This is a genomic window from Cupriavidus basilensis (assembly GCF_000876015.1).
GTDB lineage: Bacteria > Pseudomonadota > Gammaproteobacteria > Burkholderiales > Burkholderiaceae > Cupriavidus > Cupriavidus basilensis_B.
Window position 1 is genome coordinate 1 of the sequence record NZ_BBQM01000016.1, and the last position, 55,479, is coordinate 55,479.

General features: G+C 62.9%; 62 protein-coding genes (1 of these 62 only partly in view). 50 read left to right on the forward strand and 12 right to left on the reverse strand.

Features of this window, described 5'->3' with window-relative positions:
• The 5 genes from KF708C_RS16315 to KF708C_RS16340 form a co-directional block, all read right to left on the reverse strand.
• Window positions 1–407 (reverse strand): DUF7666 domain-containing protein (locus KF708C_RS16315; protein WP_441602285.1); only part of this gene is annotated, 407 nt, incomplete at its 3' end.
• A 150-nt stretch (window positions 408–557) separates the two neighbouring features.
• Window positions 558–872: a hypothetical protein gene (locus KF708C_RS16320; RefSeq protein ID WP_059412621.1), complete on the reverse strand. Its 315-nt coding sequence runs from the start codon at window positions 870–872 to the stop codon at window positions 558–560.
• Between the two features lie 186 nt (window positions 873–1,058).
• Window positions 1,059–1,361: a hypothetical protein gene (locus KF708C_RS35700; protein ID WP_156173848.1), complete on the reverse strand. Its 303-nt coding sequence runs from the start codon at window positions 1,359–1,361 to the stop codon at window positions 1,059–1,061.
• Between the two features lie 304 nt (window positions 1,362–1,665).
• On the reverse strand, window positions 1,666–1,926 hold the full coding sequence (locus tag KF708C_RS16335) for a hypothetical protein (protein WP_231586515.1): 261 nt from the start codon (window positions 1,924–1,926) through the stop codon (window positions 1,666–1,668).
• A 107-nt stretch (window positions 1,927–2,033) separates the two neighbouring features.
• Complete coding sequence (locus KF708C_RS16340) at window positions 2,034–2,582, reverse strand: helix-turn-helix domain-containing protein (RefSeq protein WP_059412625.1); 549 nt, start codon at window positions 2,580–2,582, stop codon at window positions 2,034–2,036.
• A gap of 55 nt (window positions 2,583–2,637) precedes the next feature.
• Here KF708C_RS16340 and KF708C_RS16345 point away from each other — a divergent pair, with 55 nt between their 5' ends.
• A complete protein-coding gene (locus tag KF708C_RS16345) occupies window positions 2,638–2,868 on the forward strand; it encodes a helix-turn-helix transcriptional regulator (RefSeq protein ID WP_059412626.1) in 231 nt (76 codons plus the stop codon).
• A gap of 654 nt (window positions 2,869–3,522) precedes the next feature.
• Here the strand turns inward: KF708C_RS16345 and KF708C_RS16350 are convergent.
• The gene (locus KF708C_RS16350) at window positions 3,523–3,819 is read right to left on the reverse strand and encodes a hypothetical protein (protein ID WP_059412627.1); all 297 of its coding nucleotides are present in this window, start codon (window positions 3,817–3,819) and stop codon (window positions 3,523–3,525) included.
• Window positions 3,820–3,851: 32 nt separating this feature from the next.
• Here KF708C_RS16350 and KF708C_RS16355 point away from each other — a divergent pair, with 32 nt between their 5' ends.
• The 30 genes from KF708C_RS16355 to KF708C_RS35720 all read left to right on the forward strand — a co-directional run bounded on the left by KF708C_RS16355 (window position 3,852) and on the right by KF708C_RS35720 (window position 23,772).
• Window positions 3,852–4,118 carry a hypothetical protein gene (locus KF708C_RS16355; RefSeq protein WP_059412628.1) on the forward strand — a complete coding sequence of 89 codons (267 nt, stop codon included), beginning with the start codon at window positions 3,852–3,854 and terminating at the stop codon, window positions 4,116–4,118.
• A 65-nt stretch (window positions 4,119–4,183) separates the two neighbouring features.
• On the forward strand, window positions 4,184–4,411 hold the full coding sequence (locus tag KF708C_RS16360; RefSeq protein WP_059412629.1) for a hypothetical protein: 228 nt from the start codon (window positions 4,184–4,186) through the stop codon (window positions 4,409–4,411).
• Window positions 4,408–4,707: a DUF4406 domain-containing protein gene (locus KF708C_RS16365; RefSeq protein ID WP_059412630.1), complete on the forward strand. Its 300-nt coding sequence runs from the start codon at window positions 4,408–4,410 to the stop codon at window positions 4,705–4,707. The genes KF708C_RS16360 and KF708C_RS16365 overlap by 4 nt, the downstream gene beginning before the upstream one ends.
• A gap of 235 nt (window positions 4,708–4,942) precedes the next feature.
• Window positions 4,943–5,698 (forward strand): DNA-methyltransferase, encoded by a 756-nt coding sequence (locus tag KF708C_RS16370; protein WP_059412631.1) that lies wholly within the window; start codon window positions 4,943–4,945, stop codon window positions 5,696–5,698.
• Window positions 5,692–6,135 (forward strand): Ref family recombination enhancement nuclease, encoded by a 444-nt coding sequence (locus KF708C_RS16375; protein WP_082079604.1) that lies wholly within the window; start codon window positions 5,692–5,694, stop codon window positions 6,133–6,135. The genes KF708C_RS16370 and KF708C_RS16375 overlap by 7 nt, the downstream gene beginning before the upstream one ends.
• On the forward strand, window positions 6,132–6,989 hold the full coding sequence (locus KF708C_RS36435) for a hypothetical protein (protein ID WP_197090374.1): 858 nt from the start codon (window positions 6,132–6,134) through the stop codon (window positions 6,987–6,989). Before KF708C_RS16375 ends, KF708C_RS36435 begins: the two co-directional genes overlap by 4 nt.
• Complete coding sequence (locus tag KF708C_RS16385; RefSeq protein ID WP_231586516.1) at window positions 6,931–7,743, forward strand: ATP-binding protein; 813 nt, start codon at window positions 6,931–6,933, stop codon at window positions 7,741–7,743. The genes KF708C_RS36435 and KF708C_RS16385 overlap by 59 nt, the downstream gene beginning before the upstream one ends.
• Window positions 7,740–7,964, forward strand: a complete 225-nt coding sequence (locus KF708C_RS16390) for a hypothetical protein (RefSeq protein WP_059412634.1) — start codon at window positions 7,740–7,742, stop codon at window positions 7,962–7,964. Before KF708C_RS16385 ends, KF708C_RS16390 begins: the two co-directional genes overlap by 4 nt.
• The gene (locus KF708C_RS35705; RefSeq protein ID WP_156173850.1) at window positions 7,961–8,200 is read left to right on the forward strand and encodes a hypothetical protein; all 240 of its coding nucleotides are present in this window, start codon (window positions 7,961–7,963) and stop codon (window positions 8,198–8,200) included. The genes KF708C_RS16390 and KF708C_RS35705 overlap by 4 nt, the downstream gene beginning before the upstream one ends.
• A complete protein-coding gene (locus KF708C_RS16395; protein WP_156173851.1) occupies window positions 8,197–9,096 on the forward strand; it encodes a hypothetical protein in 900 nt (299 codons plus the stop codon). The genes KF708C_RS35705 and KF708C_RS16395 overlap by 4 nt, the downstream gene beginning before the upstream one ends.
• On the forward strand, window positions 9,093–9,356 hold the full coding sequence (locus KF708C_RS16400) for a hypothetical protein (RefSeq protein WP_156173852.1): 264 nt from the start codon (window positions 9,093–9,095) through the stop codon (window positions 9,354–9,356). Before KF708C_RS16395 ends, KF708C_RS16400 begins: the two co-directional genes overlap by 4 nt.
• Before the next feature lie 101 nt (window positions 9,357–9,457).
• Window positions 9,458–9,805, forward strand: a complete 348-nt coding sequence (locus tag KF708C_RS16405; protein WP_197090375.1) for a DUF1064 domain-containing protein — start codon at window positions 9,458–9,460, stop codon at window positions 9,803–9,805.
• A 123-nt stretch (window positions 9,806–9,928) separates the two neighbouring features.
• A complete protein-coding gene (locus tag KF708C_RS16410; RefSeq protein WP_156173853.1) occupies window positions 9,929–10,474 on the forward strand; it encodes a hypothetical protein in 546 nt (181 codons plus the stop codon).
• 11 nt (window positions 10,475–10,485) lie between these two features.
• Window positions 10,486–10,668 carry a hypothetical protein gene (locus tag KF708C_RS16415; protein WP_059412638.1) on the forward strand — a complete coding sequence of 61 codons (183 nt, stop codon included), beginning with the start codon at window positions 10,486–10,488 and terminating at the stop codon, window positions 10,666–10,668.
• Entirely contained in the window at window positions 10,661–11,008 is a 348-nt protein-coding gene (locus tag KF708C_RS16420; protein ID WP_059412639.1) for a hypothetical protein, read from the forward strand. The genes KF708C_RS16415 and KF708C_RS16420 overlap by 8 nt, the downstream gene beginning before the upstream one ends.
• Before the next feature lie 163 nt (window positions 11,009–11,171).
• The gene (locus KF708C_RS16425) at window positions 11,172–11,588 is read left to right on the forward strand and encodes a hypothetical protein (RefSeq protein WP_059412640.1); all 417 of its coding nucleotides are present in this window, start codon (window positions 11,172–11,174) and stop codon (window positions 11,586–11,588) included.
• 26 nt (window positions 11,589–11,614) lie between these two features.
• Window positions 11,615–11,947 (forward strand): hypothetical protein, encoded by a 333-nt coding sequence (locus KF708C_RS16430; RefSeq protein ID WP_059412641.1) that lies wholly within the window; start codon window positions 11,615–11,617, stop codon window positions 11,945–11,947.
• Window positions 11,948–12,752: 805 nt separating this feature from the next.
• Entirely contained in the window at window positions 12,753–12,998 is a 246-nt protein-coding gene (locus tag KF708C_RS16435) for a hypothetical protein (protein ID WP_156173854.1), read from the forward strand.
• Between the two features lie 2 nt (window positions 12,999–13,000).
• On the forward strand, window positions 13,001–13,279 hold the full coding sequence (locus tag KF708C_RS16440) for a hypothetical protein (protein WP_059412643.1): 279 nt from the start codon (window positions 13,001–13,003) through the stop codon (window positions 13,277–13,279).
• Window positions 13,276–13,974, forward strand: a complete 699-nt coding sequence (locus KF708C_RS37035; protein WP_082079605.1) for a Gp49 family protein — start codon at window positions 13,276–13,278, stop codon at window positions 13,972–13,974. The genes KF708C_RS16440 and KF708C_RS37035 overlap by 4 nt, the downstream gene beginning before the upstream one ends.
• Window positions 13,974–14,639 carry a transglycosylase SLT domain-containing protein gene (locus tag KF708C_RS16450; protein ID WP_156173855.1) on the forward strand — a complete coding sequence of 222 codons (666 nt, stop codon included), beginning with the start codon at window positions 13,974–13,976 and terminating at the stop codon, window positions 14,637–14,639. Before KF708C_RS37035 ends, KF708C_RS16450 begins: the two co-directional genes overlap by 1 nt.
• Window positions 14,633–14,959, forward strand: a complete 327-nt coding sequence (locus KF708C_RS16455; protein ID WP_059412645.1) for a hypothetical protein — start codon at window positions 14,633–14,635, stop codon at window positions 14,957–14,959. Before KF708C_RS16450 ends, KF708C_RS16455 begins: the two co-directional genes overlap by 7 nt.
• Window positions 14,960–15,154: 195 nt before the next feature.
• Entirely contained in the window at window positions 15,155–15,517 is a 363-nt protein-coding gene (locus KF708C_RS16460) for a hypothetical protein (protein ID WP_059412646.1), read from the forward strand.
• 30 nt (window positions 15,518–15,547) lie between these two features.
• Window positions 15,548–16,456 carry a terminase small subunit gene (locus KF708C_RS16465; protein WP_082079606.1) on the forward strand — a complete coding sequence of 303 codons (909 nt, stop codon included), beginning with the start codon at window positions 15,548–15,550 and terminating at the stop codon, window positions 16,454–16,456.
• Window positions 16,453–18,009: a terminase large subunit domain-containing protein gene (locus tag KF708C_RS16470; protein ID WP_059412647.1), complete on the forward strand. Its 1,557-nt coding sequence runs from the start codon at window positions 16,453–16,455 to the stop codon at window positions 18,007–18,009. Before KF708C_RS16465 ends, KF708C_RS16470 begins: the two co-directional genes overlap by 4 nt.
• Before the next feature lie 7 nt (window positions 18,010–18,016).
• Window positions 18,017–18,550 (forward strand): hypothetical protein, encoded by a 534-nt coding sequence (locus KF708C_RS35710; RefSeq protein ID WP_156173856.1) that lies wholly within the window; start codon window positions 18,017–18,019, stop codon window positions 18,548–18,550.
• The gene (locus KF708C_RS16480) at window positions 18,547–20,622 is read left to right on the forward strand and encodes a portal protein (protein WP_156173857.1); all 2,076 of its coding nucleotides are present in this window, start codon (window positions 18,547–18,549) and stop codon (window positions 20,620–20,622) included. The genes KF708C_RS35710 and KF708C_RS16480 overlap by 4 nt, the downstream gene beginning before the upstream one ends.
• Window positions 20,619–21,899, forward strand: coding sequence for a hypothetical protein (locus tag KF708C_RS35715; protein ID WP_059412650.1), 1,281 nt, complete (start codon window positions 20,619–20,621; stop codon window positions 21,897–21,899). Before KF708C_RS16480 ends, KF708C_RS35715 begins: the two co-directional genes overlap by 4 nt.
• 26 nt (window positions 21,900–21,925) lie before the next feature.
• On the forward strand, window positions 21,926–22,489 hold the full coding sequence (locus tag KF708C_RS16490) for a hypothetical protein (protein ID WP_059412651.1): 564 nt from the start codon (window positions 21,926–21,928) through the stop codon (window positions 22,487–22,489).
• An 8-nt stretch (window positions 22,490–22,497) separates the two neighbouring features.
• Entirely contained in the window at window positions 22,498–23,772 is a 1,275-nt protein-coding gene (locus KF708C_RS35720; protein WP_156173858.1) for an SGNH/GDSL hydrolase family protein, read from the forward strand.
• Between the two features lie 34 nt (window positions 23,773–23,806).
• Here the strand turns inward: KF708C_RS35720 and KF708C_RS35725 are convergent, their stop codons facing one another.
• The gene (locus KF708C_RS35725) at window positions 23,807–24,700 is read right to left on the reverse strand and encodes a hypothetical protein (RefSeq protein ID WP_156173859.1); all 894 of its coding nucleotides are present in this window, start codon (window positions 24,698–24,700) and stop codon (window positions 23,807–23,809) included.
• 336 nt (window positions 24,701–25,036) lie between these two features.
• On the opposite strand from KF708C_RS35725, the gene KF708C_RS16495 reads away from it, so the two are divergent.
• The 16 genes from KF708C_RS16495 to KF708C_RS16570 all read left to right on the forward strand — a co-directional run bounded on the left by KF708C_RS16495 (window position 25,037) and on the right by KF708C_RS16570 (window position 44,789).
• Window positions 25,037–25,261 carry a hypothetical protein gene (locus tag KF708C_RS16495; protein WP_059412652.1) on the forward strand — a complete coding sequence of 75 codons (225 nt, stop codon included), beginning with the start codon at window positions 25,037–25,039 and terminating at the stop codon, window positions 25,259–25,261.
• A gap of 139 nt (window positions 25,262–25,400) precedes the next feature.
• A complete protein-coding gene (locus tag KF708C_RS16500; RefSeq protein WP_059412653.1) occupies window positions 25,401–26,465 on the forward strand; it encodes a hypothetical protein in 1,065 nt (354 codons plus the stop codon).
• 12 nt (window positions 26,466–26,477) lie between these two features.
• Window positions 26,478–27,746, forward strand: a complete 1,269-nt coding sequence (locus tag KF708C_RS16505; protein WP_059412654.1) for a N4-gp56 family major capsid protein — start codon at window positions 26,478–26,480, stop codon at window positions 27,744–27,746.
• A 53-nt stretch (window positions 27,747–27,799) separates the two neighbouring features.
• Window positions 27,800–28,201: a hypothetical protein gene (locus tag KF708C_RS16510; protein ID WP_059412655.1), complete on the forward strand. Its 402-nt coding sequence runs from the start codon at window positions 27,800–27,802 to the stop codon at window positions 28,199–28,201.
• A gap of 79 nt (window positions 28,202–28,280) precedes the next feature.
• Window positions 28,281–28,688, forward strand: a complete 408-nt coding sequence (locus KF708C_RS16515) for a hypothetical protein (RefSeq protein WP_059412656.1) — start codon at window positions 28,281–28,283, stop codon at window positions 28,686–28,688.
• Window positions 28,689–28,691: 3 nt separating this feature from the next.
• A complete protein-coding gene (locus KF708C_RS16520) occupies window positions 28,692–29,021 on the forward strand; it encodes a DUF6682 family protein (protein ID WP_059412657.1) in 330 nt (109 codons plus the stop codon).
• Between the two features lie 206 nt (window positions 29,022–29,227).
• The gene (locus KF708C_RS16525; protein ID WP_059412658.1) at window positions 29,228–29,857 is read left to right on the forward strand and encodes a hypothetical protein; all 630 of its coding nucleotides are present in this window, start codon (window positions 29,228–29,230) and stop codon (window positions 29,855–29,857) included.
• Between the two features lie 2 nt (window positions 29,858–29,859).
• The gene (locus tag KF708C_RS35730) at window positions 29,860–30,306 is read left to right on the forward strand and encodes a hypothetical protein (RefSeq protein WP_156173860.1); all 447 of its coding nucleotides are present in this window, start codon (window positions 29,860–29,862) and stop codon (window positions 30,304–30,306) included.
• Window positions 30,307–30,308: 2 nt separating this feature from the next.
• On the forward strand, window positions 30,309–32,564 hold the full coding sequence (locus KF708C_RS16535) for a hypothetical protein (RefSeq protein WP_059412660.1): 2,256 nt from the start codon (window positions 30,309–30,311) through the stop codon (window positions 32,562–32,564).
• A 2-nt stretch (window positions 32,565–32,566) separates the two neighbouring features.
• A complete protein-coding gene (locus KF708C_RS16540; protein WP_059412661.1) occupies window positions 32,567–33,835 on the forward strand; it encodes a phage tail tip fiber protein in 1,269 nt (422 codons plus the stop codon).
• Window positions 33,832–34,191, forward strand: a complete 360-nt coding sequence (locus tag KF708C_RS16545; RefSeq protein ID WP_059412662.1) for a hypothetical protein — start codon at window positions 33,832–33,834, stop codon at window positions 34,189–34,191. Before KF708C_RS16540 ends, KF708C_RS16545 begins: the two co-directional genes overlap by 4 nt.
• A 43-nt stretch (window positions 34,192–34,234) precedes the next feature.
• A complete protein-coding gene (locus KF708C_RS16550; RefSeq protein ID WP_059412663.1) occupies window positions 34,235–34,795 on the forward strand; it encodes an aspartyl/asparaginyl beta-hydroxylase domain-containing protein in 561 nt (186 codons plus the stop codon).
• Window positions 34,792–35,157: a cupin domain-containing protein gene (locus KF708C_RS16555; protein WP_059412664.1), complete on the forward strand. Its 366-nt coding sequence runs from the start codon at window positions 34,792–34,794 to the stop codon at window positions 35,155–35,157. Before KF708C_RS16550 ends, KF708C_RS16555 begins: the two co-directional genes overlap by 4 nt.
• 92 nt (window positions 35,158–35,249) lie before the next feature.
• Window positions 35,250–35,861 carry a hypothetical protein gene (locus KF708C_RS16560; RefSeq protein ID WP_156173861.1) on the forward strand — a complete coding sequence of 204 codons (612 nt, stop codon included), beginning with the start codon at window positions 35,250–35,252 and terminating at the stop codon, window positions 35,859–35,861.
• Window positions 35,862–35,870: 9 nt separating this feature from the next.
• Complete coding sequence (locus KF708C_RS16565; protein WP_156173862.1) at window positions 35,871–36,905, forward strand: hypothetical protein; 1,035 nt, start codon at window positions 35,871–35,873, stop codon at window positions 36,903–36,905.
• 12 nt (window positions 36,906–36,917) lie between these two features.
• Entirely contained in the window at window positions 36,918–44,789 is a 7,872-nt protein-coding gene (locus KF708C_RS16570) for an LPD38 domain-containing protein (protein ID WP_059412667.1), read from the forward strand.
• A gap of 252 nt (window positions 44,790–45,041) precedes the next feature.
• On the opposite strand, the gene KF708C_RS16575 is transcribed toward KF708C_RS16570, so the two are convergent.
• Complete coding sequence (locus KF708C_RS16575) at window positions 45,042–45,263, reverse strand: hypothetical protein (RefSeq protein ID WP_059412668.1); 222 nt, start codon at window positions 45,261–45,263, stop codon at window positions 45,042–45,044.
• A gap of 531 nt (window positions 45,264–45,794) precedes the next feature.
• Here KF708C_RS16575 and KF708C_RS34635 point away from each other — a divergent pair.
• Window positions 45,795–47,060, forward strand: coding sequence for an MBOAT family O-acyltransferase (locus KF708C_RS34635; protein ID WP_197090376.1), 1,266 nt, complete (start codon window positions 45,795–45,797; stop codon window positions 47,058–47,060).
• Window positions 47,061–48,689 carry an alginate O-acetyltransferase AlgX-related protein gene (locus KF708C_RS34640; RefSeq protein ID WP_082079609.1) on the forward strand — a complete coding sequence of 543 codons (1,629 nt, stop codon included), beginning with the start codon at window positions 47,061–47,063 and terminating at the stop codon, window positions 48,687–48,689. It abuts the gene before it with no gap.
• A gap of 658 nt (window positions 48,690–49,347) precedes the next feature.
• Here KF708C_RS34640 and KF708C_RS16585 read toward each other — a convergent pair.
• The 4 genes from KF708C_RS16585 to KF708C_RS16600 form a co-directional block, all read right to left on the reverse strand.
• Window positions 49,348–50,532, reverse strand: a complete 1,185-nt coding sequence (locus tag KF708C_RS16585) for a hypothetical protein (RefSeq protein ID WP_231586517.1) — start codon at window positions 50,530–50,532, stop codon at window positions 49,348–49,350.
• A 160-nt stretch (window positions 50,533–50,692) separates the two neighbouring features.
• The gene (gene dinB, locus KF708C_RS16590) at window positions 50,693–51,856 is read right to left on the reverse strand and encodes a DNA polymerase IV (protein WP_020207163.1); all 1,164 of its coding nucleotides are present in this window, start codon (window positions 51,854–51,856) and stop codon (window positions 50,693–50,695) included.
• Window positions 51,857–51,979: 123 nt separating this feature from the next.
• A complete protein-coding gene (locus KF708C_RS36440; RefSeq protein ID WP_059412671.1) occupies window positions 51,980–52,471 on the reverse strand; it encodes a hypothetical protein in 492 nt (163 codons plus the stop codon).
• 346 nt (window positions 52,472–52,817) lie between these two features.
• Window positions 52,818–53,675, reverse strand: coding sequence for a 23S rRNA (adenine(2030)-N(6))-methyltransferase RlmJ (locus KF708C_RS16600; protein WP_020203708.1), 858 nt, complete (start codon window positions 53,673–53,675; stop codon window positions 52,818–52,820).
• A 257-nt stretch (window positions 53,676–53,932) separates the two neighbouring features.
• On the opposite strand from KF708C_RS16600, the gene mnmC reads away from it, so the two are divergent.
• On the forward strand, window positions 53,933–55,479 hold the 5' portion of the coding sequence (gene mnmC / locus KF708C_RS16605) for a bifunctional tRNA (5-methylaminomethyl-2-thiouridine)(34)-methyltransferase MnmD/FAD-dependent 5-carboxymethylaminomethyl-2-thiouridine(34) oxidoreductase MnmC (RefSeq protein WP_059412672.1). 502 nt of this gene lie beyond the right edge of the window; the window shows 1,547 of its 2,049 coding nt (coding positions 1–1,547); the start codon lies at window positions 53,933–53,935; the stop codon falls past the right edge of the window.

The following is a 55,479-nucleotide window of genomic DNA, read 5'->3' on the forward strand; positions in this document are numbered from 1 at the left end:
GATTCCGTCTTGCTCGATTCCACGCGCGACAGGATGTAGCTGACGGCCCGCGATACCAGTTCAGGGATCTTCAACTCGGCCTTGATGCTGATGCGTGCAGCGGCGATCTTGCTATCCGAGTTCTCGCGGCTCAGCTCGCCGGACATTTCCACAGAGGCGAAGCGGCTATCGGCCGGTGCGTAATAGCCAAACACGTCGAGCGGGAATTCGCAGGCATGGAATCCGCGTTCGCACGCCTCGATCTTTCCGTCGATCTCGAACGTCTCACCGACCGCATACTGCACGCGCTGGCCACCACTGGGATGGCATACGAAGTCCTTGTTGAAGCCCTTGTAGGCTGTTACGACGCACTCACCTTGCTCGACGGCAACCTTCTCAATTTGCTGATTCGCTGCGGTGTCTTCCATCTGCATCTCCATCGGTCTTGGCTCTGCGTGTGCAGTGCCGATGGAGAAAACTATACACCAATGAATAGATAAATCAATACGCAAATGAATAGTTCGGGACCCAACTTCGGAGGGGCAGGGCGGCGGGCGCCTAGCCCATGGGTTTCCTGTCTACTTTGTTGCGATGGCGCTGGCCTGGGCAGCGATGGCGAGTTTCCGGATAGTGTCGCCCAAGAGTTCCATAGCCTGGTCCCGGATATGAGGGAAGGCGGTAACGAGACGCACCAATAGGTCCAGTATGGACCGAACTACGAGGAGAGGGTCATCCGCATACAGCCCTCCGATGTTGGCCTGATAGGAGCCCCCGTAACCGTGCTGAAACGTGATGCGGTCTTCAGCCGGGTCGTCGTCCGGCGGGCGCGCCCGTACCTGCTGTCTCACCGTCCGCCCCTTCCGGAAGGCTGACATCTGAATGATGTTGTCCATGACCCCTGCTCTCTTTTTTATGGGCAAGAGTCGGTCTTGCCTTTCAGGCAGATTACGGGGAGGGCTGATACTAGGGCACCCCCCCGCGGTTGGGAGGCAGATGGCTCTGTCGCCAAGCGGCAGAGGTACCGCTACAGATGCAAAAGCCCGCCTTGCGGGCGGGCCTTGCTGCCGTTCGGTTCGAGGCTAGAAGCCGTAGTTGCGGCGCTGCTGGCCCGGCTGGCTGGGCGGTTGCCCATAGGACTGGTTGTACTGCGGCGGGTTACTGTACTCGTCCTTCTGGTGCCCACGCTGGCCCGTGTAGGGATTTACCCCACCATACTGGTTGTTCTCGGCATTGTAGTTGTTGGAGCGCAACTGATCGGGGTTGGACCGCATGTGACCCTCGCGGTAGTTGCCGTTTTTGTCGATGGAGGGGCGGACGTAGGTTTGGGCGCTCGCGCTAGTGGCACAAACAAGTAGCGCGGCGAGAATGGCGGCTGTTCTCATTTTGTATCCTATGTCACCAAGAATCGGTAGATACCGTAGATAAGGAAACCCATTGCGATATATGTGCCGAACGGAACGAAGCCTATAACCAGTAACGCAATGACTAGCGCGAAAATATGCCAAACGCCCAAGGCAGCAGCAACGCCTTCGGTCACGGCTCCCAGAACGAAGATGCCAAAAATCATAGTCCCAATAAGCATTGGGAGCCCGCTAGCTGATGCTGATCTGGCTAGCTCTTGGAATTTCTTGACCTTCCCGAACTGCATGTCCGCCCCCGGTATTTATTTTCTCTAGGTCCAATCAGCTAACTGGCCGCCTGCTGGGCGACACATTTGAAAGTCAATTCGGATTCAAGCGGGGTCCAGCCCCGCGCACCGTGGGTCTTCATATCGACCTGCTCCATCTGCTTTCCCTGTTCCTTGCAATAGGCATCGGCGCGCCGAAGGCTGCTCGCTTTGATCTCTTGCCAGGAATCGACGCCGCCCATGTGTCGGGTGCCAACGGTGTAGTTGCCGTTCCCGGCCGGACTGACATCCGAAACAGTGGTGCAGCCGGCGAGAACCATGCCGATCGCCGCTACCCCCAAGATTCTTGCTCTCATTTTTTGACCCCGTTACAGATCATGAGAAGGTAGCGCGATAAGCCTTTGTTTGGCTCCCCGCCAAAGTGGGGCTACTTTGTCTTGCGGTTGCGGCCTTCCTTGGGTTCGGGATGGAGGCCGCTGATCTGGATGCCCCTTTTCTTGCGAGCAAACACAGGCTGATCTTCATCGCCAACTCCCTCGTCGGGAGGGCTGCTGCGCAGATCTTGAAGTAGGCCAAGAGCCTTGGACAGCGCGCTGTCGGATAACCCAGCAAGGATGGCGGTGGCCTGGGCGATCTGCATTTCGCGGAGGACGCTGGCACGCTCCGTAATCTCATCGGCCGCCGGCGCCGCCAGATGCACTACCGCGGAAGATTCCCCTGTGTACTGAACGGGATCATCCGGGCCATCTGCTAGCCAGGTAGTAGTAACCCCTAGAGCGGCGGCCAGCTTCTTCACCGTGGACAGTTCCGGTGTGTCTGTCCTGCCCTTCAATACGCGAGCGATAGTTGGCTGCGGTACGCCGGATAGGCGGCTCAAGGCGCTCTGACCCTTGATCTTGCGCTCGCTCATCATCCGGTCGATTCGTGTTGCGATTCCCATGCGTGAGATATACGTGCGCGTATAGATGGGCGTCAAATCTCTATTCATGTGTGCATTGACAATCTATTCATTCGTGTATAGATTTGCAGGCATGGACAAAACACATCAAGCCAAGCTCGCCGAGATCAAGGCGCGAACGGACCTCAGCGAAGTCGCCTTGGCCCGCAAGCTTGGCGTCTCCCAGCCGACGGTGAATCGCATCCTCAAGGGTCAAGCCGACTGCAAGGGGAGCACGTTGGTCGCCATTGACCAGTTGCATGCCAGCGTGTTCGGTGTAGGCGCCAAAACCGGCGCTAGCCCGGCGGTCGCCGAGGCGTCGTGATCAGGGCTTGCGCGATGGCCCGGCCACCGATCCCCCAAGCACCTGCGCAAGGTTCTGCAGGTCCGCAAGCAACTGCTGCGTGGACCGAATGCATGCCTCAACCGCAGCTCGCTGATCGAAGGCCGGGCTGCCTTGTTCGTAAGGCTCTCCAATCCCATTCGCCAGCCACTCGGCTGACACGCCAAGGGCTCGTGCAATCGCAGTTGTGTGCTTGCTTCCCTTCGCATTGCGGTCAGGGCTGCATAGGTGCTGGATGGACTGCGGACGAATGCCGACCCGCGACGCAAGCGCGCGACCGGAGGTTGGCGGCTGCGTCCGCGCCATTGCCCAACGGAGCCGTTCGCCAAAGGTGTACATGCGCCCGAGTTTGTCACCGGACCTATGCAGGTTTGTCTGCTTTTTCGTATCAGACGGCTCTGTCGCTTGCGACGGGCCGGCGCCGTACCCCGCCGCGAGGTTGACCCGCTCGCGGCTTCCTCCCCGCGTCTTGGCGCGGGGGCTTTTTATACCCGTTGCTCGATAGCCAGATGACCCCGATCCAGATTCCAGCGAATGCAGCACCGCGGACTGCGAGGCAGATGGCCTTCGAGCTTGCGCAAGGGCTGTCCGCCATGTGCGGCCGGCACCAAGCAGGGCAGGGAGGTCAGGCGCCATTTACAGCGCGCCGGCCTGTAGTAGTTCGAGGTGTTCGCCGACTTCCGCGAGCGCTTCGGCAGTTTCGTCCAGCAGCATCGCGTGCTCAGCCGGATGCAGATTTCCTTCGTGGACGGACTCGCGCATGGATTCCAGGTGCTCCCGCACAAGGCGGGGCGCGTCATCACCATGCCGGTCCGAGTAGAGACGCAGCACGAGCTGCCGCACGAGGAAAAGTTGCAGCCGCAGGTTTCGATCTTCGAGATCGCGCGCGCTCAGTGGCATGGCCTTTTGGCTCGCTGCGTGCTGCTGTTCCATCCACTACTCCTTTTTGATGATCCGGGGATCAGATGCACGAACTTGACGAGATGCTTATGGCCCGAGCCCCCTACACGCATCCACTTGGAAAGCTGACGCATGAGTCGAGAACGCTTCTGCCGGAGTGCGTCGGCGAAAAGCTCGTGACCACAGCCGCAGCCCTAGGCATGACCGAGGCGGAATTGACCCGCGACATCCTTTGCCAGTGGGGCTTCGGTGACCTCATGGACAAGATAGCGCAGGAACGGCGCCGAATCACTGCGGTGAAACCGGCAGGAATCGGCGGCCAAGAAAAGTAAGGCGCCGCGAGGCACGCAAAAACACCACGGCGCCGGGCGCGCCACTATATCCGGGGGCGGAAAGAATGGAACAGATCAGGTCGCGAGCAGCGATTCGGGAAGAGGGTGCGCAGGCTGCGCGCGAGGGCAAGTCGTTCGATGCATGCCCGTCGATATACGGCGAGGAGGCAGCCCTCGAATGGAAGGCGGGCTACCTGCATGCGCAGACGCAGGTCGGTGGCGACGAGTTCAGGACACGGCAGGGCCGGCAACTGGCTGCGATGCTCGAGCGGGCCGGCGGGGTGGCGGCATGAAGGTCTATATCGCCGGCCCGATGACGGGCATTCCGAACCTGAATTTTCCCGCCTTTCACGAGGCTGCCAGCCGACTGCGCGCAGAAGGGCACCACGTCGTGAATCCGGCCGAAATCAATGCCGACCCCAGTGCGGGATGGCTCGAATGCATGCGCGCTGACATCCGTGAAATGGTCACGTGCGAGGCGATCTTTCTTCTCCCTGGCTGGGAGTTGTCGCGGGGTGCGACGCTGGAGCGCCATATCGCGGAGCGATTGGGCTTCGTCATTCTGGCCGCCGATGAGGTGGCAGCGTGACGCTACTTTGGATCAAACCGATCAAACGGATTGGCTTCACACATCAGCGGACCTGGTCCATTAGGGCGGCAGACACGGTGCGTCCAACGGTCAAAAAAGAAGACCCCTCCACTGTTTGGCTGGATGGCCTCGTAGCGGAAGAAATGAGCAACAGCGACCAGCGCAAGCATGATGACAACGGCGATAGCTATTCCGACTCGCATGTCCGACCCTCCTTTTTCGGAGGAATCGTAGCATGCTGACCAACCACTGCTACCAAGGCGACTGCCGCGCCGTCATGCGAGAGTGGCCGGCTGCCCTCGCGGATGCGTGCATCACCGACCCACCTTATGGTGACACGAGCCTGGAATGGGATCGCCGCTGCGATGGTTGGGTAGCTGAGGTCGCTCGCGTGCTTAAGCCTTCGGCATGCATCTGGGTGTTCGGAAGTATGCGTTTCATTGCCACACTGTTCGCCGATATGGAGGCCGCAGGCTTTCGCTATGGCCAGGACATTGTCTGGCAAAAACAGAACGGAACCGGCTTCCATAACGACCGATTCCGACGCGTGCACGAGCATGCCATCCAGTTTTACCGCGGCGCGTGGGCCGACTTGTACCGTGATGTGCAGCACACGATGGATGCGCGGGCAAAGGTAGTGCGGAAACAAGCAACGCCGGCGCGCTGGCATGGAGTCACCGGGGCGACGACTTATGTGTCCGAGGAGGGTGGCCCTCGGATCATGCGCAGCGTTATCGATGTTGCCAACGAGCACGGCCGCGCACTGCATCCGACGCAGAAGCCGCTCGGAATTCTCGCTCCGCTGATCTCCTACTCAGTGCCGAGGGGTGGCCTCGTAGTGGATCCATTTATGGGCAGTGGTTCCACCGGCATTGCAGCTGAGATGCTAGGCCGCTGCTGGCTGGGTGCCGAGCTGAACCCCGAATACATCGCGCTGCAGTCCGAGCGCATGCGGCAGCCTGGGCTGGTGTTGGAGGTAGAGCCATGCTGACTCGTCGCACACCCCTCAAGGCCGGCGCGCCTCTCCAACGTCGCACGCCGCTGCGCTCCACGACCTGGCTGAAGCAGACCGCCGGCTTGGTGCCAAGCCCCTTCAAGAAGAAGTCCCGCAAGAAGCCGCGCAAGGCGGAGCGGGACTATCTCGGGCACGTGGTCTCCCTCGGTTGCGCCGTCTGCCGACGGCTGGGCCTGGGTGCCACGCCAGCGGAGGTACATCACCCGCGCAAGGGCACTGGCATGGCCCAGCGTGCGCCCCACCGCGACGCGATTCCGCTTTGCACCGAACACCACCGCGGCGACACCGGGGTGCATGGGCTCGGCGTGAAGCGCTTTGCCTTGGTCTACGGATTCGATGAGGCCGACTTGACGGCGGAGACGCAAACGCTGCTCGTGGCCTATCTGCCGCCATCGGAGTCCGAAAGGCAATGAGGCGCCCTTCTTTCCAGTTCTACCCAGGCGACTGGCAGTCCAACACGAACCTGCGCCGCTGCAACCATGCTGAGAAGGGCGTATGGCTCGACGTCATGTGCCTGCTCCATGACTCTGAAGAATACGGCGTGCTGCGTTGGACCTTGAAGGAAATTGCCCAAGCTGTTGGCTGCCGATTGGTCGACCTGAAGGCGCTTTTGACAAAGGGCGTGCTGAAGGGCGCGGACGTCGGTGCCTCGTGCGAGGCATTCATCTATACCCCCAGATCGGGCCGCAAGAATGGCGATCCGGTGACGCTCATTGCCGCGCAAGAGGGCCCTGTCTGGTACTCGTCGCGCATGGTCCGCGATGAATACGTGCGCACCATTCGCGGTGAATCCTCCCGCTTTGGTGATGGCAATGATGATGCATCGAAGGGGCGCCAAATCAAAGGCAATGGTGAGCCACCAAAGGGCGCACCTAACCCCCCCTTTGGTGACGGCTCTTCTACTGCATCTGCATCTTCACCTTCGGGAACTACTCCCGTTCCTGACGGAACGGACGCTGGCGCGTCGCCAGCAATGCCTGCCGGGTTGGATGCGAAGGACGCGATTTTTCAGGTCGCCGTTCCGTGGATGGTTGAGCGAGGCGTACCGGACAAGAGCGCCCGGTCTCTGCTGGGCGGAGCGATGAAGCAGTTCGGGGACGATGGCGCGTGGGACCTAGCACAGCGCCTCATGCGGGAGCGGCCGATGGAGCCAGCGGCATGGCTAGCCGGGGCAATCAACAAGAGCATGGGCAAGGGAGCGAGTAAGCATGGAAACTTCAGCAAGCAGGACTATCGCGCGGGCGTTAGTGAAGATGGCGCCTTCTGAGTGGCTTCGCAACCGGGCGACCGAGTTGCGCAAGTGCGACGAGCACGGTGAGTACACGGCTATGCAGACGCCGGTGAAGTCATGGACGATCTGCCCGAGGTGCCTTGAGGTTGCGGACAAGCAGGGCGATGCGCAACGTAGGGTCGAGATCGCGCGCGAATGGGCGGAACGCCGCACGCAGCAACTACTGGGGCGGGCAGCCATTCCGGCTCGCTTCGAGGATCGTCGTCTGGCGAATTACGCGCCGACCTGCGAGCAGGCATGGCGTGCCCTGGCCGTGGCCAAGGAGTACGCGGACAACTTCGAGGTCAAACTTGAAGGCGGATGCGGCCTGATTCTTTGTGGCGGCGTCGGTACCGGCAAGACTCATCTTGCCGTCGGCATTGCGCACGAAATCATGATGCGCGGTTTGTCGCCGGTCTTCACTTCGGTGATGGGGGCTGTGCGTGCAGTCAAGGAGACCTACGGCCGTGACTCGGCGATGACCGAGCGGGACGCCATCCGCACCTTCATCAAGCCGGATCTGCTGATCCTTGATGAAGTGGGTGTCCAGTTCGGCAGCGACACGGAAAAGCTGATCCTCTTCGAGATCATCAACGGCCGGTATGAGGAGGTGAAGCCAACAATCGTTATCAGCAACTTGGCCAAGGAAGCGCTGGCCCAGTTCCTCGGCGAGCGCTCATTCGACCGGCTACGCGAGGGCGGCGGCCGCCTGGTTGTTTTCGACTGGCCCAGTTACCGGAGGCAGGCATGAGCGCAGTTTCCTTTGTGGGTACGGACGCCGTAACGCGCGAGATGCTGCTCGGGCCTGAGTTTCGGAACATCGAGGTGATCGACTTCGATTGCCCGCACGGCATCGTTATCGTCCGGATCATCATCAACCTAAAAGTGGTGGTCCTCTACGGTGATCCTCAAGAAGCGCTTCTGAATTACCTGCGGGTCTCCACTGGGCCGACCGAGCTGGGGCGCGCATGACCGTCACCTGTATCACCTGCGCCCATTTCACCATGAAGCCCCGCAAAGGCCCTGCGGTAGCCCATCTCACAGCAAGCGACATCGTGCATGCCAAGGTGGGCATGGGTAGATGCGAACTGGAGACGCTGACATTGAGGTGGACTGCAGCAGAAACCGAACTGGAGTGCGGCAAGCACGTTGCCGTGACCGAAGAACAGGCGGCGGCGCGCCGCGAATGGATCAGGAGCAAGGCATGACCTGGACGCATGACGGCCTAGCCGAGGACCTGGCTGCGCATCTCCGCAGCAACACCGACCGCATGGTCTGGACGGACATGCAGCTCGGGGCCATGCACAGCAGCCGGCCGGATGTCTATGCGCTGCCGAAGAGTTACAGCCGCTTCCAGCCCATTGCTTACGAGTGCAAGGTGTCGATGTCCGATTTTCGCTCGGATGTGACCAAGGGCAAGTACACCGACTATCTCGCGTTTGCCAGTGGAGTGGTGTTTGCATGCCCGGCCGGCCTGCTCAAGAAAGAGGATGTCCCACACGGGGCGGGGTTGATGGTTCGAGGCCCCGATGGGTGGCGGTCGCTCAAGAAGCCGGCATTGACCAAATGCGACACGCTGCCGCGCGATGCGTGGATGAAGTTGCTGATCGATGGCGCACGCCGTGACATCCAGCGGCAGGAACTGCAAAAGGATCGCGCGTGGCGGTCGCTCAACGAGTATCAGACGCTACAAAAAATCCGCGCCGAGTTTGGGGCAGTGGTTGCGGCTGCGATCAGCGACCACCGAAACGGGACCACTCATCGGCTGGCCAGCCTCAAGGTCGAGATCATGAAGCAGACGGCGATGCTGGAGGCCGACTTAGCGCACATCGAGGAAAAGCGCCGAGCAGCGCGCAAGCGAGTTGACGATCAATGTTCGGAGCTGCTGTCCGCACTTGCCGCAGTCGTTGGCATGGAGCCGGATGCTGGTCGGGTGTACGAGATGGGCGCGCGCCTGCGGGACATGATTGCGCTGGCACAAGCTGATACCACGGTGAAGGAACTGCGCAGGATCATCCGTGGGATGCAGCTCAGTTTCAATCAATTTCGAGAAACTGAGGCGATCATCGATGCGACGCAAGTCGGCGAGAAGGCGGCTGCATGAGCGACATCCGCCAACTACCGGTTCAAGGAGTGGCGGCTCGGCCGGCCCCCAAAAAGATCGTCCGCCCCTGCGAGTACGGAATGTACAACGCAGTCAAGGACATGGAGACGCAGATGGGCAGCGTCGAAGCATACAACCGCCTCTGCGAATGGGCTGCGCACCTGAAAGCCAAGATCGATGCTGGAGAAGCCGTCCAGCAGCACGCCATGTGGGCGACCGATCCGAAGTTCATCTATCCCGCTGATGGGCTGCAGCCATGAGCAAGAAACCACGATGGACTCTCGATGGTTATCTAGCCGCACATCGTGCGATCTGGTCCGCGCCTACGGCGCCATCTAAGGCTGATCGCGCGGCGGCTGTCGTGAGGCGCACCCAGGCACTGGGCCGGCTCAAGACCGGCCAGATGAACAAGGGTGAGGCCCGCTACGCCGTCTACCTGGACGAGCAAAAGCTAGCTGGCGCGGTGCTGTGGTGGAAGTTCGAGGCCGTGAAGTTGATGATCGCGCCGAACACCTCGATCACCGTGGACTTCGCGGTGATGCTTGCCTCGGGCGTGATCGAGCTGCGGGACTACAAGGGCGCGAAGGCGATGGTCACGGACGATGCGCGCGCCAAGATGAAGGTGGCTGCCGCGCAGTTCCCGTTCGTCTTCAAGTTCATCTACCCCGCTGGGAAGGTTGGATCCGGATGGCTCGAGGAGGAAATCTGATGGATGACGTCATGAATGCATTTGTGCTGGCCGTTGTGATCGCGATGGTGGCGATCACGGTGGGGTTCGCGCGATGAAGTGTGCGAACTGCGGTGGCGCCAACCACACGGCGCCGAATTGCCCTTGGACCCGCTGCGTGCGGATTGCGAGGCCCTGATGGCCGGCACGAAGAAGCCCCGCAGGGCCCACCGCCCGCGCGAGATCCGCAACGACATCCCGGCGATGTTGTTCGAGAGCGACCAGCCATTGCCGGACCACCAGCGCGCCAGCATCCTGATCGCTGCCCATGCCTCTGTGTCCGCACTCGCGCGCGGCAGCGCCACGAAGGATGACTGGCACACCATCGTCAACGCCATGAACGCCTCTCAAGTCTTATGCGAAGGCGCTGGCAACAAGGAGGTGGGCTTGACCGTCATCCACGCTGCCCAAAACGCCATGATCGAAGTCGGCGAGCGCTGCAAGCAGATCGGCAGGCTTGGTGTCTCGGGCGATGGGTTACGCGCGATCAACGAGGCAATGGCGCTCTACGAGCAGTTGCTGGAGACGGTGACGAAGCGGCAATTCACGACCGCAATCAAAGAGGCCGACCGCCGCATCAAGGCCGGCAACGTGGTGCGGTTGAAGCGCGAGGGAACTCGCAGGATGAGCGCGGCCGGGCTGGCTGTGTAACTGGAGGCGGCATGGAGATTGTGAATGTGAAGGTCAGTCTGGATGACGTCATCCGGTACTACGTCGAGGGGTTCAAGTTGGAAGGGAACAAAACACTCTTTAGGTATGAGGCGTTCGTTGACCCCTCAAAGCGAGTGGTTTGGATCGAGGCCACCCTAAAGGACTCTTCTACAGAGCAGGCGGACGATGAGTGATCTTGACCAAATCGAAGCGGCCGCCCGCGCCGCCGGCTACGAGACGCGCCGCTACCGTGTGCGCGAACTGGAGGTCGTCCATATCGGGGTGGGCGATCAATGGGCGCTGTTCGATCCTCGCCGCAGCGACGTGGATGCGCTCAGGCTGATGGTCGACTGCCGCCTCAACGTCGGCGTGGGCGAGCGCAGGGTGACTGCTACCGCCTACCCCGGCGGTGTGGCGCTGACCGTCATCGAGGATGCCGGGGATAACCGCGCGGCAGCTACCCGCATCGCAATCACGCGCGCTGCTGAGGCGCTGTATCTGCACAGGCAGGCAAAGGAGCAAGCGCAATGGTAGATGGTGATATGTACGGCGAGGGCGTCATGACGGTCACGGCCGCATGGTTCGCATGGCGCCCGGTCCGTCTCGGCGCCGGGCGCTGGGCATGGCTTCAGCGGGTGAGGAGAATCAGAACGAAGGCTTTGTGGCGCGATTGCCGCACCATCTACCAGCCGATTGAGTGACCGAAATCCACCGCGAATTCGTCCTCCGCGGCCGCGCGGACTGGCAAGAGGTGGTAGCCACCGTCCGGGCTGCCGGCCCGGCGATGGCGGAGCGGGGCACACCGCTGCGCTTGGTCTTGGTCGACGAGTCGCAAGACAGGCTGGAAGAACAGGTGAAATTTTACTGGTCGGCGGTGATCGAGCCCATCGCCGAGCAGGTGTGGATCGGCGGCCGGCAGTTCTCGGCGAAGGCATGGCACGTCGAGATGAAGGAACGCTTCCTGCCGGTGCGCGAGATGCGCATGCCGGACGGGACGGTAAGGATGGTGGCGCCATCGATCGCGCGCGGCGAGATCACCGTGGGCGCCATGTCCGAATACACAAAGAAGGTAGCCGCGCATGCCGCGAGCGAACTAGGGGTGCAGTTTGATTAACCCGGGTCCCTTTCAGGGGCGGGAAGATGGGCGTACATGCCAAGCGGCGCGCTGCCTGGGAGGCGGCGGGCCAGTTGACATTGCAGTTGGAGGTTCGGGCGCGGACGCATCGTGAGCGGATACTGGAGGTGCTGGCCGAGAGCAATGATTTTCTCGTCGGCCAGGAGGTGGCGCGGCGGGCCGGGCTGCCGTACAAGCCGGCACTGGACGCGCTGACCTACCTGTACAACGATGGGAAGATCGCGCGGGTAGGGCGGAAATTCACGGCGCGCTGGGGGCGGATGACGCTGGTCCAGCGGGACACTGGATACACTAACCTTGAGGCGTTTTTCCGTGGTGTAGGCGGCCGAGTCGAATAGCGGCAGCGCCCTATAATTAAGACCTCAATGCCCCGTAGATAGCCCGGGAACCCAGCCGATGGGAGGTCATGAGGCCTGCAATGCCGCAAGCAGGCGAAGGATCGGCAAAGATGGCGCCGCAGGCGGGACAGCCGCCAAAGCATCCTGCCTGCCTTCATGCATGGTGATTGCATCCGGTACGCGAAATCCGGTTATCTGCCTGCCCGTCGCGGGGCAATGAAATTGGCAGAGAGGTCCATGAGGGCCGCAGTAGTCACCATCCGTGAAGACCCACCCTGAGATGGGGCATTGAGGTGCGCTAGTTGTCTGTCGTGAGCGCGCGGAGCCCTGAGACAGACTTACCCGAGGCGCTTGCTGGGCTGAAGAATCGGGGACGCGGCATAGCTAAAACCCAGCACTCTCACGCATGGCGATTGGGCCGAGTTGCGCCAACGTCGGGTAGCGCACGGTACAGGACCGTGTATCTGCGTCCGGCGGATCAATCGCCAGCCGCGAGGGAATGCGCAGGCTGATGCGCTAAAACCTAGCAGTCGGACGATGCGGATAGCTGTGGCCTGAAAAACTGTCCCAGAGCCTGCGGTGGCAAAGGGCATGAGCGTCAAGCCGGATCGGGTGTAATGGCCAAACGACACGCAAGCCGGAGACCAGCGCCGGCCCCTCACCCAAGCCCTGCCTCGTGCGGGGCTTGTTCTTTTCTGCTTCGCCTCGAATAGTTCACCGCCCAATACCATCGTCTCATTCTCAACCGAGTGAGACGACAATGCCCCGATTCCCCAAGAGCCACGCGTTGCAAGACCGCTTGCGCATGGCTATCTGGCTGCTGTTCGGCCTGGCCTTCTATGTCGCCGTGTTGCTGATCGACGGCACCCGATTCCCGACCGTGCAGGTCACGCTCCAGAAACTGGGCCACGTCACCACGTTCGCGTGGGTGGGCTACTGGATTGCCCGGCAGGCGCTGGGCCGGGTGTACGCCGCCAGCAGCTCGCAGGACCGGCTGGCGCGCGCCATCGTGATCGCTGGCGTGATCATCGCTGGCTTGACGGGGCTCTGATCATGGCAAAGATCCTCTCATTCCTCTGCTTCTTCTTCCACCCCGTCGCGCTCGCCATCGATCTGATGGTCCTGCTTGTGTGGTCATCCATCGGCCTGATCGGTACCCCTGCAAGCAGCGGGCGCCCGTACACGTGGACCACCTCGGCGGCGCTTCTGGTTGTCCTGTTGACGCTGTTCTTGCTCGGGCGCTGGGCCGGGCGGCTGGCGGAGCGTGAGCGGGCGCGGAAGATCCGCGATGGCCTGGTCGATCTGGTGCAGGCAATCCGGAGTGCACTATGAGCGACCAAGCCATCGAGCAGGAAATCCAAGCCAAGGGCAAGACCGCGCCGCGTGTCACGCCGGCCGACATCGAAGCGAACATCGACAGCGAGCACTATTTCACGGCGGCCGACGGCATCGACGGCGGCATAGTTGCTGGCTACAGGTATCCGGGTCCGCTCGACCTGCTGACCTTCTGCGTGCTGGTGTTGCGCAACGGCTTCACCGTGACCGGCGAGTCGGCCTGCGCCAGCCCGGAGAACTTCGACGCCGAGATCGGTCGCAAGATCGCCCGCGCGAACGCTGTGCAGAAGGTGTGGTCGCTGATGGGCTATGCCCTGCGGGAGCGCCTTCACCAAGCAGCCGAAGCCCAGCCGGAACAGCAGGAGCCGCCGGCCATCCCCGCCGAAGACCGCGCACTGCCGGCCGACACGGAGCTGACGCCGCCGGCGCCCGAGTCGGTGGAGTGGCGGCCGCGGATCGGCAACACCGTCATCCACAAGGGCTACATCACCAACGGCGCCGACGAACACCCAGCCATGATCACCCGGGTACATGGCGTGGGCGAGGGCGCGCTGGTCAACGTGACCGTGTTCCCTGACATGCAGTCGCCCAAGGTCTACGCCAGCATCCCGGTCTACACCAGCCGCAAGGCCGCTCGCGAAGCCTTGGCCGGCCCGTCGCGCGCCAACGGCTACGCATACCGGGACGAGTGATGAGCACACGCGCCTCTCGCGCCCGTCGGACGGCCGCCCCCGCCAACCCCAAGGCGTGGATGCGCCGTGGCGCCATCGTCGCGCTGCTGATCCTGGCTGAACTCTACCTGCTCGCGGCGCTCGCCTGCGCCCAGATCCCGCCGGCGGCGAACCAGTACCGCCAGGCCATCGCCCGCGAGACGGCTTTCCGTTTCGGCGTGACCGGCCCGGTGCCCGTGGTCGCCGCCCAGATCATGCAGGAGAGCAAGTTCAACCCGCTGGCGCGCAGCCAAGTGGGCGCCCAGGGGCTGATGCAGTTCATGCCGACCACGGCGGAATGGGCCGGCCAGGCTGGGGTGGATGGCCCGGTGCAGCCCCTGAACCCGCAGTGGAGCATCCGCGCCGGGGTCTGGTACGACCGCTGGCTGTACGACCGCGTGAAGGTGGCTGAAACCGAATGCGACCGCTGGGCATTCGCCCTATCGGGATACAACGGCGGGAGCGGATACGTCAACAAGCGCCAGAAATTGTCCGCGCGCCCGGGCAGTTGGGCGGAGACGGGACAGATCAACCCCGGCATCCACCCGGCGAACCAGCGCGAGAACCAAGCCTACCCGCACCAAATCCTGGGCCGCTGGCAGCCGTTGTTCAAGACCTGGGGCCGTCCGGTCGCATATCCATGCTGAGCCGCATCCTATCGATCCCCCTCTGGAAGGCCCTCGCGCTCATGACCATCGCATTTCTGGTCGGCGCCGCCGGCGGCATGCTGTACATGGCCATGCGCCAGGCCGCCCAGGCCGGCGCCGAGAAGACCGTCGGGAAAGTCGCCACCCAGGCCGTGCAGGTGGCGGACGCTGCACAGGTCAAGCAACTCCGGCAACAACTCGCCGCGGCGAAGAGCGAAGCGGCGACCTTCCAATCCCAACTCGCGGAGGCCGCCAGTGCGAATCCTGCCCCTACTGCTTGCCGCCTCCCTGACGGGTTGCGGGACGACCTTAACCGTTAGGTTCCCGCCGGTGCCGGCGGAACTCAAACAGCCGTGCGGCAGCGCCATTTTCCAGTCGCTCACCACGGCTGACCAGTACGACCTAGCCGCACGCTTAGGAGAAGCAAAGGAGTACGGCAAATCCTGCTCCGCCCGCTTCGAACGCCTGCTTGACGCCGTGAACGCCCGCGAGGCCCTATCCCTGGAGATCACCCGATGAGCGAGCAGGACCCCCAAGCCCAGACGCACACCGAGTCCGCGGCCCTGATCGTCTACCGGCTGAGCCAGATCGAGAGGACGCTGGCAAGCCTGGTGGAGCAGAACGCCAGGCTGATCACGCTCGAGCAAAGGCTGCTGGAAACCCGGGAGGCCCTGGACCGCGCCTTCAAGGCACAGAAGGAACAGGACACCCGCGTCCGCGCGATCGAGGCGGACATGCCGACCTTGCGCATGGTCCGCGGCTGGGTGATCGCCGGCATGCTGGCCGTGATCGCCGCCTCCGGGACGGTGGTAATGGACACCATCCGCAAGTCCAGCCTGCCGCCGCCCACCGCATTGCAGCAATCCCGCACCGGCTGACCGCCGACCAACCAAGAACAGGAGCCCACCATGAGCAAGTCCGGCCCGCCCTCCGATAAGAGGCGCCGCGAGGAACCCGAAACCGCCCCGGCCAAGCCGGTGGCGAAGAAGACTGCCGCCCGCAAGCCAGACACCAGGAAGCGGCCGGCTGGCAAGAAAGTGCCCAAGGTCCAGAGGGCGACGATCAAGCGCGCCCCCGGTCCGGAGGTACTGACGGAGAAGCAACTGCGCTTTGTCGAAGAGTACATCGTTGACCTGAACGGGACGCAGGCTGCCATACGCGCCGGATACAGCACACGAACGGCCCGGACCATCGCGGCGGAGAACTTAACGAAACCGGCTCTGGTGGCGGCTATCCAGGCTGCTATGGACGCGCGCTCGGAGCGGACGCAGATCACCGCCGACCAGGTGCTCAAGCGCTGGCACCAGATCGCCTTTGCGGACGCCAATGACCTGATCGAGTATCGGCGCGTGTGCTGCCGTAACTGCCACGGCGTCGATCACCACTACCAGTGGGTCGACGAAGCCGAGTATCAGCGCGTCTGCACCGATCTCTTGGCCCAGGCTGACCCGGAAGGCCCGCCTCCGGCTCTGCCGACGGATGCGGGTGGCTATGGGTTCAACGCCAAGGCCGATCCACATGAGGATTGCCCGGAATGCAGTGGCGAGGGGCACGGCGTGCCGTTCATCCACGACACCCGCAAGCTCAAGCCCACGGCTCGCGCGCTCTACGCGGGCGTCAAGCTGACCAAGGATGGCATCGAGGTCAAGATGCAGGACCAGTCCAAGGCCCTGGAGAACATCGCGCGGCACCTGAAGATGTTCGTGGACAAGAGCGAGATCGAAGTCACCAAGCGGCCGGCCGACATGACGGACGAGGAACTGGAGGCCGCTATCCTTGCGAAGCAGGAGGCGCTTCGGCAATCCGCTGACGAATGAGCAAGGTCGCCGCGAGCGCGCTGGCCACCGTCCAGCCGTCCAGCCTTACCCGTGAGCAGAAGCTGGAACTGCTGGCTCTGCTGGATGAGAAGACGCATCGCTGGGCTAGGCGGAAGATGCTTGGCCTGTTCCCCGAAACGGGCAAGTTCAATCGGTTTCTCTACCCGAAGCACCTGCAGTTTTTCGAGGCCGGCGCCGCCTATCGCGAGCGCTGCTTCATGGCCGGCAACCGGATCGGGAAGACAGAGGGCGGCGCCTATGAGGTCGCATGCCACCTGACCGGCCGCTATCCGGACTGGTGGACGGGACGGCGCTTCTTCAAACCTGTGCGGTTCTGGGCAGCAGGCAAGACGAACGAGACGACACGCGACATCGTTCAGGCGAAATTGCTGGGCGAGATCACCCATGCGAGCGGGCGCAAGGGCGTCACCGGCACCGGCATGATCCCGGGCGACGACATCGGCATGATCACCTGGAAGCAGGGCGTGCCGGATATGGTCGACACGGTGAAGATCCGCCATGTCTCCGGCGGCTGGTCGAAGCTGGGATTCAAGAGCTATCAGCAGGGCCGCGGGTCATTCGAGGGCACGGAGCAGGATGGCGTCTGGCTGGACGAAGAGCCGCCCATCGACATCTACGGTGAGTGCCTGATCCGGACGGCCACCACCGGCGGAATCATCTTCATCACGTTCACGCCGCTCGAAGGCATGAGCGAGACGGTGATGGCCTTCCTGCCCAACGGGTTGCCGGAGGCGAAGGACGCGGTCGCCTCGCGCGTCAGCGACTCGAAGTACCTGGTGATGGCCGGCTGGGACGACGTGCCGCACTTGGACGAGAAGACCAAGCGCGAACTACTCGATGCCACGCCGCCATACCTTCGCGAAGCCCGCTCGAAGGGCTATCCGGTGCTCGGCTCCGGCCGGATATTCCCGGTCGACGAGGAAACCATCAAGGTGCCGGCCTTCACCCTGCCGGATTCCTGGCCACGCCTGTGCGCCCTGGACTTCGGCTGGGACCACCCGAGCGCGATGGTCTGGATCGCATGGGATCGCGACAACGACATCATCTACGTCTATGACTGCTTGCGCGTTCGGGAAACCACGCCGGAACAGCAGGCGCCCATGATCCTCTCGCGCGGGGATTGGGTGCCCGTGGCATGGCCACACGACGGGCTGAACACCGAGAAGGGCAGCGGCGAGCAACTGGCCGAACTGTACCGCAAGGCGCGCGTGAACATGCTGTGGGAGCGCGCGCAGTACGAAGAAACGGGTACGGAGGATGGTTCCAAGGTGTCGCGCTCGAGCGTCGAGGCCGGGCTGATGGACATGCTCACCCGCATGCAGACCGGGAAATGGAAGGTCTTTGCCCATCTGCACGACTGGTTCCAGGAGTTCCGGCTGTACCACCGCAAGGACGGGAAGATCGTCAAGCTGAAGGACGACCTGATGTCTGCCAGCCGCTACGGGACGATGACGCTCCGTTACGCCGCCACGCCGCCGGTACCGACTCGAATTGATTCCCGACGCCGAGAATACGACTGGCGCGCCGGCTGAGGACATCATGGATTCGAGCAAATTAGGGTTGGCAGAGTACGCGAGGACCGCTATTGCCCCTGCTGGGTATGGAATGCCCGTGGCCTCCCGTGCGCCGGCGTCCGGTGCACTCACGAGCGGGCTTGATCTGGCTGGGTATATCGGCGCACCGACGCAGGCCGCCCCCGCACAGAGTGGTGGCGCGCCTGCCGTGCAGGAACTCTACCCTGGGATGCGAGGCTACTTTGTGCCGGGTGAGTTCATCACGAAGGGGAATGACGCCGCACGGACTGCGCGGCAACTCTTTGTCCGGGTCGACGACGGCGGCAATGAGAAGGGTACCTACTATTTCGACCCGAAAGGCAAGTTCACCAACATGCTGGACGACGCCAATATCGGCGAATTCATTCGCGATCCAGACACCTTCGATCCGCGCAACCCGAGCGGCTTTGATTCCGGCACGTTCAAGGTGCTGCAGCAGCACCGCGGCAATCCTGCAGCCCTGCGTGACTATGCGCGCCGCACTGGCTTCAGCATCTACAAGCAGGAGACTGCACGGTGACAATCGGCGACATCCAACTGTCGAGCGCTTCAATGTCCCGCGACGAGCAGCAGCCCGCAGCGGTCGGTGCCGGCCGTGTCGACGGGGACATCGAGCGCAGCGACAAGTTACCCGACGAACTCAAGGACGAGGCTCTGAGTCGCGAGCAGGTTGAGAACTTCCTCTACGAGATCAAGCACCAGCCGGGTTGGCGCCGCGAGGCGGACAAGTGCGCCGACTATTACGATGGGAACCAGCTGGATGCGAAGACGCTGGAAATCCTCCAAGATCGCGGCCAGCCGCCCCTGATCACGAACCTGATCAAGCCCACCATCGACACGGTGTTGGGCATGGAGGCGAAGACCCGCACCGACTGGCTGGTCCGGGCGGAAGATGATGGCATTGCCACGCCGGAGATGGCGGAGGCGCTTTCCCTCAAGCTCAAGCATGCCGAGACGGAGACGCGCGCGGACCGCGCATGCTCGGACGCCTATGCCGCGCAGTGCAAGACGGGCATGGGCTGGGTCGAGGTGTCGCGCGAGTCCGATCCCTTCAAGTTCCCGTACCGCGCCAAGTATGTGCATCGGCGCGAAATCTCGTGGGACTGGCGCTCGACGGAATCCGATCTCAGCGACGCGAAATGGCTGATCCGCCGGCGCTGGATGGATGTCGATGCGGCGATTGCCAAGATGCCCGAATATGCGGGGCTGTTGCGCCAGTGCATCAGCGGCTGGGCCGGATTCGATCCGGTCTTGTCCGAGAATACCGGTCTGGCGAACTCGTTCATGAACGAGCGCGATACCCGGCTTGAGGAACAAGACTGGCGCGACACCTTCCGCCGGCGCGTCTGCCTGTACGAAATCTGGTACCGGAAGTGGGTGTCTGGCTACGTCATTCGGCTGGCCAATGGCCGCGCCATCGATGCTGACTTCAACAACCCGAAGCACACCACCGCCATTCTGGCCGGCGCGGTCAAGGTCGAGAAGCGGATCTTCGAGAAGATTCGGTTGGCGTGGTACTGCGGACCGCACTTCCTCTATGACGTGCCGAGCCCGTACAAGCACGGCATATTCCCTTATGTGCCGTTCTTCGGCTTCCGGGAGGACTTGACCCTCTCGCCGTATGGCCTCATCCGGGCCATGATCAGCCCGCAAGACGAGATCAATGCGCGGAAATCGAAGAACCTTTGGTTGCTGAACAGCCGACGTGTGGTCACGGATGCTGATTCGGTGGTCGACCACGACCGCACCCGCGAGGAGGTGGCGCGCGCCGACTCGTACACGATCTTGAACCCGCGTCGCAGGCCCGAAAGCCGCTTCGAGGTCAGCATGGGCGGGGAACTCGCGGCCCAGCAGTTCCAAGCCATGCAGGAAGCGAAGCAGGAAATCGCCGAATCCTCCGGCATCCACAAGGCCATGATGGGCCAGAACTCGTCCGCCAACTCGGGCCTGGCGATCAACTCGCTGGTGGAACAGGGGCTGAACACCCTCGGGGAAACGAACGACAACTACCGCTTTGCCCGCCGTATGGTCGGGGAAATGCTGTTCTCCATGATGCTGGAGGACATGGAAGGGCGGGAAATTCAGGTGCCGGTCGGGGATGGCAAGCGCAAGCGCATCATCGTGCTGAACCAGCGCGCGGTCGATCCGGAAACAGGCCAGCAGACGGTCGTCAACGACACCTCCCGCGTGCGAGCCAAGGTCGTGCTGGACGATATTCCCTCGTCGCCCACATTCCGCGTGCAGCAGGGGACGATGCTCTCCGAACTCGCGAAGGGGCTGCCGCCACAGCTGCAGGCCGTGTTGGTGCCCTATCTGGTCGACTACTTCGACATTCCGAACAAGCAGGAAGTCATCGACCAGTTGCGCCAAACCGTGGGCGTGATGGACGAGGCCCAGCAACAGCAGGCCGCGCAAGCGCAAGCCGCCCAGCAGCAGGCGATGGAAACCATGCAGAAGCGCATGGCCACGCTCGAGGCGGCGCTGACCGCGGCCAAGGTCAGGTCGGAGAATGCCAAAGCCGACAAACTCGAAGCCGAGGCGGACAACGCCCGCATGCCGCAACCCGTCAACCCGCCGAGTGAATTCGCATGAGCATCCCAACCTGCGCAGTCAGCGTCAAGCTGTACGACCAGAACGCCCAGGCCGTGGCCGGCGCGTCGATCACGGCCCAGCTCGACCGGTACGAGATCCATGATGGATTCGTGGTCCCGCAGCTCGTCGAGGCGGTGACGGACGAATTTGGCGAATGCACGCTCGAGCTGTGGCCGAACTCGCTAGGCTCGCAGTCATCGAACTACAAGATCAAGGTCCAGCCCACGGACGCCAAGGGCTACAGCACCATTGCGATGGTGCCGGATGCGCCCACGGCGAACCTGTCGGAGATCGCGCAACTGCCGGAGATTCCGGGCAAGAGTGACTTTCAGGACTTCTTCGAGCAGGCGCAAGGCCTGGCCGAAGACCTGGTGGGCAGCGCCAACGCAGCCAAGATTGCCGCGCAGGCAGCGCAGGCCGCCGCCGAAACCAGTGCGACGGCAGCCACCGACAGCGCGACGGACGCCGGCCAGCAGGCGGCGGCTGCGCTGGCTTCCTCCCAATCAGCACAGCAGAGCGCGAACGATGCGGCGGCTTCGCTGGTGAATGCCACGGCGCAGGCTTCGGCGTCAGCTGGCAGCGCAACCGCAGCAGCCGCAAGCGCCGCCACGGCGACCACGAAGGCGGGCGAGGCATCGGCGAGCGCGACTGCAGCCGCCGGCTCGGCCACGACGGCCTCGACCAGCGAAGGGTACGCCAGCGCCTCGGCCTCAGCGGCTGCGGGGTCGGCGACGGCGGCCAGTACCAGCGCTGGCACCGCCACGACCAAGGCGGGGGAGGCAGCAGCCAGCGCCACCGCTGCGGCTGGTTCCGTCACTGCGGCCGCGACTCAGGCTGGCACGGCCACCACGCAGGCTGGGAACGCTGCCGCGAGCGCGACGGCGGCTGCGGGCAGTGCAACAGCGGCCGGGACGAGCGCGACGGCAGCGGGGGCCGCTCAGGTAGCGGCGGAGGCGGCGCGCGATCTGGCGCAGGGGTATGCCAATGTCGGTGCGCCGACCGTGGTCAAGCCCGGCGACGCGAGTCTGACGACCGGGCGAGTGCGCAACACCATTGTCATCTATAGCCAGACCACCACCGCGACTCGCACGGTGACGCTCAATGCGACAGACCCGGCTCTTGGCGATACCGTCCATGTGATTCGTGCCGCGGGCGGATCGAGCGTCCAGTTACTCGATAGCGTGGGTGGATGGATTAGGTCCCTCGCTGTCGGGCAGTTTGCAGATGCCGTCTATGACGGTACGGCCTGGGTTCTCATCGGCTTTGGCAGCGTGTAACCATAACCACCACGGATAGAACCTCGATGGAAACTGACCACCTCATCCTGCGAGAGGACGTGCTTCGAACCGTGACGGTGCCGGAGCAAGAGGCGAATCTCAAGTACCTGGAGCAGAAGGCAATCGAGCAGGCCGCGACGGCAGAAGAACATGCCGATGCCGCGGATGCGGCCCAGGTCGCGGCGGCGCAGGCTCAGGCCGTGTCCATTGCGAGCGCTACGGCTGCGGCGCAGGCAAAGAGTGATGCGGCGGCGAGTGCAACGCAGGCGGTGATAGCGAAGCAGGTGGCAGAGCAGGCTGCAGCGAACATCGTTTCCGGTCAGTTGCTCGGCTGGGCACAGACGCAGAACTTCCAACTGGTGAGCGGCACGCGCGACGCCAATGGCGCGCTGACGGCGGCACAGATCGCATGGCCTGATGGCACTGCCGGCGTCTTCACCGCTGACGTGCTCAGCACTGCGTTTCCGGGTGCCATCGACGCATGGCATGCCACCTACGTGGGTGCCACCACCAAGACCGTCACGCAGCCTGCGATGACGCGAGATGCCAACGGCGCCGTGACGGCGCAGCCCGCAATTTTGATTTCGTGAGGTGAGAGATGGGATTGCTTGATGCACCGATCAGCCCTAAGCGGGCGGCTTATCTTTCGCTGGCCGGCGGATTGCTTAACAAGGGGTATGCCGGGTCTACCCTGAATGTCGTCCTATTTGGGGACTCGCGCACTGCTAATGCGAATTTGACCGTCGGTGTAAATGGAGGTTCGACAGATGCCGATTGGTTCGGCTACGCCAACGCTATCGCCGGGTTGCCGGCTACGCTCGTTCTGAATGCTGGTGTTCCAGGAGACACCACGACAGGCATGAAGAATCGCGTTGATGCGCTCATTACTTCGCTTGGTTCGTCGGTCAATGCCGCTGTGGTATGGGGACTCACGAACGACATTCCTACCACGGATGCCATGTTGACGGCTGCCCTTGCCAACTTGGAATATATCTACAGCGCCTTCGCTGCTGCGAATATCTACGTGTTCGCGTTCAGCGAGACGCCGGACAACCTATACGGAACTACTACTGCGATTCTCAAGCAGAAGTTTCGTCAATGCCTATCCACGCGCTGGAATGGCCGTACCGATGGTGAATTTATTGACATATTCCCGGCCATCATCAATCCGACAAATGCCAACGGTGCTCCGCTGATAACAGACACAGCAGACAATCTACACATCAACGTCTCTGGCGCATACAAGATTGGGAAGGTGCTCGGGCCGGCATTGGCTCGGCGCGCGAGTGGATTCAAGTACCCGTTCTGCAATTCTGTTATCGACACGAAAGAGTCGCAGCCTTTGTCGACTAATTTCTGTCGCAACCCTCTCATGACCGGAACGGATGGAGTACTAGGCGCAGGCCATACAGGCACAGTGCCGCATCTGTGGTCCACCGGCGGCGCTTCCGTGGCGGCAATGTCGATCGCGGCACGGCCCGATGGGATGGGCAACGACATGGTGGCCGCTGTCACATTTTCCTCCGCCTCGGACACATTCCAGGCATTCATGAGTAGCTTGGGCGTTTTTACCATTGCAGCCGGAGATCGGTTTGTGCTGGAAGGTGACATCAACATTTCAAGCCCAGTCAACCTGAGTGTCGTTGAGGCTGTGCTTTCGTTTGTTGGCGGCGGCGGTCCCTCGGTGAGTGTTTGGAAAAAGGCGCTGGGGGGGAATCTGCCAGAAACCTGCAATCTGAAATTCCGTAGCTCTATTCTCACGTTGCCTGCTGGCACCTACACAGGCGGGTCGATCACATTCACGGCGCGCTGTACCGGCGCTGGAAGCGCAACTATCAAGATTGGTACTATTGCTGCCCGGAAAATAAACTGACGTTGGATGATATGGGCCTGCATCCGACTCTCTGTTACGCTGCGCTTACGGCGATCGCTCTCAGTATTCCTCTAAGCAATACTTCCTGCCCAGTAGGGGTAAGGTGAATGTTATCTAGGTAGGTAGACTCAGGGTGCATGCTCTCATCATCCTTTAGGCTGATCAATGGCACGTTGAGATCTGAGCATAGTTCCGCAATACGTTGCAGCCCAATCGGAGGCGCAGTAAGACTGAGTTCGCTCTTTTGATAGTGCTGAACGACGACGACCGTTGCCCCTGCTTCTCGCACCACAATCAGGAACTCACGGAGGTCACTTAGTGCGCTCTGTATCTGCTCCGCAGGAGGAATCTTTGGCGACCTGCTTGCGCGAGTAACCGGAAATTTCAGATAGCGAGGGCCATAACGTGTGATGCCTTCCCAGGTTGCGAGCAGTGGCTTCACTGTTGGGTGTGTTTCCGGATCCAATGGAGCGAAGGTTGGCACGTCGGCATAGTCATCGCTGTTGACTACCAGAACAACCTTGCTTGCACCAAATAGACCGTAACGTTTCGCATAGGCTAGCCAGTTTCCTGGCCCCCAACTAAAGGCGGAGATATTGCCGACCGTGATCGGGTAATCGGCATCTGCCTGGAGAGCATTCTGCAGGCGCTCTGTGGCCAGTTCCTCCTGGTCTACCTGTGCACCTCCATTTACCACCGAATCGCCGAAGACCAGAATGCGTTGTTCCCTTGGCGCCAGACCAGTAGGGAACGAGCGAGATCTCATGCTGTACTGATTCACTGCATACCTATTGCCGAACCGCATGATATTCTGACTTGGCTGCAGGACATATTCAATGCTAGGGTCGGCTTGATATAGCGGAGGCGTTCCGAGCCCCAGAACGGAGCGCGCGACAATTTCCGCTGCGCCCAGCAGGGTTGCAGCCATCAGAGCTGCCACAACTATTTTCTTAGAGGTTTTCACTGGCATGTAACGTGGAATAGGCGACTGGAATTTTATCCGGTGCGACGAGTAGTTGGTGTGCCTCCCAACTTCTAGGGGGAAAGCTTCTCATGAGGAGTTTGCTTCTGAGATCCGAGCGCCATCCAAACAGGAGGAACCATATATCGCCACAGCCCGCCTAGCGCGGGCTTTTTCATCCCTATCGACCAAACTCGAATTGTTCCAGGCCACCTAGCATTCTCTCCATCCAAAGGCCAGTCCAATGGAAAAGACCTCGCAGCCACCGTCGGGTGGCTTTTTCATGCCCTCAAGGAACAGGCTATGCGCAAGTACCTGCTGAACCTTCTCATCGCATTGGATCAGGGTGCCAACACCCTGCTCGGCGGCGACCCCGACGAAACGATCTCCAGCCGGGCCGGCAAGGGACAGGCAGAGGGCAAGCGCTGGGCTTGCGTGCTCTGCCGCTTCCTCGACTGGTTCGAGCGCGACCACTGCACCAAGTCCATCGAGCGCAATGAGGGTGCCGACGCCGTGGTCACGGATTGAGGCCACAACTGGCCGACTCGAATTGCTCCACGCGCAATAGCATCCACATCAACCCAGCACGGTAGCCGTGCCGCCCGGATAGGCGGACCGTGACATGGATTGAACCTCGCAGCCAACGCGATACGTGGAGTGGAGTGGAATGGAAATTGACCTGAGCAGCGCAAGCCCCGAAGAACTTCTGAAGGCCTACGAGGCCGCCGAAAGCGGAGCGGAGCTGGCAGCAGCCGCTGCCTCCGATACCGCGGCGGCCGAAGTGAAGCCGGACGAGGCAGCCAAGGCGGCGCAGGAAGCCGCCGAGGCCGCAGCAGCGAAGGCAGCCGAAGAGGCAGCCGAGGCCGCAAAGAAGGTGGCGGCAGGGGAGGCGGCGAAGGTCGAGACGACGCAGGAGAACGAAGGCAACGTGGAAGGCGTGCTTGCCCGCGACGGCAAGAATGTCATCCCGTTTTCGGTGCTGAAGAGTGAGCGTGACCGGGCAGCCCGGGCCGAGCAATTGGCCAAGGAAGCATCGGACAAGATCGCCGCGCTCGAAGCGCAGCTTGCCGCAGGGAATCAAGGGGCGAAATCTGGTGAAGGCGCCCGCACCACCGAGGCAGCACCCGAAGCCGATGCAATGACGCCCGAGGAGTTGGAGGCCTTCAAGGAAGACTTCCCGATCCAGTACAAGGCCTACATGGCGCAGCAAGCGACCATCAAGGCCTTGAGGGCACAGCACCAGCAGGTCGAGCAGGACAGGCAACAGCAACAGGTCGAGCGCCAGCGCACCCAGGCAGAACAGGTCCGGGATGCCATCGACGCGACGCCCAAGCTGGCGCATATCCAAGCCACCGACCCGGATCGGTTCGCAACGGCGCAGCGCTTCGACGCTGTGCTGCGAGAAGACCCGAAGTGGGCCGACAAGCCCCTGGCTGAGCGCTTTGCCGAAGTGGTCAAGCTCGTCGAGACGACGCACGGCGCAATCGAAATCCCGGGCGCGAAAACCAACCCTCCGCAGAAATCGCCGGAAGAGTTGCGCAAGGAAGCGGAGGCCGTGGCCGCCGCGTCGGCAAAGAAGACTGTGCCGACCTCCATGTCCGACTTCCCGGCCGGTGCTGCGCCGGCGAACAGCGAGAAAGAAGCCTTGGAGGGTATGACAACCCTCCAACTGGCGGACAAGTTCGCAAAGATGTCGCCCGAGCAGCAGGAAGCCTATTTCAGCTCTCTCTGATCGAGGAAGACCATGACGACCAGCATTCCCTACGGCAGCCCCCTCGCCGCCAAAGTGTACGGCGTGGGCCTGTTCTCCCGCGTGCAATCCGCACCGGGCTTCATGAACCTGCTTTCGGGCGAAATGCCCAAGGAAGGTTCGTTCGCCGCCAAGGCCAAGGGCCAGACCAGCCCCGACTATCCCATCGTGAAAGCGGGCGACCTGGCGAAGGCTGCCGGCGACACCGTGTCGGTGGACCTGTTCAACCCGCTGCAAGGCAAGCCGGTGATGGGCGACAAGCGCGTGGCCGGCAAGATGATGGGCCTCACGTCGTCGACGATGGAGGTGTCCATCAACCAGACCCGCGGCGGCGCCGACAGCGGCGGCAAGATGACGCAGAAGCGCACCAAGCACAATCTGCGCGGCATCGCGATGGCCGGCCTGCAGGGCTGGGCGCAGCGACTGGAAGACCAGACCTCGCTCGTGCATCTCGCCGGTGCGCGCGGCGACCAGATCACCAGCGACTGGGTTGTGCCCTTCCAGAACGACAGCGAGTTCGCGGAAATCCTGGTGAACCCGGTGAAGGCGCCGACCAAGAACCGCTACTACGCGGCCAACGACGCGACCAGCCCGGCGGACATCGGCACCAACGATGCGCTGACCTTCCAGGACGTCGACCGCATCGTGTCGATGCAGCGCGAGTCGCCGGTGGTGCTGCAGCCCATCAAGATCAAGGGCGACGACCGCGCGTGGAACGATCCGCTGTGGGCGCTGTTCGTGACCGAGCGCCAGTGGCTGTACATGAAGTCGCGGACGAGCCAGACCGACTGGCGCCAGGCCATGCAAAACGCCTTCGAGCGGAAGTCGGCCGGCGTGAAGCACCCGCTGTTCGACAGCTACGAAACCCTGATGTGGAACGGCGTGCTGATCAAGCGCATGAACCGCTACGCCATCCGCTTCAACACCGGCTCGAACGTGGTCATCGACACCGGCGGCGCCGACGGCGGCACGTACACCGAGTCGACGGTGCAGACCGCGCAGCCGGTCGACCGCGCGATCCTGGTGGGCGCGCAGGCGCTGGCCAAGGCCTACGGCAAGTCGAACAGCGACTACTTCTACGACTGGTCGGAAGAAGAAGTCGACCACAAGAACTCCATCGAGATCGTGGTGGGTTCGATGAGCGGCACGGCGAAGATCCGCTTCAAGGTCGACGGCGTCGACACCGACCACGGCGTGGCGGTGATCGACTCGTACGCCCCGGACCCCGCCTCGGCCGCCGGTCGCACGCTGCTGGGCTCGTAATCGGGACATGACCAACGGGGCGGGCAGGGCGCCCGCCCCAACAGGAGAGAAATATGACCACCCTCAATGCTTCGACGTTGCGAGACGTGCAGTACTCGGGCGAGGCGCCGTTGGCGGCGGCGCACGGCAAGTACACGCTGGCCGCCGCCCAGATCGGTGACAAGGTCCGTCTGAACCTGGTTTCTGCCGGCACCAAGGTCGACCAGTCGCGCCTGATCAATGGCGCGCTCGGCGCGAGCACGACCATCTCGCTCGGCTACGAGTACGCGGACGGCTCCGGCGGCGATGCCACGGCGTTCTTCAATGCACAGGCTACCGCCTCGGCCGCGTCGACGATCTCGGCATCCAAGCCGGTCTTCATCCCCAAGGACGCCTACATCGTGGCCACCGTGGGCGGCGCGGCCGCATCCGGCGACATCGATACGGTCCTGTTCTACGAGCCGCGCGGCATCTAGGCGCGCCGTCCGCATCGGCGCAGTCTGGAACGGGGCGGCGCGTGTCGCCCCGTTTTCTTGACCTACCTTGAGGATCATCATGATCGGAATCGTGTATGTGGGCCTGAAGCCCTGGGCGCGCGACAACGTGGCAGGCTCCGGGAAATCCTGGGCCGGCCGCGGCGACGTGCAGGAAGTCTCCGAAAACCAGGCCAAGATGCTGCTGAAGTATCCGGACCAGTGGGGCCTGGAGAATCCGGAGGACGCGGATCGGCTTGGCGGCCCTGTGACGGTATCGGTCATCGACCCGACCACGGGCGAGAAGACCGAGGTGGCTCAGTCCAGCCTGGCGAAGCCGCTGGAGAAGATGAGCAAGGCCGAGCTGGCCGCCTTCGGCGCAAAGATGAAGCTCTCGCTCGCGCCGACCCTGAGCAAGAAGCAGATGATCGACGCGATCGAGGAAGCCGAGAAGGGCCCCGAGCCGCTGCAACCCGGCGTCGCGCCGTAAGCCATGCCGACGGTTCAGCAGGTCATCAACAACGGGCGCGTGCCGCTGAATGATGCGGACAAGGACCGCTACTCGGACGCCGACATGCTCGGCTTCGTGAATGACGGTCTGGCCGAAATCTATGGCATGCGGCCGGACCTGCGCTTCGGGCGATTCGGTCAGGCGGTGCCCGTGCTCGGGCTCTCCGACGACTTCCCGCTCTCGCCTCAGCATGCGGTGGCGATCCAGCACTACCTGGTCTTCCGGGCCGAGATGAAGGACGACGAGCACGTCAACGCCAATCGGGAAGTCAAGGCCTATAAGTTGTTCCAGACCCTGATATCTGCCACGTGAGGAAATATGGCTGAGCAGACCTATGAATTGAAGCCCGTTGGCGTGCGCTACGTGTGTGACAAATGCGGCGAAGGTGAGATGCAGCGAGCGAACGGCATCGTGCTAACCGCCGATCCGCCGAGGTACATGCACGCCTGCAGTAAGTGTGGGCATCGACAGGCATTCACGGAAGTCTACCCGTCTATCCGCTGGGTGAGTGCATAGGCATGACCAAGTACACCGACCTGTTCGATGAGGTCTTGCCGGAGGTGCCTGGGGTGCCGCAGGACCTTGCCGCCAACGCCATTCGCAATACGGTGATCGAGTTTTGCCAAGGCTCATGGTGCTGGCGCTACATCATGGACCCTGCGCCCGTGCTGGCCGGGCTGAACACGTACGAACTCGACCCGCCGCCCGGCGCCGAGGTCGCGCAGGTGCTGCTGGTCAGCGTCGACGGCAAGGAAATCCACCCCATCGGGCAATCGGATCTCGTGGCGCGCTTGCCGCTGTGGGCGACCGAACGCGGCGAGGTGAAGTACTTCCTGACCGACGATCCAGCCCAGGTGATCCTGGCCCCCGTTCCGGTCCGCAAGATCGCTGGCGGCCTGGTCGTCACGGCGGCGCTGCAGCCCACGCGCGCCTCGACGACGTTTCCAACCTGGATCTGGTCTCGGTACTTCGATGCGCTGGCCGACGGCGCCAAGGCGCGGCTGCTGGCGATGCCGAAGAAGCCGTGGACCAGCCCGGAGCTGTTCACGCTCTACCGCGGCCGCTTCGATGCGGCGATGGGTGGGGCCAAGGCGGAATCGCACCGCGGCCTGACGCGCGCGCCGCAGCGCACCACCTCGTACCATTGACGATGGATAGCGCGCCGCTTTGGTGGCTCACGAAAGACGGCGACAGGGATTGCCTAGAACTCTATGAGCGCCACTACTCCGCGTACCGCTATGCCGATGGGCGTCAGCGAAAACTGTTCGTTGGTCCCGGCGAGAAAGTCGTCCTGCGAACCGAGCGCGGCGATGCCTGCTTCGTGTGGCGCAATTTTATCGACGACAGCGGGCAGACCGGCATCAATTGCGCCGTCTTCCGCAACGAGTCGGCGCATCAAAGCTCGGGACTCATTCGACAGGCGGATGCGATTGCTGATTGTCTCTGGCCTAATTGCCGGCATTACACCTACGTCAACGCGAAAGCGGTCCGGTCAAGCAACCCTGGATTTTGCTTCATCGCCGCGGGATGGCGGCGCTGCGGAATGACAAAGAGCGGCTTGCTAGTTCTGGAAAGGGCAACAACGGGAATGCATTGATTATGACGACGCTCTCGATCTCCCAATTTTCGGGCATCTTCCCGCGCGTACCCGATGCGCTTCTGCCGCAGATGGCTGCGACGGTGGCCGAGAACTGCGACTTCGGCTACGGGGAGTTGCGCGGGATGAAGGGCGGGGCGCTGATCACGGCGGTGAGCAACGCCGTCAAGAGCCTATATACCGAGGATGGTGTCTCGTTCTATACGTGGGACGTGGACGTTGACGCCGTGCGCGCGCCGATGGCGAAGGATACCTATCGGCGGGTCTACTACACGACGCCAACCGACTTCCGTGTCACGAACAGCCTGGGCACGCGGCCGGATGGTGGGCCGCCGGGCTCGAGCTACCGTGTGGGCGTGCCGCAACCGACCGTCACCCCGACGTTCTCCGTCACGGGCACGCCAAGCAGCCTGTCGGAAATCAGCATCGCGGCCCGGTTCCATTACGAGTACGGCGGCGTCAAGTACCAAGAGCAGGACATCGGGCTCACGGTGGTGACGGACAAGCAGAAATGGACCTTCACGCCGCCGACCAAGAATACGGGGGCGGCCTTCGGCCCAACCGATGAGTCATTCATCGCGACGAAGTACGCATACAACATCCACGACGATGGCAATGGCAACGGCCCGACGGATACCTTGGTGTGGGTAGACCTGCCGGCGGGCACGCGCGTGATCGCATCGAGCGACACCACGCTGCGGAAGGTGTCGGACAATAGCCTGATCGAGAACGTCATCTATGTGCTGGACGACGCCGGCCGCGAGCACGAGCTGCGGACGCTCTATTCGCTGACGCGGTATTCGTACCTGAACGACAACGCGAGCGCCGCTGGAAACCTGACGCCGGACCAGGCATTCCCGGTGATCCGGCTGATCGGGACCAACACCAGCACGGGCGCCGCCGTCTTCGACATCTTCACGTCGAATTCCAGCCTGACATCATCCACCGCGGATTGGAGCGCGACGCTCACGCGCAACGACAATGCGGACAGCTATACCGTGGTGCTGGCCTCGAAGTCGGATGCGGCAGCTACCGAGACACGGGCGTATGTCTACACCTACGTCAATACCTACGATGAGGAGGGCCCGCCTTCTCCGGCCGGCGAACTGAGCCTGATCAACGGGCTCGCGGTCGATGTGACGGTGACCCGCGACACGCCGGCGGCGGACTATGCGCCTCTCAAAGAGATCCGGCTCTACCGCACCCAATACGGCAGCGATGTCATCGAGTACTTCTACGCTGGCTCGGTGCTGGTGCTCGGGCAGCCTGGCAGCGCGTTCGTGTTTCACGACGATGTGACGGCGGCCGGATTGAATGAGCCGCTGGCGTCGGACACCTACTATGCACCGGACCCGGGGCTGGTGGGGCTGATGACGCTCAAGAACGGCATCCTGTGCGCATGGAAGGGCAACGAACTGCATTTCTCGGAGCCGTATAAGCCCTGGGCGTGGCCGCCGGAATATGTGAAGGTGTTCCAGCACAACGTGGTCAACGGCGTGCCGTATGGCACGGGCCTGCTGCTGGTGACGACAACCGAGCCGGTGCTCATCTCGGGCACGACGCCGGGCGGCATGTCGGAACTGGACCTGAACGTGTCGCAGGCAGGGGTATCGAAGCACTCCATCGCGCTGGTGGACGGGTTCCTTGCCTACGCCAGCCGCGACGGTATCGTCGTGATGCAGGGCGGACAGGCCTCGCTGACGCTCTCGCAGCAGTTCTTCACACGCGATGTCTGGCGCGCGCGCTACGCCACCCACCTCGGCGCCATGCGGTTCTCGGTGTGGGATGGGCGCTTGGTGGTCTATGCGGACGACAGTTCCTTTCCGGCCTTCATGATCCGCCTGGATGAGGCTGCGGGCACGATGACCGACCTTCCAGGCTTTCAGGCAACGTGCTCATTCGCCAGCGACTTCGCTGATGGCGTCTACTACGGGGTCGGGTCGAACCTGTACCTGTTCAATGCCGGCGCGCCGCTTGCCACCAACTGGCAGTCGCGCGAGATGGTACTCCCGGAGCCCGTCAATTTCGGGTATGCCAAGGCGTTGTGCTCGGGAGCATGGTCGGTGGAATTCCATGCCTACGATGAGGTGACGGACGGCTGGGTGCTGCGCCACACGAAGGCGCTGACGCGCTCTGGTGGATTCCGGCTGCCGGCCGGCTACAAGGCGCAGCGCTACAAGATCCGCATCTCCGGCACCGGCGAAGCATTCAAAGACCTGCGCATCGGCACGAGCGCGCTGGCGCTCAAGGAGGTGTGAGGATGGCGTCGCCTCCCGTCCCCTCGATTCCGGAGAGCGCCCTCGGCAGCATCAACGACAAGAATGTCTATCTGGTGCTGCGTGCCATTGCCGATATCCTGAATGTCCGGAATGGCCAGACTGGCGACTCGGATTCGGCATTCGTCACCCGCGGCGAACTGGGCAGCGTGGCCAAGGCCGGCACCGGAGGCCTCTCGGCGGGCGGCGCGCGGCAGTCACAGGGCGGTACCTTCCCGGTGATCAAGCCGTCCGACATCGCGCGCGTGATCACTGACCTGCAAGCCCAGGTCATGGAGTCGCCACTGTTCAAGGCGCTAGGGGAGCGAATCGACCGCGTGGATGCGCCAGGCACCGGGGTCATTGCGCAACTGGACGAGGAGCGCACCGTCCGGTCCAATGCCGTTTCGTCGCTCGTGCAGCTACTCACGACACTGGAATCGACGGTCGGTGATCAGTCTGTGGCGCTGCAGGAGGAGGCTCAGACCCGCGCCGACGCCGACGGCAACATCATGGGCAAGTACTCGGTCAAGATCGACGCGAACGGGTATGTGTCGGGCTTTGGGCTGATCAGCACAGCCAACAACGGTATGCCATTCTCGGATTTCACCATCCGGGCTGACCGCTTTGCTATCGGCTCACCGACGGGGCCGGGGGTGCCAGTGCTCATCCCGTTTATCGTGACGACGACCACGCAGGTGGTGAACGGCTACATCGTGCCGCCGGGCGTCTACATCGATGCGGCGGCGATTGCCGTGGCATCCATCGGTGAAGCGCAGATCGATTTTGCCTCGATTCGGCAGGCCCATATTCAGAACGCAGCGATTGGGACCGCTCAGATTCAGGATGCGGCGATCACCAACGCCAAGATCGGCAACGCCGAAGTTGACACGCTTTCCATCCGCGGTGACGCGGTGACTGTACCGAGAGGCGCGCACGGGGGCTCCGGCTTGACCGGCGCCACCTTCGTGGTTGCCGCCTCCGCCGTTATGCCTGCCGGGCCCGCCGCCGCGATTATCTTCGGGGTCGTGAATGTGTGGGCGACCTCGGATTCCGGGTGCTCCATCCGAATTTGCCGGGACAGCACTGTGCTGGCCGAAGTCGGTGCGACGCTGGCGGTATCAGCGGGCATCACCACGCCTTCCCTGGCGGTGCCAATCTGTTGCTTTGACTCGTCAGCATCGGCCGGTGGGACCTACTCAATACAGGTTGGGAATGCGGTCCTCATCAACTGGTACTCGGCCGACATTGCCTTGCTTGGAGCCAAGCGGTGAAGATTGCCATCTACAGCAAGGCCACTGGCCGCGTTCGACAATTCACCTATTGCGGCGAAGACGAGGCAGCCCTCAATGCATTTGAGGGGGAGGGCTATGTCGAGGTGGAGGCTATCCCGATGGGGGATTGGGAGGTCGTCGACGGGCAACTACGCCAAATTCCTGACAAACCGTCAGAATTTACCTATGACGTCATGCGCCGAGCCGAGTACCCAAAGGAAGGCGACCAGCTTGATGCCATCTGGAAGACACTGGCCAAGCTCGATCCCTCTCTGCTGGACCCCGAGACGAAATCGACGATGCAGCAAATCAATGCCGTCAAGGCGAAGTATCCAAAGCCAGGCGACTCGAATTAGGGTGCGGGGGCTAGGATCAGGTATCGCCTAAACCAGCCAGCCCATGAAGCACTTCCAGCAAATCCATGCCGGCCTCGATGTCGCTCCGCTCCTGCTCGCGATCAAGCAGCATCCGGAACTGTGGGACCAATTCACGCCGAGGAAGATCGCGCCGGCGACGCCGCATGCGGCCATGTCGGACATCTGGGTGCGGTACAACGACATCAGGAAGTTTGCCGATGGCGACTTGACGCACTTCAACGACCCCCATTACCCGATCTGGTATCCGGCCTACGATGCGTTGCCGCAGCTACGCCCGATCATCTTCGGGCTGATGGCGCGCGTCGAGGCGGTACAGCTCGGTGGCGTGTTGATCACGAAGATCCCGCCCGGCGGCCGCATCGAGCCGCATGTTGACCACGGCTGGCACGTCGAGCACTTCAATACGAAGCTCTACGTGGTGCTGCAATCGAATCCCGCGTGCTTCAACCGTGTCGAGGACGAGACGGTAAGCATGCAGGCCGGCGACGTGTTCTGGTTCGACAACACCGTCGATCACGAGGTATGGAACGACGGCGACGATGACCGTATCACCCTGATCGTTTGCACGAGGCGCGACCGATGATCGAAGGCATGATGCGCGAACTCGCGAAACGCGACCAGACCGACCTGCGCACAGTCCACCACTTCTCGAATGGGGTGTACGCCAAGCAGATGCACCTGCCCAAGGGGCACATGGCCATCTCGCACAAGCATGCCTACAGCCACCTGAGCATCCTCGCCGCGGGATCGGCGGTCGTGGCCACGGACGGGCGCAGCAGGCTGTTCCATGCGCCGGCCTGCATCGAGATCGAGGCGGGCGTCAACCACTCCATTACCGCCATCGAGGATGTGACGTGGTTCTGTATCCATGCGACCAATGAAACCGATCCGGACAAGGTGGACCGGGTGCTGATCCAAGGAGATGAATCGTGCCGTGGGGAGTAGCTGCTGCTGTGGGTGGGGCGCTGGTGACTGGCGCGATGGCGGACGATGGCGGGGCCGGAGCGGCGAATGCTGCCTCGTCGGAAGCGACACGCATGCAGGCGCAAATCGCCAAGGATCAGTGGGATCGGTACAAGACCGTCTATGCGCCACTGGAAGATTCAATGGTCAGCGCGGCCCAGAATTACGACTCCCCGGCTCAATACGAGCGGGCGGCCGGAGAGGCGTCGGGCACCGTCGCGCAGTCGTATGGCAAGGCTCGTGATCGGCTGACCCGCACGCCAGGACTCGACCCCACTTCGGCTGCGTATGCGTCGAGCGTGGCCGGACTGGACCGTGATCAAGCGGCAGCCGATGCCGTCGCCCAGAACGGTGCTCGCAAGCAGGTGCAAGACACCGCATGGGCTCGCAAGTCCGACATGCTGAGCCTCGGGAAGGGGTTGCCGGCCCAGGCGGCGACGGGGCTTGCTGCCGTGTCGCAGCAGAGCGCCAACCAAGCAAACACCGCATACAACCGGAGCATGAATGAAGCGGCCGGCCTGGGCGGCGCGACCCGGGACATCATCGGCGGCCTGTCGTCGGCATGGAACAGCGCCAACTCGCCGGGGTTGGGTGGCGGTACGTTCGGCGGCTCGTCTTCTGGCTATGGCTTTGCCAGCGGCAACTATTCGGCGGGCAGCAATTTGCCGCTGTCCTTCGGGCTCTAAGGGGGTTCCATGTCGAAACTCGGACTTGGCCTTGCGGCCTATGGTGGATACCAGGCACGCGACCGCCAGATCAAGGCGGAGAACTACCAGGACCGCCAGCGCGACTACGGCACCGCCCAGATGGACGCGAATCAAGCAGGGCTAGGCGATGCCGCAGCGGCGCGAACCGCTGCAAACCAACTCAGCACGGCGCAGAGCACGGCGGAGCTGGGTCTTGTGCCGAAGCGTGCAGACTTGGCCAGCGCGCAACTCGGCTTCCAGCAGGAGACGCTGCCGCGCCAGCAAGAGACGGCCCTCAAGCAGGTCGACATGCAGGGCCAGCAGACCGACCAGGACTATGCGACGTTCGGCCAGAAACTGCGTCAGCAGCGCATCGAGGGCGCCATCACCAACCAGGCAGCGCAGACGATGGCGATGCACAAGCTGGTCGACGTGATCGACACCGGCGCGCCGAGCCAGGTGCTGGACTACTTCAACTCCATCGTGAAGGCTGGTGCGCTGGGCGATCTGCCTGGCCCACTGGCGGATGACGTTCGTATGGTCAACGGTCCGGATGGCCAGCAGAAGATCGCCATCCTGTCCGGCGGCAAGCCCATCGTTGCCCTTGGCGCGGCCGACATGGACCGCATCCGCCAGATGGGCACGAAATACGATTACAAGGTGGTCGGCAAGAGCCTCGTCAAGACCGATGCGCGTGGCAATGCAACGCCGGTCTTCACCTCGCCGGAGGCGAACAAAGAAGGGGTCAACCGCGACCCGGCCGAGGTGGCCACCATGAAATACATGGTCGATTCAGGTATTGCGAAGAACCCCACGGACGCATTCAGCAAGATGCGCACGGCGCGCGGCAAGAGCAAGGCTGAATTCATCGCGGACATGATGAAGGGCTCCATGCTGCCCGGCATGGGCGAAGACAGGATCCGCGAGCAGGAAGGCATCTTCGGCGGCATGTACGACCGCCTGAACGGTGGTAGCCGTGGGGCAGCCTCGAATTCCAACCCCGCCAATACACTCGACCCGAAGGTGCAATCACTCTTTGAATAGCGGGTAAAACTCATGGCGCTCCAGGATTTCGGTAGTCTCTCCCTCACGAACTTACCGACTGGAGCGCAAGGCAAAGCGGGGTCCCCGCGCGCGGGCAGCAAGACGACGCCGCTGGATAGCGCCACCATCGACCGCATCATCGCGGAGGAGGGTGCGGACAATATCAAACCGACGGCGCTGGGCATCTACGGCCAGGAGTCGACGGGCGGCACGAACGCCGTGCGCAGTATCGATGGCGCCGAGGGCGGCATGCAGGTCACGCCCGACACCTTCAAGCGTATCGCTAAGCCCGGCGAGCGCATCGACAACCCCGAAGACAACTTCCGCGTCGGCGTCCGCTACCTCAAGCGCATGTCCGATCAGTTCGGCGTCGATCCGGCGCGCCTAGCTGTGGGCTACTTCTCCGGCGAGGGGAACGTCAACCCGAGCGGCGATACCCCTTACAAAGTTGACAAGAAGGACGGCAGCGGCAAGACCGTCTCGTCCTACGTCCGCGATCTGGTGGCGCGCGTGGGTGGCGCGGTGGCTTCGGAGGCGAAGGCGGCCGAGCCAGCGCCGGACATCAGCAAGGCGCCCAAGTACCGTGACTTCATCGCCAAGCCGCAGTGGGCCGGGCTCGACGACTCCCAGAAGACGCAGGCGCGCGACGCCTACTTTGATCGCTATGTGGCGCCGCATCTGGCGCCTGCCGAGCGAGACAGTCAGCGTGAGGCCTTCCTACAGCGCGCTACCCAGATCGAGGGCGCCGGCGCGCCCGCGGCAGCCAAGCCGGGGTTGCTCGACCGCGCTGTCGGCGCGATCAACAGCGGCTTGAATGCGGTGCTGCCGAGCGGCGGGGCAGCGGGTGGCGATCCGGCAGGGACTGGTGCGGCGGAGATTTTGGCCGTAGCCGGCCCGGAGGCAAGCAAGATCGGCGTGGCTGGTGCGAGCCCTGTTCCTGCCTCGCCCGGGGCATCGCTGGCACCTGTCACCCCCGCCTTCCGTGCAGAGGTGGGCCGCGCATTCGATGCCGCTACCCCGGAGCAGCGCCAGCAGATGGTGCAGGCCGAAGGCGTGGTCGGTCAGCTCGCGCGCGAACGCGCCGGGCAGTTCGCGGCGGCGCCGACCGGAGAGACGGCCGGTAAATTCGATACGCGCGCTGAGGCGCGGGCCGCGCGCTTGACCGCTGCCGGCGCCGACCCCAAGGTCGCGGAGAACTTCGCGCGCTATGGCGCAGCCGCCGGGCAGATTCCTGGCACGGAACTGGGGACGGCCGGCCCGAGCAACTTCGACTTCGAGACGCAGGGGCGCTTCAACAAGGACCCCGTATTCTCCAACCCGGTGATTCGCGCCGCCGTGAAAGGGTACGAAGGCTACCGCCAAGGATCGCTCGGGCTGGCGCAGGCCCTATTCGACGCCACCGGCAATCAGGAATTCGCTGACATCGCGCGGCAGGGCGTGACCGATGCGCAGCGGACGACTGCCGCCATTGGCGAGCGGGGAGACGGGCTCCAGCGCAATTTCGAGGGTGCCGTGTCCTCGATCGCGCAGCAGTTGCCGGCTCTGCTGGCCGGTATGGCCACGGGTACCGAAGCCCTGCCGCTCGCCGCGATGTTCACCCAGACGTTCGGCCAGGAGTACGGAAGCGGCCGCGCGCAGGGGCTGGATGGCGGGCAGGCGGCGGCGCGCGCCGGCATCTACGGTGCCTTCGAAGTCATCGGCGAAAAATTCGGGCTCGGCCAGACGATGCAGGCGCTGAAGCTGGCCACCAGGGGCGCACCGACGCAGGACATTGCCACCGTGCTCGCCCGCGGCATGCTGCGCGAGATCCCGGGCGAGCAGTTGACCACGCTCGGCCAGTTCCTGACCGACAAGGTGCCGGGCATCGGCACGAACCTGGAGGCCGGGCTGGCGCAGTACCTGCAGCAGGCCGGCGACACGCTGGCCCAGACCGTGATGCAGGGTGGCTTGATGATGGGGGGTACGACCGGCGTATCTGCCGGCGTGCGCCATCTCCAGGGGGCACCGACGCAGACGAGCCAGGAACTCGATGCTGAGCGCGCACGCGAGCAGGCGGTGAGCAAGGCCGCCACCTTCTTCCAACCGCCGGCGCGGCCGAAACACGCCAGCACCGCTGCGGCCGAGCAGGTGGTGCGAGAGATGGCAGCGGAAGCTGGCATGGATACGACCGATCTTCTGCCGGCGGAAGCATCGACACCCGCTGCTCCGGCCCAGCCCGCTCAGGCTGACGTTGGAGCCGTGCCGGCGTCGGCTGAATCTGTCGCCACCGATACCGCGCCGCCGCAGGCCACTGAGGCAGCAATGCCGACAGCGCCAGCCGCGACGCCACAGGCAGCGGAATCCCCCGACATCGCCGCGATGTCTGACGCCATTCTCGCGGCCGAGGCCGCCCGTGGAGAGCCGAATGGAAGCGCGAGTGCTGTGCCGGCCGAGCCTGTCGATCCACGAGGCGTTGCGCCGGATGCAGGAGTGGGAGTTGATCTTGCCGCGGGACGTGCCGGACCTGTACAAGGCGGTGACGACGGACGAGCCAGTGCCGCTACGGCTGGAGTCGCTGGTGCTGACGTTGTTTCTAGTGCAGACGGAGCCACCGACGGACAGTCGGCACTGAGCGACCGCTATGCGCAAGCCGTGGATGTCGTTCGTAAATCGCGGAGCCCGAGCGTAGCTGTCATTCAGCACAACCTGCATACGGATTACAGCACCGCCGCTGGCATGCTGGCGCAGATGGAGCACGATGGCATCGTCACTGCGCCAAATGAGCGCGGAGTACGATCGGTGATCGAGCAGCATGCTCCAGCTGCCGTTCTGGACGCTGCCGCGCACGAGGCTGCCATGTCGCCGCAGAACGACCTGCCGCAGCCGACTGATGCACAGAAGCAGGCCGGCAACTACAAGATGGGGCACACCACGCTCCACGGACTCGACATCACCATCGAGAACCCGCGTGGCTCGACGCGCAGCGGCACCGATGCCGGCGGGAAAGCATGGTCGGTGGAGATGGCGAACCACTATGGGTACTTGAAGCGCACCGAGGGTGCCGACGGCGACCATGTGGACGTGTTCATCGGACCCAAGCCCGAGAGCGGCAAGGTGTTCGTCGTCGACCAGATCGACCCGCGCACCGGCAAGTTTGATGAGCACAAGGTGCTGCTCGGATTTTCGTCGCTGACAGCGGCGCGCGCAGGGTATCTCGCCAACTACGAGCAGGGCTGGAAGGGCGCCGGCGCCATCACGTCCATGAGCATGGATCAATTCAAATCCTGGCTCAAGGAAGGCGACACCACCAAGCCCCTGAATCCCAAGGTGGGTAAGCCGAAGACGGAGAAACAGGCCAGTGCGGCGCGTGCGCAAGCAAGGAAAGTCGAGACGCCCGCAACATCGGCGGTCGAGCGGCAGAAGCCCAAGACCGAGAGGCAACTGAAGGCTGAGCGAGCATATGCCGCACTTCTGCGGGAAAGCGAGAGGGCGCGTGCCGAAGGGGATACGGAGAAGGTTGGTCTGCTGGCCGAGGATCTCGCAAAGGGGCTCGAGGAGCGGAACGGCGCACGCGCCGAAGCCATGAGCGAGGATCTAAGGCGAAAGGCGGAGGGACAGAGGAATTACGCTAAGGACAAGCCCAAGACCGAGAAGCAGGCGCGCATCGCGCGCGCGGAGGCAGGCCCGGTAGCGAGGGGAGGCAAGCCAGAAGACTCGCCGATTCTCAAGCGAACCGCCCGCCCTGGACGGATGGCCGCGGACAATCTGCGCGCCAAGTTCGCTCCCATCATCAAACAGTGGACGAACGGCCCCAAAGGCGGCGTCGAGATCGTCCAGTCGGTCGATGATCTTCCTGCGCACCTGGCTGCGAACCTTCGCGCCGCCGGCGAGGATGGTCGTGCCCAGGGCTTCTACCTGCCCAAGTCCGATAAGGTCTACCTGATCTCCGACAACCTGCCTAGCCTCGAGCGCGCGCAGGAGGTCGTTTTCCACGAGGTCTATGGCCACAAGGGCATGCGGGCCATCCTGCCAGGCGAGCAGTATGCCGAGATGATGGGGCGCATCCGTCGCGCGAATCCGAAGATTGCCGCGGCCGCCCGCGCGTGGTTTGACGACTACGGCGACAGCACCATCGAGATGAACATGGCTGCCGGCCAGTCCGCCGCGGAGGCGCGCAGCAACGCGGAACTCCTCTCGGTCGAGGAGGCGCTGGCGGATATGGCAGCAACCGTGCCGGTGGCGGGCCCGGTGCGCAAGCTGCTCGCGGCTCTGCAGGCCGGCCTGCGAAAGATCGGCCTGCAAGCCGTTGCCGACTGGCTGGAGGGCAAGGGCGAGGCGGAGACGTTCGCGCTGCTGCGCGGCGCGCGCGCGGCAGTGTTCGGCGTGACCGGCAAGGGGAAGACGCATGTTCTCGCCGACCGCGGAGCGATGGCGCTCTCGCGGAAGGATTCTGCGGCGGCCGATGACTATCGCTTCGCCACCGAGGTGATGACGGAACTTGCGGCCCATGACGAGCTGTTCAAGTGGCCACCGAGTGGCGCCCATACCCTGGATGGAGTCTTGGCGGATATTGACCCTACGATCAAGGTCGTGGGCGATGCAACGCGCGAGGACGAGCGCGATGAATCCGGTGCGGAGCGCCGCACGCTCGTGCGCACCAGCAACGACCAGGATGCCTACGTCTTCGAGCGCGGCCGCGATGTGTGGCTTGATGTGAGCCGGCTGGACCCCGGTAGCGGTGGCGATGCCATCTACCAGGCTGTCGCCAACTACGCTCTGAACGCGCGCAAGCGGTTCATCGGCGACCCTGCGGGCCTGAGCCCGGCCGCCATCGTGCGCCGGACCTATCACATGCTTGGCTCGGCGCTGCGCTTCGGTACCACCGAACATTTCCAGCCGGCGCCAGAGCAGATCAAAGGCTTGCCGGACCAGGGCATTCCTCCGCTAGAATGGAGGGGCAGCGACGCGGACAAGTTGGCCGCACTCGCAAAGAACTTTACCGATACCCTCCACCACCTTAACCCCGAACTGCGCAATGTCCGATACGATTTTGACCGAGCTAAATTCTTTGACGGCAACGTCGAAGTGGCTCGAGGCGATCTCCCGGCGCTTGCCCCCCGAGGAAGTGGTGCGGCGCGCGCGGGGAGCCGAACGGTTGCGGCAAGCGTTGTGCTCGCAAGCCTGGCACGCGCAACGATCAGCCAAAAATCCGGATTACTGGCACGAGCTTTACGACAGTCGGGTCAACTGGTAGCTGGGGATCTAGGCCCTCTCTTCAGCCGCTCGGCCGGCGCGCGCTGGCAAGCGCCTGACCCGACTCGGATGGATCGCCTTATCTACGAACTGCAGGATAGGCAGATCGATCTGAGGCGTGTGCAGACCGCCATTCGCGAGCAGGTTGGGAGCATCCCGGAATCGTTCGATGCCTACCAGAAGGAAGAGTCCTACCACGGGCGTGTCGCGGCACGCACCGCCCAATTTCTCCAGCGCGAACTGCGTCCCCTCATCGAGGACTTGCGTGTGCGCAAGATCAGCATGGAGGAACTGGAGGCCTTCCTGTGGGCTCGCCACGCCCGTGAGCGCAATGCCCAGATCGCCAGCATCAACCCCGACTTCCCGGATGGCGGCTCCGGCCTGACCGACCGGCAGGCGGCCAGCTATTTCGCTGGCGCCGACGTGAAGGACTCCGCCGGCGAGGTCATCATCAAGGGCATGGACAAGGCCAAACTAGCCGATCTAAAGGCGCTGGCCGCGCGCGTCGACGCCATGAATGCCGGCACGCAACAGGTGCTGATTCAATATGGGCTGGAGAACCCGGAGACCATCAATGCATGGTCCGGCACGTACAAGCACTACGTGCCGCTCAAGCGTGAGGACATGGACGGCATCACGCCAATCGGGCAGGGCTTCTCCATCAAGGGATCGGCCAGCAAGCGGGCAATGGGCTCCGGCCGCAGGGTGGCCGACATCCTGGCGAACGTCGCACTGGCGCGAGAGGCGGCGATTACCCGCGGCGAGAAGAACCGCGTCACACTGGCGCTCTACGGCCTGGCCGTGACCAACGTCAATCCGGGATTCTGGACCACGGACAAGCCGCCCACGGTGCAGAAGATTCATCCGACGACCGGCAAGGTCATCAAGATCCCCGACCCGTCCTACCTGAGCCGGGATAACGTCATCGTGCTGCGCGTGCGGGGCGAAGATCGTTCGATTGCCTTCAATGAGAAGGACCCGCGCGCGATGCGCATTGCATCCTCGCTCAAGAACCTGGACGTGCAGCCTTTTGGCGAAATCATGGGCGCAGTTGCCCGGACCACGCGCTACCTGGCGGCCATCAACACGCAGTACAACCCGGTCTTCGGTTTGCTCAATGCGGTGCGCGATGTCCAGGGAGCTGCGCTCAATCTGACCACGACACCCATCTCCGACAAGCGCTCTTTCGTATTGCTCAATGCGCCGGCCGCCATGCGGGCCATCTGGCAGGTGGAGCGGCACGACAACAACGCGAGCCCGTGGGCCAAACTGTACGAGCAGCTTCAACTCGCTGGCGGCACCACAGGGTACCGGGAGATCTTCCGCACGGGCAAGGACAAGGCCGAGTCCCTGCAGAAGGAAATCGATTCCCTGGATCGCGGTGCACCGCGCAAGATGCTCGACTACACGCTGAACTGGCTAGACCACTACAACACGGCAATCGAAAATGCGATCCGGCTTACTGCCTTCAAGGCGGCTCTCGACAAGGGCCTGAGCGAGGAGCGCGCGGGCAGCGTTGCGAAGAACCTGACGGTCAACTTCAATCGGCGCGGGCGCATGGGCCGGGAGCTTGGCTCGCTGTACGCCTTCTTCAACGCGGCAGTGCAGGGCACCGCCCGGATGATGGAAACGCTGGACCCGCGCACACGCCACGGCAAGGCGATCATCGTCGGCGGCGTATTGTTCGGCGTCATCCAGGCTCTGGTCGCCGCGGCCGCGATGGATGAGGACGACTGGGACGCCATTCCGGAATTCACGAAGCAGCGCAATTTCATCATCCCGATGGGCAAGTCCTACGCGATGATCCCGATGCCGCTGGGCTTCAACGTGCTGCCGAACATCGGCCGCATCCTGACGGAGGCTGTCAGGACCGGTGGCGAGAAGTGGCGCAAGCAGTTGCCCGACCTGCTGGGCGTACTGCTGGACAACGCCAACCCACTGGGCTCCGGCACCTTCGCGCAGATCCTAGCGCCGACGGTCGCCGACCCCATTGTCGCCCTGGCCGAGAACAAGGACTTCACCGGGAAGGCGATTTTCAAGGAAGACCAGAACGCCATGCGCCCGAAGCCCGGCTTCCAGCGCGCCAAGGACACGGCCAGCACGGTATCGAAGGGCATCGCCTACGGCGCGAACTGGGCCACGGGTGGAACTGCCTATACCCCCGGGCTGGTGTCTCCTACCCCCGATCAGCTTGACTACATCTTCGGCACCGTCACCGGCGGACTCGGCCGAGAGGTGAACAAGGTCTACCAGACGACCGAGCTGATGGTAAAGGGAAAGGATGTGCCCGAGTACAAGAAGCCGATCATCGGCCGCTTTTATGGCGACTTCGAGGGCGACGCCGATACCGCTGGCCGGTACTGGAATGTGGTGCGCGATGTCAACGAGAAGCGCAACGAGTTTTCTGGCCGCATCAAGGATGGAGGCGACGCCGCCAGCTACCTGACCAAGCATCCAGAGTTGCAGCTGGCGAAGGCTATCGACAAGTCCCAGCAGGCGATCAGCAAACTGCGCAAAACCAAGGATCAGATCGAGCAGGCTCCCGGCATGAAAGAGGCAGACCGGACAGCTGCGATGGATGCAGTCGACAAGCAGACGACCGCGGTCATGGAGTCGATCATCGATCTGGAGAAGAGTATCAAGTCAAAGTAGGTCGGAGGGCGGGCGGTACAATGGTGCGGCTGGGTGTGCGAGTCTATTCCAGACCGGCGAGCAGTCAATAATGGTTACACCATTTCCGCACCAAACTCCCATATCTATCTGATTTTAAATGAAATGAGAGTCCCCTCCCTCGCACCAAATTCAAAAAGCTACACGGCAACAATATCGGTCACAACCCACATTTCATAAGGTTTGCGGCCTGCCGTGTGGTCTCCTCTTTCCCTTGAAATTACGCACAAAACCTCACTTGCCGGCGATGCCGTAGTCAGATGGCGTGAAGACTTGGCCTAATGGTCGGCCCTTATCGCGCAGGAAGCCCCGCACCTTCATGTCCTTGGCGGGGACGATGAACAAGGACCAGACTTCGCTTGAGGTAGCGTGTTCGTGCACATCAGTTTGTATGCTAAGCGGCCAAAGGATGACGCGGTGGAATATATCGCTGGTCAGGAAGTTGAGCCAGTGCATCTTGCGTATTCCGCAGTGCGTGGCGAAAGGGTGAGAAGTCCGGCTGCAGTCTTTGACGCTGCCGGGTCGCCGGCTTCGCCTGCGAGCGCTCCTACGACGCGTTGATCCAGACGAAGCAGAGGTAGTGCTTCCTTGGCTTACGCGCAGCACTAGTCAAGATCAGGCGCTAATAGACTGCTCGCCTGTCAAATTGTGCCTATAAGATCACGTTATTTCTATTTCTAACTTGATACAATACGACCGCTCTGTTTGCTGCCGGAGTCAGATCGCGGGGGCTAACCTGCCCGACACGTCTAACAATTAAAAGAGGTTCCATTGGTATTTAGCTCCCCATTGTTTCTTTTTGTTTTTCTCCCGATCGTACTGGCCTTGTATTACGTATTGGCTCGGAGTTGCCGGAATATTCTCCTGCTTATTGCTAGTTTGATCTTCTATGCATGGGGGGAGCCAGTATATGTCCTTCTAATGATCGGATCCATTTTTTTTAATTGGATCATAGGACTGGAACTAGGAAGGAGAAAAGACGATCGCGTGTCAAGAATTATCTTGGCTGTAGGTGTTTTTGTCAATTTGGTTGTCCTTGCTCACTATAAGTACGCCTACTTTCTACTTTCTTCGGCGAACAATATTCTGGAGCCTGCTTTTGGTATTAGGTTCGCGGGCCAACAAGTTCCGCTTCCTGTTGGGATTTCTTTTTTCACTTTTCACGCAATATCATACATCGTAGATATTTATCGAAAAGAGGCGGCGCCACTAAAGAATCCTCTTGATATGGGTGTTTATATATCCTTGTTTCCCCAGTTGGTCGCAGGGCCGATCATTCGATATCACGATATAGCGAGGCAAATTGCCGAACGAACAAATACCCTCGATCGTTTTTGCTCTGGGGTTGAGCGATTTTCATTCGGCCTCGGGAAGAAAGTCCTGATTGCAAATATTCTTGGGAATGTTGCTGACCAGATTTTCGCGGCACCGGAAAATTCTCTATCTGCACCAATGGCGTGGCTCGGAATTGCGTGCTATACGCTGCAGATTTATTTCGATTTCTCGGGTTACTCGGACATGGCTATTGGCCTTGCTCGCATGTTCGGGTTCGAGTTGACGGAGAATTTCAACTATCCTTACATCGCGCGGTCGATTCGAGAGTTTTGGAGGCGTTGGCACCTATCTTTGTCTACGTGGTTTCGAGACTATCTGTATATTCCTCTGGGAGGTAATCGAGCGTCGCCTGTCCACGTGAAGGTCAATTTGTTTATCGTTTTCCTTCTATGTGGTCTTTGGCACGGTGCAAGTTGGAACTTTGTTCTCTGGGGTGCTTTTCATGGGATGCTGTTAGTGTTTGAGCGTGGACGATTTGGCGCACTGTTGGACAGGCTTCCTGGCATAGTCGGAAGCGCCTATGCCATTCTGATGGTCATGGTTGGTTGGGTTCTGTTTCGTGCGGCAGACTTGCCGCAAGCCATCGCCTATGTTGGCGCCATGCTCGGCTTGGGGTCCGGCAGTGGCTTCTCTCCTCAGGTGCTGGCCGCTGTCGATGCACGAGTGATCTGGACATTGGTGGCAGGTGTAATCCTGGCAACCCCAGTTGCGACAGTGCTTTGTCGAGATTGGGCGACACGAATTTATCCAAGTCATGCGGCGGAGCCATTTCCTCCGTATGTACGCACTATTGGAAATCTTGGAAGAAAGGGCTCTACAATAGCGATCAGCTCCTTTATTTCTATTGGGACTGTGGTTTTATGCATTTCGCAGCTCGCGACCAGCACCTACAATCCGTTCATCTATTTCAGGTTCTAAGTGAAAGTGGATAACATAAAAAATATCAACAGACTTACTGCGCTACTATTTGTGAGCCTGCTGGCAATTCCACTTGCACTGACCTTCAAGCCGGCTGATGGGACATCGGAGAACCGAGTTCTCACTGGATTTCCTTCAATTGAGATATCCAAGAAGTCTCTTACTTCGTTTCCGAAACGATTTGAAGGATACATCAATGATAATTTTGGTCTGCGCAATTTATTTTTAGACCTCAATGCTGAAATTGTAAATTCAGTTTTTGGCGCGACAGGATCGAAAGATGTTATTATAGGGAAGAATGGTTGGTTGTTCTTTGCTGGCGATAAATCTCTTCCAGATATATTGGGTAATGACCCTTTTGGTCTTGGGGACATCGAAAAATGGAAGATCAGCACCCTGGAAAAGGGGCGGTGGCTCGCATCTAGCGGAGTGGAATATCGATTTGTTCTTGCTCCTGATAAACACACCGTCTACCCCGATTACCTGCCTGAGAACATCAAATTTAGTGGTCACCCGCGGGCGGATGTGGTGCGGAATTTGGGCTTGCAGTATTTTGTCGATCTTGCCCCAGATTTGCGTCGCGCAAGATCAGGGTTCGGCGATAGGCTGTACTTTCAGACGGACACACATTGGAAGAGCTTCGGCGCCTATGTTGGCTTCGAGGGAATCGTTCGTTCTTTGGGGACTGATTTCGAGCGCCGGGCTATCAAGTTTCAGGGAACTGATTTTGGTCGGCGTGGTGCCGCACATAAGAGGGACCTCGCCAGCATCGCTCGTATGCCAACTGTCGAAGTCGATGAGACAGTCGTTGCTTCACGGCTACCAAAATGCAGGAGTCTGAGAGCAGGGCAACCTCCGCTTGGTCTTCCTTCTGCTACAACACTGCGCATGCTTACGGTTACGTGTGAAGGAGGTAAGGGGACGGCCCTAGTGTTTCACGATTCGTACATGCAGCAGATCATGCCCTTCATGTCTCCGCTCTTTGAGCGGGTCGTATACATCTGGGATAACCCTGACGATGACGTATTTGTCCGAATGGTGCTGCAGGAAAAGCCAGATGTCGTCATCGAGGAGCGGGTCGAGCGGTTTTTCCGAACTCCGCCGCAGGCACAGTTCGGCGGTGCGCTGGCCAAGCTCAACGACGAGGCTGTACGTGGATACACGGCCGAAGCTGAGCAGCAGCACATTCGACTGCATGAATTGATGAAGAGCGGCGCGCGAGTCAGCAGCGATAAGCAAGGCATGTACCTAACGCTAAATGCTGCAACCCATCGCATCGAAGACTCAGGCGGTGTGGTCGAGAGTGCCAATGGTGCAATCGGTGGTTATGTGATCGACGGCTGGGCTGGCTTCCCAGCGAGCAAGCAGGGTGCTGATCACATCCTTGTCACTGTCGATGACGTGGCGGCCATGGCCGTTCCCCTGACCAAGGATCGGATGGACGTAGCGGAGCATTTCCAGGCTCCGGCCCTAAGCCGGTCCGGATTCACCTTCTTTCTTCCTGCCGACGTACTTGAAACGGTAGCCAGAGGGGGAAGTATCAAGCTACTAGCGGGGCAGAACGGGCGATACGCCTTGATGGACGCACGGGCACTTGAAAAGCGCTTACGTGCTGACGCTGGGCTGTAGCTGATCACATCGGCTGCTGGCCGACCTTTCCATGCCGCGACCAACTGGTCGCGGCAGAGATGGGCTAGAAGGACATGCTTCAGGACTGAGTCACCAATACATGCATTGACACAGGCGCTGCTTCCGCCGCCATTGTATTACTGGGATGCAATTGCAGGAAGCTGCGCACCAGCCCCGGATCCCAGCATGACAGCCAGTCGTCCCATTCCGCGCGGGGCAGGATCCCCACACCACGCTTTCATCCCCGGATTTGTGGAAACTCTTCATCAGCGGGTGCGCGTCCGCATTGAGCGTGGGCATCGTGAATGACACCACCTCGTCTGGCCGCGCACCACAGGTCCGCAATGGCGAATGGCATCCTCGATGGTGTCGCCATAGTAGTAACAGTTTGGACATCCGGAACGGTCACTCCATAGACGCTCTCATCATCCTTATGGATTGCGATGGGAAATACCATGTCGATACTCCTTTCTATTGCTTTCCGACTGACCCGCGAGCCGCATTTCTGAGTGCGGAATCACCAGCCGACAGGCCAGCGGTCTTCGGGATGTTACACATCGTCCCGCGTGGCAGGGCTGTAGCACCGTGACAAGGTGTGACTTCGTCGAGTGCTTGGAGTTGTGATCGCCACCTTCCCGCACCCCTCCCACGGCGCCGGCTACCCAATTGCCGGCGCCAGGGCAGCATCCTTCCCGTTCGCCCGCCTGACGAAATCCAGCCCGAACAGCACCACCGCCACAATCACGCATCCGCCGAGCAGCGAAAACACCGCCATCGCCGGCATCCCCGGGCCGGCGCGCCGGTCGGGCAGGGTTGGTCCGGAGGCGAAATGCGCGTTGACGAGGTGCCGGGTGCGGAGCTCTTCGGCAATCAGGCCGACGTCGTTGAAGACTTCGCGGATGTCGTCGTCTTTCAGGTCGGTGCCGTCGAACACGTCTTTTTGCAGCGCCAGGTAGCCGGCCAGCATCGCCTTGCCTGACCTGGGCGGGGTGGCCAGGGCTTCCGCGCGCGCGAAGAAGGTTTCGCGCAGTGCGTTCTGGGCGGCGTCCCGCTCGAGCGAGGCGAGCTGCATGCGCAGGTCGGCGATGGCGGATTCCGCGCCGACGAGTTGCGCCACGGGCGACAGGTATTTCGAGCTGGCGGCATCGGACGAGAGCAGTTGCCGGGACGCCAGCCGGTCGGCGCCGGGGTATCGGCCGGCGATGACCTTGAGGGACTTCAACCGCTCGGTTTCCTGTCGGAGCTCGATTCGCTTGGCAATGATCTGGTTGTCGATCTGCTGCTTCTGGGACTTGAATTCGGCGGCCTTGGTGTGGACGATTTCGGTCAGTTCCTGGCGCAGCATCGTGTCCTTGAGGAAGTCGCCGAGGATTTCCACCCTGGCCGCCGCGTCGGCGGGCGAGGTGGCGGCAATGGAGATGTGGAAGCCGAGGATGTCGGGGTCGAGCGGGGTCTTGGTGTTGTTGAGGTAGCCGAGCTCCGCCTTGGAGTAGGGCAGCACGGGCGTGACGTGCTTGCGGAGAAAATCTTCCTGCAGGGAGTGGGTCAGGTAGCTGCCGTTGGCATCGGCCTCCAGTTTTTCACTGAGGAGAAAGCGCTGCAGGGCGCTTTTGTCGGCGAACGCGGCGCGCTGGGCGTTGTATTCCGCCAGCTTCCGGCTGGCCCGCAGAAAGCCGTCGCTCTTGTAGCTTGCGCTGGCCAGGTAGAGGACCGAGAACAGGAGGAACGCCACGGCCGGGGCGAAGATCGCCATCCGCCTCCAGTGCCGGCGCAGCCATTGCCACAGGGCGATGGCGGAGGGTGGCAGGGCAAGCGTGCTTTCCGGCGATCTGGCTTCCGACATGGTGTCTCTTTGAATCGATGGATGGAAATGCGCCGGTTGCGCGCCGGCTTACTAGAATCCATCAACACAGTGAGGCAATGGCTAGCGAATTTTCCTAAGTGCAATACGGAATCATCTCGATATTGCGTACTTGTTCGTAATTTGCGCGCCGGGCACCCGCTCAGCCGGCTTCATCGAACGGCAATTCGCCTTGCACAGGCAACGGCGCGAGGTCGTCTTCTCCGGCCACCGTCAACGCGCTGACCCTGACGCCCAGCAACCGTATCCTGCGGTCGAGCGTGACCCGTTTCACGCATTCGGTGGCGGCGCGCCGCAGTTGCACGGCGTCGGCGGTGGGCTCGGGCAGGCTCAGGTCGCGCGTGACGGTCTGGAAGTCGTCGTAGCGTAGCTTGACGCCGACGGTGCGGCCGACATAGCCCTTGCGGTGCAGGTCTTCGGCCAGACGCTGGCACAGGCCGGTGAAGATTTCGGAGAGGGCCTGGCGGTCCTGGCGCGGGTGGAGGTCGCGCTCGAAGGTGGTTTCGCGGCTCATGGACTTGGGTTCGGCGCTGACCACCACGCTGCGGTCGTCACGGCCCTGGGCGGTTTCCGCCAGCCACGCGGAGTAGCTGCGGCCGAAGTGGCTTTGCAGCAGGCCGAGGTCGGCATGGGCGAGGTCGCCGACGGTGGCGATGCCCAGGCCGGCGAGCTTCTCGGTGGCCTTGGGACCGATGCCGTTGACCTTGCGCACGGGCAGGGGCCAGATGCGCGCGGGGATGTCCGCGGCGGTGAGCAGGGTGAGGCCGTCGGGCTTGTCGAGTTCGGAGCCGATCTTGGCGAGCAGCTTGTTGGGGGCGATGCAGATGGAGCAGCTCAGTTGCGTGGCTTCGCGCACGGCCTGCTTGATGCGCGTGCCGAGTTCGGCCGGCTCGCCTTGCACGTCGCTGAGGTCGATGTAGATTTCATCGATGCCGCGGTCCTCGATCTGGTCGGTGAAGGCGTGGACGGCGGCCTTGAACAGGCGGGAGTAGTGCCGGTAGGAGTCGAAGTCGGTGGGCAGCAGGATGGCGTCCGGCGCGAGCTGGGCGGCCTTCATCATGCCCATCGCGGAAAAGACGCCGAGCGCGCGCGCCTCGTAGGTGGAGGTGGTGACGACGCCGCGGCCGGCGTAGTCACGCAGGCGGGCAAAGCGCCGGCTGCCGTCGGGCAGCGTCTCGGGCGTGGCGTTGCGCCCGCCGCCGATCACCACGGGCTTGCCGCGCAGTTCCGGGTACCGCAGGAGTTCGACGGAGGCGTAGAACGCGTCCATGTCCAGGTGGGCGATGCGGCGGGTTGCGGATGGCATTGGCGGCGGCTGGGATCGGGCGACGCCTGCGTCCTGCCGTGGCCGGGCGCAGCGTCTCCATGACTGTATGCATATACAGTATATCGAAGTCCGCACCGGATACGGAATTGTCCGAGTGTGTGCCTAGCGCAGTAGGAAGGCGATGTCGTCGACGCTGATCCGCGCGGGCGGCACGCCGCGGCGCTGCTGGAACAGGATGTGCTGGAGCACCTGGCGGCGCTGGGCGGCGAAGACGGCGAGGTCGATCGGCGAGCCGGTGCGGGCGTAGTGCTCGATCAGCAGCTTGTAGGCGCGGTGACGCAGGCGCAGCGCTTCGCCGTCGGCGCGGAGCTTGCCGGCGTCCTCCGCCGCGGGCGGCTCGGCCGCGCGCAGGGCTTCGAGTGCGAGGGCGTGCAGGTCGCGGTAGCGGTCGAGTTCGGCCTGCGTGGTGCGCAGGCGCTCGCGCAGTTCGCGGACCTTGCGCTGCAGCCGCAGCGTCATGCCGACGCCGTGCTCGATCAGCGCGACGGTTTCCAGCGCATGGCTGGCCGCGGCGATGGTGTTCTTCCAGATTCCCCGGTCGGCCGCATCGGCGTCCGTTGTCCAGCCGTTGCCGGCTCCGCTGAGTGTTTTCATATGACCCTTGTACCCGATGTCCGGCGGCCGATCCTGTGGTGTCCGGTCCTGTCCGTGCGCACGGTGGCCGCGCTGGCGGCGGCCTGCCATGCCGATGGTGCCTCGTGCGTTCGGGTACGTGCCGGCATATTCCGTGTGTGTCAGGCGTGTTTCAGGCCTGTGTCACGCACGTGCCATGCCGCAGCCTCGCGCCGAGGTTTTGGGGATCGATGCTACGGTCTTAGCGGGCGCGGGCCAAGTAGAAGATGCTTAGATCTGGTTTTCCCGGCGCCTATGTCGCGCCGTTGTCGGTGCCGTCGGTGCTGTCGGTGCCATTGGCAGTGCCATCATCGGCACCGTCATGACTTCAGTCTTCCCGCGCTTCGAGCGTGAAGCCGGCGCCGGCATCCTGGCCCAGCAGCGAGACCAGCGTGGGCATGGCCGCTTCCAGGTTTTCCTTGAGGCGCCACGGCGGGTTGACGATGAACATGCCGCTGCCGTGCAGGCCCAGCCCGCCGGCCACCGGCTGCTTGACCGTGAGCGTGACGTGCAGCCAGCTCTTGAGCGGCAGCTTCTTGAGCTGCACCGGCAACTGCACCGATTCGCGGCGCTGCACCTCGGGATACCAGATGGCATAGATGCCGGTGGCGAAGCGCTGCAGGCCGTCCTGCAGCGTGCGCACCACGCGGGCGTAGTCCTGCTTGTCCTCGTAGGACGGGTCGACCAGCACCAGCGCGCGGCGCGGCGGGGGCGGCAGGATGGCATTGATGCCGGTGAAGCCGTCGCCGTCGTACAGCATGACGCGGCGGCCGGCGCCGCGGAAGTTGTCGCGCAGCACCTGGATTTCCGTGGGGTGCATCTCGAACAGGCGCAGGCGGTCGGCGTCGCGCAGCATCTGCCAGGCCAGCCACGGCGAGCCCGGATAGTGCCGCAGGCTGCCGTCCGGGTTGAGCGTGCGCACCTGTTCCAGGTAGTCCTCCAGCACGGTGGGCATGGGCCGCTTGGCGGCGGCGGCCTGCCACAGCCGGGCGATGCCGGTCTCGAACTCGCCCTTCTTCTGCGCGTAGGCATGGTCCAGCGCGTACAGCCCGGCGCCGGCATGCGTGTCGATATACCAGAACGGCTTGTCTTTCTGGGTCAACTGCTCCAGCAACTGGACCACGATGGCGTGTTTGAGGACATCGGCGTGGTTGCCGGCGTGGAAGGCGTGACGGTAGCTGAACATGGCAAGGCGGGCGAAAGACGGCAAAAAGAGCGGCCGAGGGGCGGCAAAAGCGCAGCAAAAAGAGCGGCAGGAGCGCGCGGATGCCGGGCGGTGGATGCCGGGCAGGGCGGCGGCGCAGGGCGCTATGCTACCATCGCCGCCACCCGGGGCCGTCCGCCCTGTCCGCCCCCGCTGGCTGGATTCCCGGTGGATTTCTCCGGTGCGTTTGCCCGGAATTTCTCCCGATTCCCCTCATGCCAGACGTTCCTGCCCGCTTCATGTCCCGCTCACTGGATCCCGCCGAACCCGTCTTCTCCGATGCCGGGCCGCCTTATTCGACGCGCTATGGCGACGTCTACCACAGCGACGAGGGTGGCCTCGCGCAGGCCCGCCACGTGTTCCTCGGCGGCAACGGCCTGCCGCGGGCGTGGGGCGGGCGCGACCAGTTCGTGATCCTGGAGACGGGCTTCGGCCTGGGCCTGAATTTCCTGGCGACGTGGCAGGCGTGGCGGGCCGATCCGCGGCGCTGCCGGCGCCTGCATTTCGTTTCCATCGAGAAGCATCCGTTTACGCGCGACGGCCTGGCCGCCGTCCATGCCAGGATGTCCGGCGCGGCCGAGCTGGCTCCGCTGGCCGAGCAGCTGCGGCAGGCGTGGCCGCTGGCGCTGCCGGGCATGCACCGGCTGGCGTTCGAGGGCGGGGCGGTGGTGCTGACGCTGGCCTTCGGCGACATCGACACCATGCTGCCGCGGCTGGTGCTGGGCGCCGATGCGTTCTACCTCGATGGCTTCGCGCCCGAGCGCAATCCCGAGATGTGGCAGCCGCCGCTGATGAAGCGGCTGGCCCGGCTGGCGCGGCCCGAGGCCACGCTGGCGACCTACGCCGCGGCCGGCTTCGTGCGCCGCGGCCTGCGGGCCGCCGGCTTCGAGGCCCGGCGCGCGACCGGCTACGGCAGCAAATGGCACATGACGGTGGGGCATTTCCCCGCCGAGCGCGCCCGGCGCCGGCATCCGCCGCCGGCGCCCGCGGCCTGGCCCGAGCGCCATGCGATCGTGGTCGGCGCCGGGCTGGCCGGCTGCGCGGTGACGGAGCGCCTCGCCGCGCGCGGCTGGCGCGTCACGCTGTTCGATGCGCATGACGGTCCGGCGCGGCTGACCTCGGCCCATCGCGCGGCGGCCATGCATCCGCACCTGTCGTCGGACGACAGCATCCTGTCGCGGCTGTCGCGCGCCGGCAATCTCGCCTCGCTGCGCCACTGGGCCGCGCTGGCCGCGGCCGGCCACGCGCCGGGCTGGCACGAGTGCGGCGTGCTGCAGACCGGCGCCGGCGAGGAAGACGCGCGCATCCAGCAGGCCGCGCTGGCCGCGCTCGGGTTTCCCGCGGCCTTCGCGCGCTGGATGCCGGCCGAGGAAGCCGCGCGCCGGCACGCCGCGGCGGTGCCGCTGGGCGGGCTGTGGTTCGAGCAGGGCGGCTGGGCCGCGCCGCCCGACATCTGCGGCGCGCAACTGGCGCAGGCCGGGGCGGCGCTGACGGCGCGCTTCGGCTGCCGCGTCGCGCGGCTGGCGCGCGACGGCGACGGCTGGCTGGCGCTCGACGCGGCCGGCGCGGTGCTGGCGCGGGCGCCGGTGGTGGTGCTGGCCAATGCGCATGAAGCGCTGCGGCTGCTGCCGCTGCGCCACGTGACCATCGACCGGGTGCGCGGGCAGTTGACCACGCTGGCGGCGGCGCAGGTCGAGCAGCTTGGCGCCTGGCCCGACTGCGTGGTCACGGGCACCGGCTACCTGCTGCCGCGCGCCGCCGACGGCAGCGCGGGGGTCGGCTCCAG

Excerpts from the sequence above, each read along its gene's own strand:
- KF708C_RS35730 (WP_156173860.1), top strand. The coding sequence starts at position 29,860 with ATGGATAGCGCGCCGCTTTGGTGGCTCACGAAAGACGGCGACAGGGAT.
- KF708C_RS16490 (WP_059412651.1), top strand. The coding sequence starts at position 21,926 with ATGGAAACTGACCACCTCATCCTGCGAGAGGACGTGCTTCGAACCGTG.
- KF708C_RS16415 (WP_059412638.1), top strand. The coding sequence starts at position 10,486 with ATGGAGATTGTGAATGTGAAGGTCAGTCTGGATGACGTCATCCGGTAC.
- KF708C_RS35715 (WP_059412650.1), top strand. The coding sequence starts at position 20,619 with ATGAGCATCCCAACCTGCGCAGTCAGCGTCAAGCTGTACGACCAGAAC.
- KF708C_RS16555 (WP_059412664.1), top strand. The coding sequence starts at position 34,792 with ATGATCGAAGGCATGATGCGCGAACTCGCGAAACGCGACCAGACCGAC.
- KF708C_RS16440 (WP_059412643.1), top strand. The coding sequence starts at position 13,001 with ATGGCAAAGATCCTCTCATTCCTCTGCTTCTTCTTCCACCCCGTCGCG.
- KF708C_RS35720 (WP_156173858.1), top strand. The coding sequence starts at position 22,498 with ATGGGATTGCTTGATGCACCGATCAGCCCTAAGCGGGCGGCTTATCTT.
- KF708C_RS16390 (WP_059412634.1), top strand. The coding sequence starts at position 7,740 with ATGAGCGCAGTTTCCTTTGTGGGTACGGACGCCGTAACGCGCGAGATG.
- KF708C_RS16320 (WP_059412621.1), bottom strand. The coding sequence starts at position 872 with ATGGACAACATCATTCAGATGTCAGCCTTCCGGAAGGGGCGGACGGTG.
- KF708C_RS16375 (WP_082079604.1), top strand. The coding sequence starts at position 5,692 with ATGCTGACTCGTCGCACACCCCTCAAGGCCGGCGCGCCTCTCCAACGT.
- KF708C_RS16435 (WP_156173854.1), top strand. The coding sequence starts at position 12,753 with ATGGCTATCTGGCTGCTGTTCGGCCTGGCCTTCTATGTCGCCGTGTTG.
- KF708C_RS16420 (WP_059412639.1), top strand. The coding sequence starts at position 10,661 with ATGAGTGATCTTGACCAAATCGAAGCGGCCGCCCGCGCCGCCGGCTAC.
- KF708C_RS16570 (WP_059412667.1), top strand. The coding sequence starts at position 36,918 with ATGGCGCTCCAGGATTTCGGTAGTCTCTCCCTCACGAACTTACCGACT.
- KF708C_RS16465 (WP_082079606.1), top strand. The coding sequence starts at position 15,548 with ATGAGCAAGTCCGGCCCGCCCTCCGATAAGAGGCGCCGCGAGGAACCC.
- KF708C_RS35710 (WP_156173856.1), top strand. The coding sequence starts at position 18,017 with ATGGATTCGAGCAAATTAGGGTTGGCAGAGTACGCGAGGACCGCTATT.
- KF708C_RS16535 (WP_059412660.1), top strand. The coding sequence starts at position 30,309 with ATGACGACGCTCTCGATCTCCCAATTTTCGGGCATCTTCCCGCGCGTA.
- KF708C_RS16575 (WP_059412668.1), bottom strand. The coding sequence starts at position 45,263 with ATGCACTGGCTCAACTTCCTGACCAGCGATATATTCCACCGCGTCATC.
- KF708C_RS16505 (WP_059412654.1), top strand. The coding sequence starts at position 26,478 with ATGACGACCAGCATTCCCTACGGCAGCCCCCTCGCCGCCAAAGTGTAC.
- KF708C_RS35700 (WP_156173848.1), bottom strand. The coding sequence starts at position 1,361 with ATGAGAACAGCCGCCATTCTCGCCGCGCTACTTGTTTGTGCCACTAGC.
- KF708C_RS16470 (WP_059412647.1), top strand. The coding sequence starts at position 16,453 with ATGAGCAAGGTCGCCGCGAGCGCGCTGGCCACCGTCCAGCCGTCCAGC.
- KF708C_RS16550 (WP_059412663.1), top strand. The coding sequence starts at position 34,235 with ATGAAGCACTTCCAGCAAATCCATGCCGGCCTCGATGTCGCTCCGCTC.
- KF708C_RS16450 (WP_156173855.1), top strand. The coding sequence starts at position 13,974 with ATGAGCACACGCGCCTCTCGCGCCCGTCGGACGGCCGCCCCCGCCAAC.
- KF708C_RS16500 (WP_059412653.1), top strand. The coding sequence starts at position 25,401 with ATGGAAATTGACCTGAGCAGCGCAAGCCCCGAAGAACTTCTGAAGGCC.
- KF708C_RS36440 (WP_059412671.1), bottom strand. The coding sequence starts at position 52,471 with ATGAAAACACTCAGCGGAGCCGGCAACGGCTGGACAACGGACGCCGAT.
- KF708C_RS16345 (WP_059412626.1), top strand. The coding sequence starts at position 2,638 with ATGGACAAAACACATCAAGCCAAGCTCGCCGAGATCAAGGCGCGAACG.
- KF708C_RS16560 (WP_156173861.1), top strand. The coding sequence starts at position 35,250 with ATGCAGGCGCAAATCGCCAAGGATCAGTGGGATCGGTACAAGACCGTC.
- KF708C_RS16385 (WP_231586516.1), top strand. The coding sequence starts at position 6,931 with ATGGAAACTTCAGCAAGCAGGACTATCGCGCGGGCGTTAGTGAAGATG.
- KF708C_RS16510 (WP_059412655.1), top strand. The coding sequence starts at position 27,800 with ATGACCACCCTCAATGCTTCGACGTTGCGAGACGTGCAGTACTCGGGC.
- KF708C_RS16600 (WP_020203708.1), bottom strand. The coding sequence starts at position 53,675 with ATGTTCAGCTACCGTCACGCCTTCCACGCCGGCAACCACGCCGATGTC.
- KF708C_RS16395 (WP_156173851.1), top strand. The coding sequence starts at position 8,197 with ATGACCTGGACGCATGACGGCCTAGCCGAGGACCTGGCTGCGCATCTC.
- KF708C_RS35705 (WP_156173850.1), top strand. The coding sequence starts at position 7,961 with ATGACCGTCACCTGTATCACCTGCGCCCATTTCACCATGAAGCCCCGC.
- KF708C_RS16365 (WP_059412630.1), top strand. The coding sequence starts at position 4,408 with ATGAAGGTCTATATCGCCGGCCCGATGACGGGCATTCCGAACCTGAAT.
- KF708C_RS16400 (WP_156173852.1), top strand. The coding sequence starts at position 9,093 with ATGAGCGACATCCGCCAACTACCGGTTCAAGGAGTGGCGGCTCGGCCG.
- KF708C_RS16335 (WP_231586515.1), bottom strand. The coding sequence starts at position 1,926 with ATGGTTCTCGCCGGCTGCACCACTGTTTCGGATGTCAGTCCGGCCGGG.
- KF708C_RS16360 (WP_059412629.1), top strand. The coding sequence starts at position 4,184 with ATGGAACAGATCAGGTCGCGAGCAGCGATTCGGGAAGAGGGTGCGCAG.
- KF708C_RS16455 (WP_059412645.1), top strand. The coding sequence starts at position 14,633 with ATGCTGAGCCGCATCCTATCGATCCCCCTCTGGAAGGCCCTCGCGCTC.
- KF708C_RS16525 (WP_059412658.1), top strand. The coding sequence starts at position 29,228 with ATGACCAAGTACACCGACCTGTTCGATGAGGTCTTGCCGGAGGTGCCT.
- KF708C_RS16585 (WP_231586517.1), bottom strand. The coding sequence starts at position 50,532 with ATGTCGGAAGCCAGATCGCCGGAAAGCACGCTTGCCCTGCCACCCTCC.
- KF708C_RS16495 (WP_059412652.1), top strand. The coding sequence starts at position 25,037 with ATGCGCAAGTACCTGCTGAACCTTCTCATCGCATTGGATCAGGGTGCC.
- KF708C_RS16370 (WP_059412631.1), top strand. The coding sequence starts at position 4,943 with ATGCTGACCAACCACTGCTACCAAGGCGACTGCCGCGCCGTCATGCGA.
- KF708C_RS16540 (WP_059412661.1), top strand. The coding sequence starts at position 32,567 with ATGGCGTCGCCTCCCGTCCCCTCGATTCCGGAGAGCGCCCTCGGCAGC.
- KF708C_RS16515 (WP_059412656.1), top strand. The coding sequence starts at position 28,281 with ATGATCGGAATCGTGTATGTGGGCCTGAAGCCCTGGGCGCGCGACAAC.
- KF708C_RS16565 (WP_156173862.1), top strand. The coding sequence starts at position 35,871 with ATGTCGAAACTCGGACTTGGCCTTGCGGCCTATGGTGGATACCAGGCA.
- KF708C_RS16460 (WP_059412646.1), top strand. The coding sequence starts at position 15,155 with ATGAGCGAGCAGGACCCCCAAGCCCAGACGCACACCGAGTCCGCGGCC.
- KF708C_RS36435 (WP_197090374.1), top strand. The coding sequence starts at position 6,132 with ATGAGGCGCCCTTCTTTCCAGTTCTACCCAGGCGACTGGCAGTCCAAC.
- dinB (WP_020207163.1), bottom strand. The coding sequence starts at position 51,856 with ATGCCATCCGCAACCCGCCGCATCGCCCACCTGGACATGGACGCGTTC.
- KF708C_RS35725 (WP_156173859.1), bottom strand. The coding sequence starts at position 24,700 with ATGGCTGCAACCCTGCTGGGCGCAGCGGAAATTGTCGCGCGCTCCGTT.
- KF708C_RS16355 (WP_059412628.1), top strand. The coding sequence starts at position 3,852 with ATGCACGAACTTGACGAGATGCTTATGGCCCGAGCCCCCTACACGCAT.
- KF708C_RS16520 (WP_059412657.1), top strand. The coding sequence starts at position 28,692 with ATGCCGACGGTTCAGCAGGTCATCAACAACGGGCGCGTGCCGCTGAAT.
- KF708C_RS16350 (WP_059412627.1), bottom strand. The coding sequence starts at position 3,819 with ATGGAACAGCAGCACGCAGCGAGCCAAAAGGCCATGCCACTGAGCGCG.
- KF708C_RS37035 (WP_082079605.1), top strand. The coding sequence starts at position 13,276 with ATGAGCGACCAAGCCATCGAGCAGGAAATCCAAGCCAAGGGCAAGACC.
- KF708C_RS16430 (WP_059412641.1), top strand. The coding sequence starts at position 11,615 with ATGGGCGTACATGCCAAGCGGCGCGCTGCCTGGGAGGCGGCGGGCCAG.